The sequence below is a fragment of the Arthrobacter citreus genome, assembly GCF_038405225.1.
Classification (GTDB): domain Bacteria; phylum Actinomycetota; class Actinomycetes; order Actinomycetales; family Micrococcaceae; genus Arthrobacter_B; species Arthrobacter_B citreus_A.
Map to the genome: position 1 here is coordinate 3,251,001 of NZ_CP151657.1, position 55,565 is coordinate 3,306,565.

Annotated in this window: 55 protein-coding genes and 1 tRNA gene (2 of these 56 cut by a window edge); 22 read left to right on the forward strand and 34 right to left on the reverse strand. The window is 66.0% G+C overall.

The genetic code is table 11. From position 1 onward, the window contains the following. Both AAE021_RS15025 and AAE021_RS15030 read left to right on the forward strand, forming a co-directional pair. Positions 1 to 255 carry the 3' portion of a metallopeptidase family protein gene (locus tag AAE021_RS15025; RefSeq protein ID WP_341394749.1) on the forward strand. 105 nt of this gene lie to the left of the window's left edge, so only the last 255 of its 360 coding nucleotides appear in the window; its start codon lies beyond the left edge, outside the window; its stop codon occupies positions 253 to 255. A gap of 13 nt (positions 256 to 268) precedes the next feature. Next, complete coding sequence (locus AAE021_RS15030; protein ID WP_342023112.1) at positions 269 to 1,198, forward strand: cation diffusion facilitator family transporter; 930 nt, start codon at positions 269 to 271, stop codon at positions 1,196 to 1,198. A 3-nt stretch (positions 1,199 to 1,201) separates the two neighbouring features. Here AAE021_RS15030 and AAE021_RS15035 read toward each other — a convergent pair whose 3' ends face one another. Then, a complete protein-coding gene (locus tag AAE021_RS15035) occupies positions 1,202 to 2,194 on the reverse strand; it encodes a universal stress protein (protein ID WP_342025433.1) in 993 nt (330 codons plus the stop codon). A gap of 294 nt (positions 2,195 to 2,488) precedes the next feature. Between AAE021_RS15035 and AAE021_RS15040 the strand changes: the two genes are divergently transcribed. Together AAE021_RS15040 and AAE021_RS15045 are read left to right on the forward strand one after the other, a co-directional pair. Next, a complete protein-coding gene (locus AAE021_RS15040; RefSeq protein ID WP_342023113.1) occupies positions 2,489 to 3,130 on the forward strand; it encodes an FAD-binding protein in 642 nt (213 codons plus the stop codon). A gap of 193 nt (positions 3,131 to 3,323) precedes the next feature. Then, the gene (locus tag AAE021_RS15045) at positions 3,324 to 4,754 is read left to right on the forward strand and encodes an NCS2 family permease (protein ID WP_342023114.1); all 1,431 of its coding nucleotides are present in this window, start codon (positions 3,324 to 3,326) and stop codon (positions 4,752 to 4,754) included. A 113-nt stretch (positions 4,755 to 4,867) separates the two neighbouring features. Here AAE021_RS15045 and AAE021_RS15050 read toward each other — a convergent pair whose 3' ends face one another. The 3 genes from AAE021_RS15050 to AAE021_RS15060 all read right to left on the reverse strand — a co-directional run bounded on the left by AAE021_RS15050 (position 4,868) and on the right by AAE021_RS15060 (position 7,814). Further along, complete coding sequence (locus tag AAE021_RS15050; RefSeq protein WP_342023115.1) at positions 4,868 to 5,734, reverse strand: fused MFS/spermidine synthase; 867 nt, start codon at positions 5,732 to 5,734, stop codon at positions 4,868 to 4,870. Between the two features lie 131 nt (positions 5,735 to 5,865). Further along, positions 5,866 to 6,210, reverse strand: coding sequence for a thiamine-binding protein (locus tag AAE021_RS15055; RefSeq protein ID WP_342023116.1), 345 nt, complete (start codon positions 6,208 to 6,210; stop codon positions 5,866 to 5,868). Positions 6,211 to 6,263: 53 nt separating this feature from the next. Then, positions 6,264 to 7,814 (reverse strand): APC family permease, encoded by a 1,551-nt coding sequence (locus tag AAE021_RS15060; protein ID WP_342023117.1) that lies wholly within the window; start codon positions 7,812 to 7,814, stop codon positions 6,264 to 6,266. Between the two features lie 246 nt (positions 7,815 to 8,060). Between AAE021_RS15060 and pta the strand changes: the two genes are divergently transcribed. From pta to AAE021_RS15080, 4 genes are all read left to right on the forward strand, one after another. Beyond that, positions 8,061 to 10,133, forward strand: coding sequence for a phosphate acetyltransferase (gene pta, locus AAE021_RS15065; protein WP_342023118.1), 2,073 nt, complete (start codon positions 8,061 to 8,063; stop codon positions 10,131 to 10,133). Further along, complete coding sequence (locus AAE021_RS15070) at positions 10,133 to 11,290, forward strand: acetate kinase (RefSeq protein WP_342023119.1); 1,158 nt, start codon at positions 10,133 to 10,135, stop codon at positions 11,288 to 11,290. The genes pta and AAE021_RS15070 overlap by 1 nt, the downstream gene beginning before the upstream one ends. Positions 11,291 to 11,432: 142 nt before the next feature. Continuing rightward, positions 11,433 to 11,897, forward strand: a complete 465-nt coding sequence (locus AAE021_RS15075; RefSeq protein WP_342023120.1) for a hypothetical protein — start codon at positions 11,433 to 11,435, stop codon at positions 11,895 to 11,897. Positions 11,898 to 12,002: 105 nt separating this feature from the next. Then, positions 12,003 to 13,187 carry a zinc-dependent alcohol dehydrogenase gene (locus AAE021_RS15080; RefSeq protein ID WP_342023121.1) on the forward strand — a complete coding sequence of 395 codons (1,185 nt, stop codon included), beginning with the start codon at positions 12,003 to 12,005 and terminating at the stop codon, positions 13,185 to 13,187. 52 nt (positions 13,188 to 13,239) lie between these two features. Here the strand turns inward: AAE021_RS15080 and AAE021_RS15085 are convergent, their stop codons facing one another. From AAE021_RS15085 to AAE021_RS15095, 3 genes are read right to left on the reverse strand one after another with little or no spacing between them, the layout of a single operon-like run. Continuing rightward, entirely contained in the window at positions 13,240 to 13,755 is a 516-nt protein-coding gene (locus AAE021_RS15085; protein WP_342023122.1) for a metallophosphoesterase, read from the reverse strand. Between the two features lie 11 nt (positions 13,756 to 13,766). Further along, a complete protein-coding gene (locus AAE021_RS15090) occupies positions 13,767 to 14,162 on the reverse strand; it encodes a hypothetical protein (RefSeq protein ID WP_342023123.1) in 396 nt (131 codons plus the stop codon). Beyond that, the gene (locus AAE021_RS15095) at positions 14,159 to 16,009 is read right to left on the reverse strand and encodes a glycoside hydrolase family 15 protein (RefSeq protein WP_342023124.1); all 1,851 of its coding nucleotides are present in this window, start codon (positions 16,007 to 16,009) and stop codon (positions 14,159 to 14,161) included. Before AAE021_RS15095 ends, AAE021_RS15090 begins: the two co-directional genes overlap by 4 nt. A gap of 251 nt (positions 16,010 to 16,260) precedes the next feature. Between AAE021_RS15095 and AAE021_RS15100 the strand changes: the two genes are divergently transcribed. Beyond that, a complete protein-coding gene (locus AAE021_RS15100; protein ID WP_342023125.1) occupies positions 16,261 to 17,517 on the forward strand; it encodes a DUF445 domain-containing protein in 1,257 nt (418 codons plus the stop codon). Between the two features lie 72 nt (positions 17,518 to 17,589). On the opposite strand, the gene AAE021_RS15105 is transcribed toward AAE021_RS15100, so the two are convergent. The 3 genes from AAE021_RS15105 to AAE021_RS15115 all read right to left on the reverse strand — a co-directional run bounded on the left by AAE021_RS15105 (position 17,590) and on the right by AAE021_RS15115 (position 19,559). Continuing rightward, complete coding sequence (locus AAE021_RS15105) at positions 17,590 to 18,333, reverse strand: hypothetical protein (RefSeq protein WP_342023126.1); 744 nt, start codon at positions 18,331 to 18,333, stop codon at positions 17,590 to 17,592. A 160-nt stretch (positions 18,334 to 18,493) separates the two neighbouring features. Next, a complete protein-coding gene (locus AAE021_RS15110) occupies positions 18,494 to 18,763 on the reverse strand; it encodes a GlsB/YeaQ/YmgE family stress response membrane protein (protein ID WP_152220606.1) in 270 nt (89 codons plus the stop codon). A 166-nt stretch (positions 18,764 to 18,929) separates the two neighbouring features. Further along, positions 18,930 to 19,559 (reverse strand): phospholipase, encoded by a 630-nt coding sequence (locus AAE021_RS15115; RefSeq protein ID WP_342023127.1) that lies wholly within the window; start codon positions 19,557 to 19,559, stop codon positions 18,930 to 18,932. Between the two features lie 404 nt (positions 19,560 to 19,963). Here AAE021_RS15115 and AAE021_RS15120 point away from each other — a divergent pair, with 404 nt between their 5' ends. Genes AAE021_RS15120 through AAE021_RS15135 form a run of 4 tightly spaced genes read left to right on the forward strand, consistent with a single transcriptional unit; the run spans position 19,964 to position 25,280 of the window. Beyond that, positions 19,964 to 20,995 (forward strand): 1-phosphofructokinase family hexose kinase, encoded by a 1,032-nt coding sequence (locus tag AAE021_RS15120; protein ID WP_342023128.1) that lies wholly within the window; start codon positions 19,964 to 19,966, stop codon positions 20,993 to 20,995. Beyond that, positions 20,995 to 23,223 (forward strand): fructose-specific PTS transporter subunit EIIC, encoded by a 2,229-nt coding sequence (locus tag AAE021_RS15125; RefSeq protein WP_342023129.1) that lies wholly within the window; start codon positions 20,995 to 20,997, stop codon positions 23,221 to 23,223. Before AAE021_RS15120 ends, AAE021_RS15125 begins: the two co-directional genes overlap by 1 nt. A 30-nt stretch (positions 23,224 to 23,253) precedes the next feature. Then, positions 23,254 to 24,963 carry a phosphoenolpyruvate--protein phosphotransferase gene (gene ptsP / locus AAE021_RS15130; protein WP_342023130.1) on the forward strand — a complete coding sequence of 570 codons (1,710 nt, stop codon included), beginning with the start codon at positions 23,254 to 23,256 and terminating at the stop codon, positions 24,961 to 24,963. Positions 24,964 to 25,001: 38 nt separating this feature from the next. Beyond that, a complete protein-coding gene (locus AAE021_RS15135) occupies positions 25,002 to 25,280 on the forward strand; it encodes an HPr family phosphocarrier protein (protein WP_342023131.1) in 279 nt (92 codons plus the stop codon). A 222-nt stretch (positions 25,281 to 25,502) separates the two neighbouring features. Here AAE021_RS15135 and AAE021_RS15140 read toward each other — a convergent pair whose 3' ends face one another. From AAE021_RS15140 to AAE021_RS15155, 4 genes are all read right to left on the reverse strand, one after another. Further along, complete coding sequence (locus AAE021_RS15140; RefSeq protein ID WP_342023132.1) at positions 25,503 to 26,237, reverse strand: hypothetical protein; 735 nt, start codon at positions 26,235 to 26,237, stop codon at positions 25,503 to 25,505. Further along, positions 26,234 to 26,965 carry a hypothetical protein gene (locus tag AAE021_RS15145; protein ID WP_342023133.1) on the reverse strand — a complete coding sequence of 244 codons (732 nt, stop codon included), beginning with the start codon at positions 26,963 to 26,965 and terminating at the stop codon, positions 26,234 to 26,236. The genes AAE021_RS15140 and AAE021_RS15145 overlap by 4 nt, the downstream gene beginning before the upstream one ends. 148 nt (positions 26,966 to 27,113) lie before the next feature. Continuing rightward, the gene (locus AAE021_RS15150; protein ID WP_342023134.1) at positions 27,114 to 27,437 is read right to left on the reverse strand and encodes a GNAT family N-acetyltransferase; all 324 of its coding nucleotides are present in this window, start codon (positions 27,435 to 27,437) and stop codon (positions 27,114 to 27,116) included. A gap of 49 nt (positions 27,438 to 27,486) precedes the next feature. After that, complete coding sequence (locus AAE021_RS15155) at positions 27,487 to 28,080, reverse strand: hypothetical protein (protein ID WP_342023135.1); 594 nt, start codon at positions 28,078 to 28,080, stop codon at positions 27,487 to 27,489. A 212-nt stretch (positions 28,081 to 28,292) separates the two neighbouring features. Between AAE021_RS15155 and AAE021_RS15160 the strand changes: the two genes are divergently transcribed. Both AAE021_RS15160 and AAE021_RS15165 read left to right on the forward strand, forming a co-directional pair. Further along, positions 28,293 to 29,384 (forward strand): iron-containing redox enzyme family protein, encoded by a 1,092-nt coding sequence (locus tag AAE021_RS15160; RefSeq protein ID WP_342023136.1) that lies wholly within the window; start codon positions 28,293 to 28,295, stop codon positions 29,382 to 29,384. Beyond that, the gene (locus AAE021_RS15165) at positions 29,381 to 29,761 is read left to right on the forward strand and encodes a CDGSH iron-sulfur domain-containing protein (protein ID WP_425362410.1); all 381 of its coding nucleotides are present in this window, start codon (positions 29,381 to 29,383) and stop codon (positions 29,759 to 29,761) included. The genes AAE021_RS15160 and AAE021_RS15165 overlap by 4 nt, the downstream gene beginning before the upstream one ends. 106 nt (positions 29,762 to 29,867) lie before the next feature. Here AAE021_RS15165 and AAE021_RS15170 read toward each other — a convergent pair. Next, positions 29,868 to 29,940 (reverse strand) — tRNA-Lys (locus AAE021_RS15170). A gap of 246 nt (positions 29,941 to 30,186) precedes the next feature. On the opposite strand from AAE021_RS15170, the gene AAE021_RS15175 reads away from it, so the two are divergent. The 3 genes from AAE021_RS15175 to AAE021_RS15185 all read left to right on the forward strand — a co-directional run bounded on the left by AAE021_RS15175 (position 30,187) and on the right by AAE021_RS15185 (position 32,688). Beyond that, positions 30,187 to 30,831 (forward strand): hypothetical protein, encoded by a 645-nt coding sequence (locus AAE021_RS15175; RefSeq protein ID WP_342023137.1) that lies wholly within the window; start codon positions 30,187 to 30,189, stop codon positions 30,829 to 30,831. 228 nt (positions 30,832 to 31,059) lie between these two features. Continuing rightward, a complete protein-coding gene (locus AAE021_RS15180; RefSeq protein WP_342023138.1) occupies positions 31,060 to 31,677 on the forward strand; it encodes a nuclease PIN in 618 nt (205 codons plus the stop codon). Then, positions 31,678 to 32,688, forward strand: coding sequence for an inorganic phosphate transporter (locus tag AAE021_RS15185; RefSeq protein ID WP_342023139.1), 1,011 nt, complete (start codon positions 31,678 to 31,680; stop codon positions 32,686 to 32,688). Positions 32,689 to 32,752: 64 nt separating this feature from the next. Here AAE021_RS15185 and pstB read toward each other — a convergent pair whose 3' ends face one another. The 4 genes from pstB to pstS form a co-directional block, all read right to left on the reverse strand. Next, the gene (gene pstB / locus AAE021_RS15190; protein ID WP_342023140.1) at positions 32,753 to 33,532 is read right to left on the reverse strand and encodes a phosphate ABC transporter ATP-binding protein PstB; all 780 of its coding nucleotides are present in this window, start codon (positions 33,530 to 33,532) and stop codon (positions 32,753 to 32,755) included. A 75-nt stretch (positions 33,533 to 33,607) separates the two neighbouring features. Next, on the reverse strand, positions 33,608 to 34,711 hold the full coding sequence (gene pstA, locus AAE021_RS15195) for a phosphate ABC transporter permease PstA (protein WP_342023141.1): 1,104 nt from the start codon (positions 34,709 to 34,711) through the stop codon (positions 33,608 to 33,610). Beyond that, positions 34,711 to 35,643 carry a phosphate ABC transporter permease subunit PstC gene (gene pstC, locus AAE021_RS15200; protein ID WP_342023142.1) on the reverse strand — a complete coding sequence of 311 codons (933 nt, stop codon included), beginning with the start codon at positions 35,641 to 35,643 and terminating at the stop codon, positions 34,711 to 34,713. Before pstC ends, pstA begins: the two co-directional genes overlap by 1 nt. A gap of 221 nt (positions 35,644 to 35,864) precedes the next feature. Continuing rightward, positions 35,865 to 36,992: a phosphate ABC transporter substrate-binding protein PstS gene (gene pstS, locus AAE021_RS15205; RefSeq protein ID WP_342025435.1), complete on the reverse strand. Its 1,128-nt coding sequence runs from the start codon at positions 36,990 to 36,992 to the stop codon at positions 35,865 to 35,867. Between the two features lie 248 nt (positions 36,993 to 37,240). Between pstS and AAE021_RS15210 the strand changes: the two genes are divergently transcribed. The 3 genes from AAE021_RS15210 (at position 37,241) to disA (ending at position 41,111) form a co-directional block, all read left to right on the forward strand. Continuing rightward, complete coding sequence (locus AAE021_RS15210) at positions 37,241 to 38,371, forward strand: FUSC family protein (RefSeq protein WP_342023143.1); 1,131 nt, start codon at positions 37,241 to 37,243, stop codon at positions 38,369 to 38,371. 103 nt (positions 38,372 to 38,474) lie between these two features. After that, positions 38,475 to 39,842, forward strand: a complete 1,368-nt coding sequence (gene radA / locus AAE021_RS15215; RefSeq protein WP_342023144.1) for a DNA repair protein RadA — start codon at positions 38,475 to 38,477, stop codon at positions 39,840 to 39,842. A gap of 192 nt (positions 39,843 to 40,034) precedes the next feature. Beyond that, positions 40,035 to 41,111 carry a DNA integrity scanning diadenylate cyclase DisA gene (gene disA, locus AAE021_RS15220; RefSeq protein ID WP_342023145.1) on the forward strand — a complete coding sequence of 359 codons (1,077 nt, stop codon included), beginning with the start codon at positions 40,035 to 40,037 and terminating at the stop codon, positions 41,109 to 41,111. A 47-nt stretch (positions 41,112 to 41,158) separates the two neighbouring features. Here disA and AAE021_RS15225 read toward each other — a convergent pair whose 3' ends face one another. Then, the gene (locus tag AAE021_RS15225) at positions 41,159 to 41,776 is read right to left on the reverse strand and encodes a hypothetical protein (RefSeq protein ID WP_342023146.1); all 618 of its coding nucleotides are present in this window, start codon (positions 41,774 to 41,776) and stop codon (positions 41,159 to 41,161) included. A gap of 183 nt (positions 41,777 to 41,959) precedes the next feature. Here AAE021_RS15225 and AAE021_RS15230 point away from each other — a divergent pair, with 183 nt between their 5' ends. After that, positions 41,960 to 42,922: an A/G-specific adenine glycosylase gene (locus tag AAE021_RS15230; RefSeq protein ID WP_342023147.1), complete on the forward strand. Its 963-nt coding sequence runs from the start codon at positions 41,960 to 41,962 to the stop codon at positions 42,920 to 42,922. A 16-nt stretch (positions 42,923 to 42,938) separates the two neighbouring features. On the opposite strand, the gene dhaM is transcribed toward AAE021_RS15230, so the two are convergent. From dhaM to AAE021_RS15300, 14 genes are all read right to left on the reverse strand, one after another. Continuing rightward, positions 42,939 to 43,718, reverse strand: a complete 780-nt coding sequence (gene dhaM, locus AAE021_RS15235) for a dihydroxyacetone kinase phosphoryl donor subunit DhaM (protein WP_342023148.1) — start codon at positions 43,716 to 43,718, stop codon at positions 42,939 to 42,941. After that, positions 43,715 to 44,356 (reverse strand): dihydroxyacetone kinase subunit DhaL, encoded by a 642-nt coding sequence (gene dhaL, locus AAE021_RS15240; RefSeq protein ID WP_342023149.1) that lies wholly within the window; start codon positions 44,354 to 44,356, stop codon positions 43,715 to 43,717. Before dhaL ends, dhaM begins: the two co-directional genes overlap by 4 nt. Positions 44,357 to 44,358: 2 nt before the next feature. Then, positions 44,359 to 45,357: a dihydroxyacetone kinase subunit DhaK gene (gene dhaK, locus AAE021_RS15245; RefSeq protein ID WP_342023150.1), complete on the reverse strand. Its 999-nt coding sequence runs from the start codon at positions 45,355 to 45,357 to the stop codon at positions 44,359 to 44,361. A gap of 228 nt (positions 45,358 to 45,585) precedes the next feature. Continuing rightward, positions 45,586 to 45,762 (reverse strand): CsbD family protein, encoded by a 177-nt coding sequence (locus AAE021_RS15250; RefSeq protein ID WP_152220657.1) that lies wholly within the window; start codon positions 45,760 to 45,762, stop codon positions 45,586 to 45,588. A 169-nt stretch (positions 45,763 to 45,931) separates the two neighbouring features. Next, a complete protein-coding gene (locus tag AAE021_RS15255; protein WP_342023151.1) occupies positions 45,932 to 46,447 on the reverse strand; it encodes an amino-acid N-acetyltransferase in 516 nt (171 codons plus the stop codon). Between the two features lie 151 nt (positions 46,448 to 46,598). Then, positions 46,599 to 49,106 (reverse strand): ATP-dependent Clp protease ATP-binding subunit, encoded by a 2,508-nt coding sequence (locus AAE021_RS15260; RefSeq protein ID WP_342023152.1) that lies wholly within the window; start codon positions 49,104 to 49,106, stop codon positions 46,599 to 46,601. Positions 49,107 to 49,225: 119 nt separating this feature from the next. After that, entirely contained in the window at positions 49,226 to 49,555 is a 330-nt protein-coding gene (locus tag AAE021_RS15265) for an Lsr2 family protein (protein WP_342023153.1), read from the reverse strand. A gap of 95 nt (positions 49,556 to 49,650) precedes the next feature. Continuing rightward, the gene (locus tag AAE021_RS15270) at positions 49,651 to 49,833 is read right to left on the reverse strand and encodes a hypothetical protein (RefSeq protein WP_342023154.1); all 183 of its coding nucleotides are present in this window, start codon (positions 49,831 to 49,833) and stop codon (positions 49,651 to 49,653) included. A gap of 2 nt (positions 49,834 to 49,835) precedes the next feature. Next, positions 49,836 to 51,290 carry a lysine--tRNA ligase gene (lysS, locus tag AAE021_RS15275; RefSeq protein ID WP_342025436.1) on the reverse strand — a complete coding sequence of 485 codons (1,455 nt, stop codon included), beginning with the start codon at positions 51,288 to 51,290 and terminating at the stop codon, positions 49,836 to 49,838. A 130-nt stretch (positions 51,291 to 51,420) separates the two neighbouring features. Continuing rightward, the gene (panC, locus tag AAE021_RS15280; RefSeq protein WP_342023155.1) at positions 51,421 to 52,341 is read right to left on the reverse strand and encodes a pantoate--beta-alanine ligase; all 921 of its coding nucleotides are present in this window, start codon (positions 52,339 to 52,341) and stop codon (positions 51,421 to 51,423) included. Next, positions 52,338 to 53,261 (reverse strand): Rossmann-like and DUF2520 domain-containing protein, encoded by a 924-nt coding sequence (locus AAE021_RS15285; RefSeq protein WP_342023156.1) that lies wholly within the window; start codon positions 53,259 to 53,261, stop codon positions 52,338 to 52,340. Before AAE021_RS15285 ends, panC begins: the two co-directional genes overlap by 4 nt. After that, on the reverse strand, positions 53,248 to 54,948 hold the full coding sequence (locus AAE021_RS15290) for a PH domain-containing protein (protein WP_342023157.1): 1,701 nt from the start codon (positions 54,946 to 54,948) through the stop codon (positions 53,248 to 53,250). Before AAE021_RS15290 ends, AAE021_RS15285 begins: the two co-directional genes overlap by 14 nt. Further along, positions 54,945 to 55,457, reverse strand: coding sequence for a PH domain-containing protein (locus AAE021_RS15295; protein WP_342023158.1), 513 nt, complete (start codon positions 55,455 to 55,457; stop codon positions 54,945 to 54,947). The genes AAE021_RS15290 and AAE021_RS15295 overlap by 4 nt, the downstream gene beginning before the upstream one ends. After that, positions 55,450 to 55,565 carry the 3' portion of a DUF3180 domain-containing protein gene (locus AAE021_RS15300; protein WP_342023159.1) on the reverse strand. The gene runs 397 nt beyond the window's last position, so only the last 116 of its 513 coding nucleotides appear in the window; its start codon lies beyond the right edge, outside the window; it ends in the stop codon at positions 55,450 to 55,452. The genes AAE021_RS15295 and AAE021_RS15300 overlap by 8 nt, the downstream gene beginning before the upstream one ends.

The window sequence follows — 55,565 nt, forward strand, 5'->3', positions numbered from 1 at the left end:
TATGTTCCCGGGCCCGGCGAGGATCCGGAAACCGAACTCCTGGGCATCTACGACGGCACGCCGCTGACGGAACGGGATTCCTGGTGGGACGCCGGGTCACTCCCGGACCGGATCGTTATTTTCCGCGGACCACTGATGCGGATGTGTTCCTCCAGGGAGGAGCTGGTGCGTGAAATCCGCATCACCGTTATCCATGAGGTTGCCCATCATTTCGGCATCGACGATGCCCGGCTGCATGAACTCGGCTGGGGGTAGCTAGCCTTAAGGCATGGGAGATCATCACAGCCACAGCCACGGACTGCCGGCGGGCACCGCAACGGGACGTCACCGGCGCAAGCTGCTGATCGTTTTCCTCATCACCATCAGCGTGGTGTTCATCCAGGTTGCCGGCGCGCTGCTCTCCGGTTCGCTGGCCCTGCTGGCCGACGCCGGACACATGCTGTCCGACGCCGCCGGCGTTTCCATCGCCCTTCTTGCGGCGTGGATTGCCACCCGCCCGCCGACAAAGCGGCGGACGTACGGCTACCAGCGCGCCGAAGTCCTGGCCGCGCTGGCCAACGCCGTGCTGCTGATTGTCATTGCCACGGTCATTTTTGTCGAAGCCATCCGCCGCTTCGGCTCCGAACCCGAGGTGCACACCGGCCTGATGCTCGGCGCAGCGATCATCGGCGGGCTGGCCAACCTCGCCTCGCTGCTGGTGCTGCAGAGCGGCCGCAAGGAAAGCCTGAACGTGCGCGGCGCCTACCTCGAGGTCCTCGGCGACCTGCTGGGCTCGGCCGCCGTCGTCGTCTCCGCCGTGGTCATCATGCTCACCGGCTACCAGCAGGCTGACACCTGGGCATCGATCCTTATTGCCCTCATGATCCTGCCCCGCGCCTGGTCGCTGCTGAAGGAAGTCATCGATGTGCTGCTCGAAGCCACCCCGCAGGGCGTGGACACTGAGATGATCCGCGAACACATCGTGAAGGTGGAGGGGATTTCCGACGCGCATGACATCCACATCTGGACCATCACCTCGGGCGTTCCCGTCTTCTCGGCCCATGTGGTGGTCGACGACGACCACCTCACCTCGGAGCGGATGGACCAGCTGCTGGACCGGCTCACGGGCTGCCTGAGCCAGCATTTTGACACCGAACACTGCACCTTCCAGCTCGAGCCCGCCAGCCACGCGGTCCATGAGGGACACCAGCACGCCTGAGGCTTAGTCCTCCGGGACGGAACCGAACGCCGCGCGGTCAGCCAGCCGGGGATCATCATGGTCGGGAACCACCATGACCGGCCCCTTGGCGTGATGCAGGACGCTTTGGCTGGTGGATCCCATCAGCATTCCCGCAAAACCGCCGCGGCCGCGCGTGCCCAGGACCAGCAGCTCCACCGAAGCCGTGCGGTTTATGAGGATCTCCGCCGGCGGGCCGTCGATCAGCTGAACGGTCATGGAAAGGTCCGGGAAATGGCTTTGCAGCCAGGCCCGGCCGGCCCGCAGCTGTTCGGAAATCTCTTCGTGCAGCGCCTCCAGATCCATGGGAGCCGGAACCCAGGCCAGCGAGCCGCTGAACGGCGGAAGGGCGCACAGAATATGAAGCGGCAGGCCCCGGTTCACCGCCTGCTCCGCAGCGACGAGGGAAGCGGCGCGCCCCTGCTCCGACCCGTCGACGCCAACCACCACAACGTCCTCGACCGTTTGTTCGGTCGGCGCCCCCGCGGGAGGCCGAACCCCGGCTTCGGGCAGCCTTCCCGCGGTCCGCAGCGGCACCACGACGGTGGGGCATTTTGCGTGCGCGGGCAGTGCGCTGGACACCGAACCCAGCAGGCGGCCCACAAAACCGCCGCGGCCGCGCGAGCCCACAACCATCAGGTCAGCTTCTTCGGACAGTTCCAGCAGGACCGCTGCCGCGTCCCCGGTCTCGACCCGCGAAAACACTTCAATGTTGTATGCGCTGATGCGCTCCAGCGCCTTGTTGAGCACTGAGCGCGCGCCGTCGCGGATGATCGCGTCATCCATGGTGGTGTATCCGGCGTCCATGGAAGAGGCGGCAAAAATGGGAACGGTATAGGCCGTGACCACGTGCAGCGGAGTCCTGCGGCGCTCGGCCTCCTTGGCGGCCCACACCAGGGCGCAGAGGCTTTGGTCGGATCCGTCCACTCCCACGACGATGCCCGCCGATCCCTCCAGCTTGCCGTACTCGCTCCACATTGAAGTCAAAATGCCCCACCCCTTATGGTTCATTACCCGCTGCCGTGTTCTTCATCGAACACCCGGAACAGTGCTTGTTTCGGTAGCGTACCGTGCGGACCCCCGCCGCCGTGAGGTCCACCGAAACACGCCGCCCGCAGCACTACACAGAGGTGTCCGCGACAGATAGGCTTCGGGGCATCACAACCGAAGACCGTCCCCGGGCAACCAGGCGACGTAAATCTGCGGGAACGGAAGAGGCGCCGTCCCTGCAGCCTTGATCTATGTCAGGGGGTTGCCTCGGTGGGTAAAACAATGGACAGCGGTGATGACGACGCAGTGGCCCCGGCACTTGAGCCGGGTACCGAAGCGACGGCCGCCGTCGTGATCGGATGCGGGCTGACCGGCTTGGCAGTGGCAAGCGAGCTCAGCCGCCACGGCCTCGATCCCATCGTCCTGAACGGACTCCGGAAGGACACCGAGCCGGTGCACGGCCAGGTGCCGGATGCACTGACCCTCCCCGAACGCACGGAGCTGCTCCGCCTTCTGCACGGTTATGCCGCCGGGCACTCGCTGGACATCCGCCGCGGCACCCCCGCCGAGGAGCTGGGACTGCTGCGCGGTTCCGGCGGCATGAGCGTCTCCACCGCCCCCGAACCGGGCGCGGCGAAATGGATCGTGCGCACACGCAACGGAGTCCTGCTGGCCGACGCCGTGGTGCTCGCGGGCTGTGGGCAGCCGGCGCTGGTGAAGCTCATCCGCACCCTCGGTTTCGCGGCGGGCGCGGAACTGCGCAATGCCCTGCGTCACGCCGGGCTCTATATCGTTGGCGCCGGCGAGGCGCTGACCGCGCCAACCCGGGAACTCGTGCGCCAGGCAAAGCGGGCCGGCCAGGAAGTTGCTGCCCGCAACGCAATGCTCGACGGCGCTTCCGTCCTGCGTTACGGCACCGGATAGGGGCCACCGGGCAGCGCCCCGGTGCAGCAGCATCGGCAGCAGTGCAGCGTGACTCGCACACCGCTGAAAGAGATAAACCTCACTCTGAGCTCCCGCCCAAACGGCATCCGGCCCCGTGGGCCCGCTAAAGGGGCGCGATAAGATCGAGGGGCGGGATTCCCCTACCTAGCCATCACCCACTCAGAGGAAAGTCATGCTCAAACAAGGTTCAAAGCTGGACCGGTATTTTGAAATCTCGAAGAGGGGTTCGTCCGTCTCCCGCGAAGTAAGGGGTGGCCTGGCCACGTTCTTCGCCATGAGCTACATCGTTGTGCTGAACCCGCTGATTCTCGGCGGAGAGGACGGGGTAGGCAACACGCTGTCAGCGCCTGCCGTCGCTGCCGCCACCGCACTCGTTGCCGGAGTGCTGACCGTCATCATGGGCGCCTGGGCCAAGCATCCTTTTGCCATGGCCACCGGCCTGGGCGTTAACGCCTTTGTTGCCGCGACCGTTGCCACCAATCCGGGCCTGACCTGGCCTGACGTCATGGGCCTGATCCTCCTTTCCGGCGTCACCATGTTCATCCTGGTGCTCACCGGATTCCGGACCGCGGTCTTCAAGGCGGTTCCCGCCAGCCTGAAGACAGCCATCGTGGCGGGCATTGGCCTCTTTATTGCCATGCTCGGGTTCGTCAACGCCGGCTTCATCCGCCGGATACCCGATGAGGCGGGCACCACCGTTCCGCTGGAACTGGGCGTCGGAGGCCAGCTGCTGGGCTGGCCCAGCCTGGTCTTCGTCTTCGGACTGGTCCTCACGATCGGACTGCTGGCCCGCAACGTTCGTGGTGCGATCCTCATTGGCATCGTCGCTTCCACCATCCTCTCCGTGATCATCGAAACGGTGGCATCCCCGGGATCCCAGGGTGCCGGCGTGGCCACCGGTTGGTCGCTGGTTACCCCGAGCATGCCCGAATGGGCGGCACCCGATCTCTCCCTGCTGGGGCAGGTCAGTGTCTTTGGATCCTTCCAAACCCTCGGCGTCGTCGCCGCATCCCTGCTGGCCTTCGTGATCCTGCTGAGCATCTTCTTCGACGCCATGGGCACCATGGTGGGGCTGGCCACTTCGGCCGGATCCATCGACAAGGACGGCAACATTCCGAACGTGGACCGCGTGCTCCTGGTCGATGCCGCCGGTGCCGTTGTCGGCGGTGCAGCCGGCGTCTCGTCCAACCAGATCTATGTGGAGTCCGGATCCGGCATTGCCGAGGGCGCCCGGACCGGCCTGGCGTCGGTGGTTACCGGCCTGCTGTTCATCGTGGCCATGTTCCTGACCCCGCTGATCTATCTGGTGCCGTTTGAGGCCGTGGCCCCGGCGCTGGTGGTTGTGGGTTACCTCATGGTGTCCCAGGTCGGCAAGATCGACTGGAACGACATCGGTATCGCCATTCCTGCCTTCCTGACGATCGCCCTGATGCCGTTCACGTACTCGATCGCCAACGGCCTCGGTGCCGGCTTCATCACCTTCGCCCTGATCCGTCTCTTCCAGGGCCGCGGCAAGGAAGTACACCCGCTGATGTGGGTTGTCGCCGCAGCCTTCGTGCTGTTCTTCTCCGTGGGGGCAATTTCCTCAGCCCTCGGCGTCTAGGCACGGTTCAGGTTATGGCCTGAGCATGACCGGCACAGCAAAAAAGCCGTCCGAAGCACTGCGCTTCGGACGGCTTTTGGTGCCTGCGGAACCGGGGTCTGGTCCGGATCGGCTCATGCCGCCTGGGCGTCGGTGAGCGGATGCGTCCCTGCGGCAAAGGCCCGGACCTTGGCGTCATCCCACAAATGGGCGGGAACTCCGCCGCCCAGCAGGGTCCGCGGCAGCGAAGGATGCCCGGCAAAGGGCAGGTCACTGCCGGCAATGATCATGTTGCCGTACCGCCGGCCCTTGAGCATGGCGGGATCGGCAACAATGGCGGTGTGCGCAAACACCGAGCACACTGCCGCGGCTTCGCGCCGTGCACCCTTCAGATCCGGAGTGTCTCCACAGTTCATGATGTACAGCCCGCCGGGTGCCAGGACGCGGGCCGCCTCGGCCGTGAACTCCAGGGTGGTCAGGGCCTGCGGCGTTTTGGCCCCCGCAAAGACATCACGGATGATCAGGTCCCGGCTGTCCTCATGCAGGGTTTGGGTGACTTCCCGGGCCTCCCCCACCCGCAGCCGCATCTGGGGTGCGCGGGGCAGGTCAAACCATGCGCGCACCAGCTCGGCCAGCCGCCCGTCCAGTTCCACAACCACCTGCCGGGCGTTGGGGTAGCCGGCGGCAAAGTACCGGGCCATGGAACAGGCGGCGCCACCCAGATGCAGCGCGCGCAGCTTCGAAGCTGGTTCCCAATGGGTGTCCACCAGGGCAGCGATCCAGCGCATGTACTCAAAGTCGAGCTGGCGGGGATCGGCCAGGTCGATGTGCGAGCTGTGCACGCCGTTGACCTTGAGGATCCAGCCGTGGGGATTGAACTGGTCCGGCAAAAGCTCACAGGTACCGGTGTCAATGGGGAAGGTTCCGGCCACCGGTCCGGCTTCAGGTGTGCCGGCGGGATCCACGGCCGCGGGTCCCTTGCCCGGCCGCTGCCTGCCCATCAGGCCACCGTCCGGAGCGTCCGGACATTCCTGGCGGTGCGGGCGGCCGGGGTGCGGCTGAGCGTGGGGGTCATACCTTCAGTTTAAGCGCCGTCCGCCCGGCTTCCGGCCAGAGAGCCAGGACCGGGGAGTCACTCCTCCGGCGTGCCCGACCGCTCCAGGGCAGCTTCCAGGCGTTCCACCTTGCCGGTCAGCTCGCCCGAGTGGCCCGGCCGGATGTCCGCCTTCAGCACCAGGGACACCCGGCTGCCGTAGCGGCCCACCGCCTCAGTGGCGCGCCGGATGACATCCATGACCTCATCCCACTCACCCTCCAGCGTGGTGAACATGGCATCGGTGTGGTTGGGCAGACCGGATTCGCGGACTATCCGGACGGCGGCCGCGACGGCGTCGTGCACCGAGGCGTCAGCCGTTCCGGGACCGGCGGGGGAATCCGGACCAATGCCGGACGGAGCTACGGAGAAGGCAACAAGCATGCTGCCAGTCTGCCACCGCCTCCGGAAAACTCAAGGCAGCGGTGGCAGGACGGCTAGGCTTCCGGCGTCGGCAGCTGCTGTTCGCGTTCGAGCCTGGCGGCGCGCTCGGCCCGCTCAGCCGTGCGCAGGTCCGCGAATTTGTCATTCAGGCGGGAGTGGCGCTGGCCGTACGCGAAGTACAGCAGGAATCCGATCAGCAGCCATCCCGCGAAGTAGATCCAGGTTTCCACGGCCAGGTTGGTCATCAGGTAGACGCACAGCAGGGCCGAGAGAACCGGGAGGACCGGACCGAAAGGCACACGGAAGGCGGGCTTGAGGTCCGGCCGCTTGCGGCGCAGGACCAGGACGCCGGCGCTGACGACCACAAACGCGGACAGGGTGCCAATGTTGATCATTTCCTCAAGGACGTCCACCTGGGTGAACCCGGCCACCAGCGCCACGAGCGTTCCGCACAGGATCTGCAGGCGGGCCGGAGTGGCGTGCTTGTCGCTGGTGCGGGAGAGCGAGCGCGGCAGCAGCCCGTCGCGGCTCATCGCCAGGACCACGCGGGCCAGGCCCATCAGCAGGACCATGATCACCGTGGTGAGGCCAATCAGGGAGCCGACTGCGATCACCTGCGCCGCCCAGGGGTTTCCCACAAGGGAGAAGGCGGTGGCGAGGTTCGGAGATTCGACGGCGGCCAGTTCGGTGTAGGGAACCATTCCGGTCAGGGCCAGGGAGACACCGATGTACAGCAGGGTGACCACGGCCAGTCCGGCAAAGATGCCGCGGGGCAGGGTCTTGCCCGGGTTTTTTACTTCCTCGGCGGAGGTGGCCACGACGTCGAAGCCGATGAAGGCAAAGAAGACGATCGCCGCGCCGGCGAAGACCCCCAGCATGCCGTACTGGGCCGGGGCGGCGCCGGTCATGAAGGAGAACAGCGACTGCTGCAGGACGCCCTCAGTGCCCAGCGACTCGGTGGGAACGGAATCCGGAATGAACGGCGTATAGTTCTCGGCCTTCACGTAGAAGAAGCCGGCAACGATCACGAACAGCACAACGCCGATCTTGATCAGGGTGAACACGTTGCCCACCTGGGCGGAGAGCTTGGTTCCCATGACGAGCAGAACCGTGAAGAGCGACACAATCAGCAGCGGTCCCCAGGTCAGGTCCACCGGGCCCAGGTCAAGGGTGGCCGGAACGTCCAGCCCCAGCAGGCTGAACACCTCACTGAGGTAAATGCCCCAGTACTTGGCAATCACTGCCGCAGCCGTGAACAGTTCCAGGATCAGGTTCCAGCCAATGATCCATGCCACCAGCTCACCCATGGTCGCGTAGGTGAACACGTAGGCGGAGCCAGCCACCGGAATGGCAGTGGCGAATTCGGCGTAACACATGATCGCCAATGCGCACGTGACGGCTGCTAGGACAAACGAGAGCGTGACGGCGGGGCCGGAGAAGTTGGCCGCGGCCTTCGCTCCCACGGAGAAAATTCCCGCACCCACAGCAACGGCGACACCCATGATCATGAGGTCCCACGTCGTCAGGGTGCGCTTAAGCCTGCGGCCGGGCTCATCTGCGTCCGCAAGGGAATCCTCAATGGGCTTTGTTCTGAAGAGACTCACGGTGGTCCTTGCCTCTGGTATTCGTCAAAACTAACCGACCAATCCTAGGCCTCTGCCTGGATCGCGGCCGGGCTCCCTCCAGTTTAATCCCACATAGTGAGACGCTGCAGTCCGGCCGCAGCGGCGGGAGGCCGGTTCAGCGGCTGCTGCCGCCTGTCAGCTAGCCACCGATCAATGCCTTTGGGAAGATGAGGATGTGTCTTAGGACACGGCATTGGCCCCAACCCCAGAGATCGGACAACAACCATGGCACGCGGAATCTATGTCAGCGCCATGACCCCGGGGTCCGGCAAATCCCTTGTCACCCTCGGTCTTGCCGACATGCTGCTCCGTCACGCCGACCGCGTGGGGTTCTTCCGACCCATCGTGGAAGGCTCCGAACCGGCGCAGGACCCCATGGTGCGGCTCATGCAGCGCAAGTTCAACCTCACCGCCGAAACCAGCCGGGGCGGACTCACCCGCCGCGAAGTCCGCTCCCTGCTCGTGGCCGGTGAGCGCGGCGAGGTCGATTCCCGGTGCCTGACGATCTACAACGAAGTGGCCGCCCACTGTGATGTGGTGATTATCGAGGGCTCGGACCTTTCCGGGCACGACGTCGCCCTGGAATTTATCCTGAACGCCCGCCTCGCCAATAACCTGGGCGCCGTGGTGCTGGCGGTCGTCAACGCACGGGAGATGACAGTGCCGGAAACGGCTGATGCAGTGGACGTGGCCCGGCGGGAGCTGCACGACGCACACTGCGACCTTCTCGCCATGATGGTCAACCGGGCGGAACCGGAGGCCGTGGATGAGATCAGGGCCGCCGTGCGCCCGGGGGCATCCGGCCGGCCGGTGTACGTGATGCCCGAGCTGAACGAGATTTCCCAACCCTCCATGTCCGAAGTGGCCAGGGCCCTTAACGCGCGGCAGCTGGCCGGCAGCGCATCACTGGAACGAGACGTCGTCGGCATCAAGGTCGCCGCCATGACGGTGGGCAACTTCATCTCCCAGCTGGACCACGGCAACCTGGTGATTGCCCCCAGCGACCGGGCCGACGTCATGGTGGCCGCGCTGGCCTCCGCTGTTTCGCCGGAATTCCCGGTACCCAGCGGCATGCTCCTTACCGGCGGCCTGCCCATCGATCCCGGAATCTTGGCGCTGCTGTCCCAGGCGCCGTTTCCGGTGTTCGCCGTCGACGTCGACACCTACTCGGCTGCCCGGCAGGTCAGCCGCGTGCGCGGGGAGATCTCCTCCGGCCAGCGGCGCAAGGTCGCGGCCGCCCTGGGCGTCTGGACCCGGCACGTGGACGAAAATGAGCTCCTGGAACGGCTGGAGCTTCCCCGGCCGGAGAAAATCACCCCGCTCCGTTTCCTGAACCAGCTGATCGTGCGTGCCCGGGCACAGCGGAAGCACATCGTCCTTCCCGAGGGACTGGACACGCGGGTCCTGAGGGCGGCGGAAATCCTGCACCGCAGGGACGTCTGCTCGCTCACCCTGCTCGGGCCCGAAGGAGAAGTGCGGGAGTTGGCGGCCAGTGAGGGCATCGACCTCAGCGGCACCACCATCATCAATCCGGCCACCAGCGCGCTGCGGGACGATTTCGCCCGTGAGTACGCGGTACTGCGGGCCAAGAAGGGCGTCACGTTCGACGACGCCCAGGAACGTATGCTTCACGGCGCATACTTCGGAACCATGATGGTGCACCTGGGGCGCGTGGACGGAATGGTCTCCGGCGCCGCGCACACCACAGCCAACACCATCCGCCCGGCGCTGGAATTCATCCGCACGAAAGAGGGGGTGGACATCGTCTCCTCGGTCTTCCTCATGCTGCTTGAGGACCGGGTGCTGGTTTACGGCGACTGCGCGGTGAATCCCGAACCGGACGCCAAGCAGCTGGCGGACATTGCCCTGGCCTCGGCGGACACCGCGTCCCGGTTTGGCGTGACGCCGCGGGTGGCGATGCTCTCCTATTCGACGGGCGCCTCGGGGCACGGCGAGTCCGTGGAAACGGTCCGTGAGGCCACGGAACTGGTCCGCAGCCGGCGGCCCGATCTGCCGGTGGAAGGCCCCATTCAGTATGACGCCGCGGTGGACGCGACCACCGCGGCTTCGAAGCTGCCCGGCTCGGACGTGGCCGGACATGCAACCGTCTTCATCTTTCCGGACCTCAACACCGGGAACAACACGTACAAGGCGGTCCAGCAATCCGCCGGCGCCGTGGCGGTGGGGCCCATCCTGCAGGGGCTGCGGAAACCGGTCAATGACCTCTCCCGCGGCTGTACCGTCGAAGACATTGTCAACACCGTGGCCATCACCGCGGTCCAGGCCCAGGAGGGCTGATGCTGGTACTCGTCATTAATTCCGGTTCCTCGTCCCTGAAGTACCAGGTCCGGGACACCGCAAACGGCGAGCTCCTCGCCAAGGGCATCATCGACCGCATTGGCGAGGATGCCGTGCCGGACCACGGAGCCGCCCTCGAGGAACTGAGCCGCCGCCTGCCCGACGTCCTCGGCGGCCGCAGCATCGACGCCGTCGGGCACCGGGTGGTTCACGGCGGGGAACGCTTCAGCGAACCCGTCCTGGTCAACAATGAAATTGTCCGGTCGATCGAACGGCTGAGCCCCCTTGCCCCGCTGCATAATCCCGCGAGCGCCCGCGGCATCCGCGCCGTCCACGATAAATGGCCCAAGATTCCTCAGGTGGCGGTTTTCGACACCGCCTTCCACCGGACGCTGCCCGAGCAGGCATGGCGCTACGCCCTGCCGAACAGCCTGTACCGCAGGTACGGCATCCGCCGCTACGGGTTCCACGGGACCAGCTACGGCTACGTGGCGCCGGCCGCGGCCCGTTTTCTGGGCATTGAGCCCGGGGAGTTCGACGCCGTCATCGCCCATCTGGGCAACGGCGCGTCGGTGGCGGCCATCCAGGGCGGCAGGAGCATCGACACCTCGATGGGCTTCACGCCGCTGGAGGGACTGGTCATGGGCACCCGCAGCGGCGACGTGGACCCGTCCATCCTGGTGTTCCTGCTCCGCGAAGGATACGACGCGGACACCTTGGACGATCTGCTGAACCGGGAGTCCGGGCTCCTCGCCCTGGGCGCCGCCTCGGACATGCGGACGCTGGTGGAGGCAGCCGCCGGCGGGGATGAAGCAGCCACACTGGCGCTGAACGTCGCGTCCTACCGGCTGGCCAAGTACATCGGCGCGTACCACGTGGCCGTCGGAGGGGCCCAGGCGCTGGTCTTCACGGCCGGCATTGGCGAAAACGCCTGGGAGTTCCGGGAACTGACCGTGAACCGGCTGGGCGCCCTGGGAATCACCCTGGACCCCGAGGCGAACCGGAAACGCGGATCCGAAGCACGCCTGATCAGCACGGCGGATTCAGCCATTCCCGTACTGGTGGTGCCCACCGATGAAGAGGAAGCGATTGCCGAAGCGACCGCCGAAACGGTGGCGCGGGACTTCGCTGCTCCAGCCGGGGCGGCCGGCAGTTGATCCCCATTCCGGGGAAACGCCGGGATGACACCGGGTACCTGACACGTATCCGCTGGAGGGGCTGACATTGCTCCCACTTTTCCGTTACGGTCAGATACCCGGTTAAGCAAATGCCGCCTGCTAATTGCGTGCGGAGAATCCCATGGAAAGCATCGCCTCACGGGAACACCCGTCCTCTGACCACACGCTCCGGGTTCTGGTCCGGATTGACACCCAACTGCGGCTTGCCTGCCTCGAGGTGCGGGGTTGCCTCACGTCGGCCACCTGCTCCACACTGATGAACATTCTGACCCACACCGGAACCCTGGGTGCCGCAGTGAGCGTGAACCTGCTCCGGGCCGTTCATGTGGAACGCGAGGCCCTGGCGCTGCTTCATGAGGGCGCGGACCCCGCGGTGCAGTCCGGCAGCGGGCCGATACCGGTCGAAATCCTCGTCCCCCCGGAACTTCCCGTGTGCCGCCTCGGTCCGGAGCCGGCAGTTCCCGCCCCAGCAGGTATGCGTTCCACGGGCCAGGCACTGACCAACGAGGAAGCCGCCGAACTGATCACCCGGCGGGATCCGCGGATATTGACGGGCCGGAACGGCTTCCTGCCGCGGAAACCCTAACCGGACGCGCGGAACTCCCGGGCATTTTGTCAGTACCCTTACTATTTGCGACAATGGGTGAACGCACTTTCAAGCACCCAAAAGCAATTAGCAGGAGGACCGCACGTGAAAGCAGTTACTTGGCAGGGAAAAAACTCCGTCAGCGTCGAGCAAGTCCCGGATCCGGTCATCCAGGAACCCACTGACGCCATCATCCGCGTCACCTCCACTGCCGTCTGCGGGTCGGACCTCCACCTCTACGGGGTGCTGATGCCGTACATGAAGCCGGGCGACATCCTTGGGCACGAAACCATGGGCATCGTCGAAGAGGTCGGCTCGGCCGTGACCACCCTCAAGAAGGGTGACCGCGTGGTCATTCCCTTCCAGATCGCCTGCGGCAGCTGCTACATGTGCCGTCAGGGCCTGCAGACCCAGTGCGAGGTCACGCAGGTCCGGGAGAAGGGCTCCGGCGCCGCGCTCTTCGGCTTCTCCGAGCTGTACGGCTCCGTTCCCGGCGGCCAGGCCGAGTACCTGCGGGTTCCGCTGGCCGACTACAACCCCATCAAGGTTGGCACCGAACTCCCGGATCACCGCTACCTGTTCCTCTCCGACATCCTTCCCACCGCCTGGCAGGGCGTGCAGTACGCCAATGTGCCCGACGGCGGCACCCTCGCCGTCTACGGCCTGGGACCGGTGGGCCAGTTCGCTGCCCGCATCGGCACCCACCTCGGTTACCGCGTGATCGGCGTGGAGCCGGTTCCGGAGCGCCGAGCCCTCGCTGCGCAGTACGGCGTCGAGGTGCTGGACCTGCATCAGGACGTCGCGGATGAGCTGCGTGAGATGACCGACGGCCGCGGCCCGGACTCGGTCGTGGACGCCGTCGGCATGGAAGCCCATGGCTCCCCCTCCGGCAAGGCCGCCCAGACCGTCGTCGGCCTGCTCCCGGACAAGCTGGCCCAAAAGGCCATGGAAACCGCCGGCACGGACCGCCTTTCGGCCCTGCACGGAGCACTCGACGCCGTCCGCCGCGGCGGCACCGTGTCCCTTAGCGGGGTTTACGGCGGCACGGCCGACCCGATGAACCTGATGGCCATGTTCGACAAGCAGCTGAACCTGCGGATGGGCCAGTGCAACGTCAAGCGCTGGACCGACGACCTGATGCCGCTGGTGGAGGACCCCTCCGACCCGCTGGGTGTCACCAACCTGGTGACCCACCAGGCCAACCTGGATGAGGCTCCGGAGCTGTACGAGAAGTTCCAGAAGAAGGAAGACGGCTGCATCAAGGTCGTTTTCCAGCCCGGCAGCAACTAAGCATCCCTCAGCTGCCCCGCCGTCCCTCTCCGGATGGCGGGGCAGTGGCCGTTTAAGCGGTGGAATTCCGCGGCGGGAGCCGCACCAGTTCGGAGTCGACGGTTGCGCCGTCCACCGTGACGCGCAGGTAGGTGCAGAACGGCTGCCGGCGGCGGTCAGTCGGCGAGCCGGGGTTCAGCAGCCGCAGGCCGCGCGGCGTCACCGTGTCCCACGGGATGTGGCTGTGTCCAAACACCAGCAGGTCGGTGTCCGGAAACCGCTCGTCCATGCGGCGCTCCCGGCCGGTTGCCGGGCCTGTTTCATGAATGACGGCCAGGCGGACCTGCTCGATGGTTGCCGTCGCCACCAGGGGCAGCCGGTCCGGCAGGGCGCCGCCGTCGTTGTTGCCGTAGCAGGCGATCAGCCGGCGGGAGCGGCGCAGCATCTCATCGAGTGAATCCTCACTGACCCAGTCGCCGGCGTGCACGACGGCGTCGGCCGCTTCAATGTCCTGCCACAGCGGCTCGGGCAGCTCCCGCGCACGCTTGGGAAGATGGGTATCGGAGAGGACCAGCAGTTGGGTGGACATGTATCCAGCCCCTACCGGCGCAGGCTCCAGGCCCACCGGATCAGGGGAAGCTGCAGCGGCAGCCGGGCCAGGTGAATCATCTTCTGCTGATCGGATCCCCGCGGCCCGAAGGCGCGCTGCAGGGCGCTGACGTGTCCGGCGATGAACGCCACGTACATCAGTGCGGTTGCCGTGGCCGCAGCGCGGCGGGTGGCCGGCAGCAGCAGACCCGCCGCAGCGGCGAGTTCCAGGCCCCCGCTCAGGTGCGTCCATTGCCGACGCGTCATCACGCCCAGAGCGCCCCCGGTGTCCGTGCTGATACTCCGGGGCACCACGGCGTTGTAGAACTTCGGGTTGCGGAAGTGATTGACGGCGCTGACGGTCAGCAGGGAGGCCATTGCGGCCGCGGAGAGGAACTGGCGGTTCATGTGCTTCTTTCACTGGTGGAGTATGCGCCGGGGCGCTCGGAGGACGTTTGCTCCGCCGGCCGGTCCCCGCCATCGAAGTTGTTGAGGGCATCGGCGGCGCGGACCAGGGCGAGGTGGGAAAAAGCCTGGGGAAAGTTACCGGCCATGGTGTTGTTTACCGGATCGTACTCCTCGCTCAGCAGGCCCAGTTCATTGGAGTAGCCCACCAGCTGGTCCATGAGTGCGCTGGCCTCCTCGGTCCGGCCGGTGGCGGCGTACTGCTCCACCAGCCAGAAGCTGCAGGCAAGGAAGGGGTTTTCTCCGGTGGGGAGGCCGTCCACGCCGGTGTGGGTGGCGTAGCGCAGCAGCAGGCCGGATTCGGTCAGCAGGTCCTTTTCCAGCCGCGCCACCGTGCCGAGCATGCGCTCGTCGTCATACGGCAGGAAACCGACCTGCGGCAGCTGCAGGAGGGCCGCGTCCACCTCGGGGCCGCCGTAATACTGCGTGAAGGACCCGAGCTCGGGGTTGTAGCCCCGGTTCAGGATCTCCTCGCGCAGTCCGTCCCGCAGCGCGTCCCATAATTCCACCGGCCCGTCCAGGCCGTACGTCCGGGCTGCGGTGGCCGCGCGGTCAAAGGCAGCCCACATCATGACCCGGGAATGCGTAAAGTGCTGCGGTTCCCCGCGCATTTCCCAAATGCCGTGGTCCTTATCCTCCAGATGCCGCTCCAGGAAGGACATCAGGGCACGCTGCAGCGGCCAGGAGAAGTGGTCCTCGGCCACCCCGTTCTCACGCAGCTTGGCGAGCGCCACCATCACTTCCCCCACGACGTCGGCCTGGTATTGGCTGACCGCCCGGTTTCCCACCCGGACGGGAACGGCTCCCCCATACCCGGAGAACTGCGTCAGGATGCGCTCTGGCAGGTCACGCGCGCCGTCCACGGCGTACATGATCTGCAGGTCCTCCGGGTCTCCGGCAACCGCACGGAGCAGCCAGTTACGCCATTGGAGGGCTTCATCCGCGTACCCGTGCCCCAGCATGGCTTCCAGCGTCAGCGCCGCATCCCGCAGCCAGCAGTAGCGGTAGTCCCAGTTGCGTTCCCCGCCGGCCACTTCCGGAAGGGATGTGGTGGGCGCCGCAACAATGCCGCCCGTAGACTCATGCGTCAGCGCGCGCAGCACCAGCAGGGAACGCTGGACCGCAGATTCGTACCGGGGAGCGGGCTGGCAGTGCGAGGCCCACCCCTCCCAGTACGCGGCAGTGGACTCCAGCGCAGCATCAATGTCGGTCAGCGCGGGGGCGTCCGAGTGGGAGCGGTACCACGTCAGCTCCAGATCCACCTGCTCCCCGGCCGCCACACTAAACCTGCCCACGTGCCGGTGGTCCTCGGCCACGGGAAGGTTGCCGCCGCGCAGCACCAGTGCGCTGGGTCCGGCGATGGCGAGCAGCCGTTCGCCGTGGGGATACGGATCCCGGCGCATCCACGGGAGGACCGTGCCGTAGTTGAACCGGATCTCCAGCTCCTGCCGCATGTTTACGGTGCCGCTGAGTCCCTGCACCCGGCGCACGATCGAGGCGCGCCCGTCACCCACCGGCATGAACTCGGTGACCAGCACGGTTCCGGTTGCGGTGGCCCAGCGGGTCTGCAGGATAAAGGTGGAGTCCCGGTAGCTGCGGTGAACGACCTCGGCCTCCCCATCCGGCGCCAGCAGCCAGCGTCCCTGATCCTCGGTCCCCAGCAGTGCCCCGAAGACCGACGGCGCATCAAACCGCGGCAGGCACAACCAGTCGATGCTCCCCCGCCGGGAAATCAGCGCACCCGTGTGCAGGTCCGACACGAGCGCATAGTCCTCAATCGGGGCAGCCATCGTCCCACTCAATCACACTGCCGCGGCTTGTCCTAGGACGCCGCAGGGTGCCCTGCGTTTGCTGAGATGGCACCCTGCCAAGCAGACTGACAATATTGGCTGGAGATGATATTCGGCTGGATGGTTCCTGCCCCGCCGAACCGGCCGGGGCACACCGGCCGGGGCACACGGGCCGGCATAAGCACGAGGAGCGGCATGACCTTACTTTCGACACATCCAGTCCGGCGCGTCCGGACCGGCGGAGCCGGCGCATGAGCGTCCCGCTGCTGAACGACGTCGAGCGCGCCGCCGGACTGCGCCGCATGAAGATGCTGGCCACCGGCCTGCTGGTGCTGCTGGCGGTCATCTTCGTCTTTTCCTTTGCCCTGCAGGACCGCTATCCCTGGCTGCAGTACGTCCGCGCGGCGGCTGAGGGCGGCATGGTGGGCGCACTGGCGGACTGGTTCGCCGTCACGGCGCTCTTCAAGCACCCCATGGGAGTGAAGATCCCGCACACGGCTATCATTCCCCGGAAGAAAGACCAGATCGGCGCCTCACTGGGCCAGTTCGTGGAAAGCAACTTCCTCTCCGAGGAGGTCATCCGGCAAAAGCTCGGGTCCATGGCGCTGGCGCAGAAGGCCGGAGCATGGCTGGAACGCCCGGAAAGCGCGGCCAGGGTGGCCATCGAGGGATCGGCGGCAATCCGCGGCATCCTGCGGGTCCTGGACGACGACGCCGTCAAGAGCGTCCTGGAATCCATGTTCCGCCGCCATGTGGTGGATCCGCCCTGGGGCCCGCCCATGGGACGCGTTGCGGAGCGTGTCTTCGAGGAGGGGCACCATCATCAGCTAGTGAACCTGGTGGTGGACAGCATCAATGATTGGGTGGCTGCCAACCCGGATGTCATATCCGAACTGGTGACCCAGCGCTCGCCGTCGTGGGTGCCGTCCTTCGTGGATGATCTGGTGGGAGACCGCGTCCAGGTGGAGGTGCGGCGCTTCCTGAACGCCGTGCAGGATGACCCGGACCACGAGCTGCGCCGCGCCCTGGATGACTACCTTAAGGGCCTGGCCAAGGACCTGCAGGAGGACCCTGAGGTCATGGCCAAGGCCGACGCCATCAAGGAACAGGTTCTTGACGATCCCCGGGTCCAGCAGCTCATCACTTCGACCTGGGCCACCATCAAAAATGCCCTGACCACCGCGGTGGACGATCCGGACAGTGAACTGACGCGCAACTTCAAGGCAGCGGTGCAGGACTTCGGCCGCAGGCTCAGCACCGACGCGGAACTCGCCGCGAAGGTGAACACCTGGATTGCGGACGGCGCCGGCTACCTCGTCAAGACGTACAGCAGCGACATCGCCGCAGTGATTACGGAGACCGTGGAGCACTGGGACGCCCAGGAAACGTCCGAGAAGATCGAGCTCCAGGTCGGCAAGGACCTGCAGTTCATCCGCATCAACGGCACGGTGGTCGGATCGCTGGCGGGCCTGGTGATCTTTACCGTCGCGCACGCCGTCTTCGGCTAGGAGGTGCCCGGGGCAGCCGCCGTCAAAAGCAGTCCCCCGGGCCATCCCCGACCGGAGCCCAGCCGTCCGTGCTTAGCTGTCCGGCAGTTTCCGCAGGTCTTCCGCGAGTTCGCCGGGAATGCTGTCCGGCGCCGGCCCGAAAGCCTTCCGTGCCGTCTTGATCACGCCCTTGCCCATGGCGTGGTTGCCGGCGCCGCCCACCACTGCGCCAACGCCCAGAGGAAGAGCGCGCCCCAGCATGGCGGTGCCTTGGCGGGCCACAATGCGCTTGGTGAACTGCCTGCGGATGGACGAACCCACGCTGCCCATCAAACCCGAGGGCATTCCGCCCAGCGAACTGGCCCAGGGCTTCGCCCCGCGCCCGGCGACGGACTGCATCATGGCGGTTCCCTCTTCGCCCAGCATGATGGCCATGACCATGGTCCGGGAGCGTTCCGGTTCCTCCAGCTGGACACCGTGCAGCTCAGCCACCGACTGGGCGAACAGGGCTGTCGCCTCGAGGAAGCCCACCGTCGCGGCCGCGGACAGGCCCAGGGCCGCCATGGTGCCGATGGCGGGTACGACGGCGGTGGCTCCCACAGCGGCTCCCCCGCCGGTGACCGTGGCGAGGTAGTGCTTCTCGATGATTGACACCAGTTCCGCCGGTGTGGCGTGGGGATGCTTGCGCTGCAGCCTGCGGATATTGGCCAGGACGAGGGGGCGCTGAACCTCAACGGCCCGTTCCATCGCCCTCAGGAGTCCGGCCTTTGGCGTTCCGTCCTTTTCAAAGACGGCACCTCCGGCAACCCTGACGGCACGGTTGGATGCAAAACCCACGGCAACGCTCCTTTTCGGATTTTCTGGCAGACCGGCGCAAGTGAGGCCGGGTTAAGCGTACGGGTTACTGAGACGAAAAAAGCGGGGCCGGCGGAAATCCGCCGGCCCCGCTGCCTGCAGCTAGTGCAGGGATCCGCGCCAAGGCACGGAACTCATGAAACTACGCGCGGTTGCCACTCTTGCGAGTAACGAAGCCGTAGATCACGAGAACAACCAGGGAGCCGATGATGGCCACGAGCCAGGTCTCGATGGAGAAGAACTCGTTGATGTCAGCGCCGAACAGAGCGCCGCCGATCCAGCCACCGAGCAGGGCGCCGATAACGCCGAGGACCAGAGTGGCGATCCAGCCGCCGCCCTGACGGCCCGGAAGGATGGCCTTTGCGATTGCACCGGCAATAAGACCCAGAATAAGGAAAGCAATGAAACCCATGATGTACTCCTTGCTGTGTGAACGAGTGATGATTTCGTTGTTTTACTGAGCGACCTGTGGGCCGCGCTTTCCTCCACTGTACTTCATAAGCATGCTTAGGTAGTAGTCGGGGCCGATTTTTCTTCGCCGGTAATCAATGTTAGCGACTATTGTTTGCCGCGCCAGATCAGGGCTGTGGTGCTACATATCTGCGCAGAAAGATTCCCACGTCGCGGACCTCTTCAGTGCCGATAGAGTGCCCCATCCCGGGATACGTCCGCGCGGTGAGCGCGGTATTTTCCCGCAGCCAATTCTCCGTGTGGAGAATTGCATCCTCATTGATGACCCAGTCGTTTCGGTCCCGCCCCCAAAAGTATGGAACCGGCTGAGCCAGCGGTTCGGCCATCGCCAGCAGTTCATTTTCGGCCACAAATCCGGACAACCCCACGACGGCGTCGAATCCGGTAGGCCGCAGCCGCAGCAGCGTGGTTGCCATGGCCATTCCCTGGGAAAACCCGAGCAGTGATACTCCGGTGAAGGAACCTGCGGCGCGGATCCGGTCCACCCGGGCCAGCAGTGCCGAGGCAGCCTCCAGGACTTCGGAGGTGTCCGAGCTGAGGTAGGGATCCAGCAGGAACCATCCGAAGGAATCCCCCACGGGGAAACTGCCGCGGACGGCAACTCCGGTAACCCCGGCCGGAAGCGATGGAAAGAGCCGCACCATCCCGGCTTCATCTGCGCCATACCCGTGCAGCATCACCAGGAGATGGGTCCCGGCGCGGGCGTCTTCTGGTGCTGACCATGATTCGATGTGCATCCACTCACCCTAAACCGCCGCCCGCTCCGGGCCCGGGCGAGGGGTGACCAGACTTCCCGTGCCGGGCCAGCGGCAGCCCCGCCAGCCAATGTGGCCCCGCGGATGGCCGCCCCGGCGCCTGTTATTGCAAGCTCCAAGACCCCAAAAGTACGCTGGACGAAACGCACCACATGTGGTGCGTGCCACAGAATCCGGGTGTTTATGCCTCAACTTCCCTTAGCTTTCGCCAGAGCTCCCACCCAGCTCCCTACGCCTTGGACGGTCCTCACCGCGGCGACCCGGCCGCCCGGGGCACCACCGGCCAATGATTCCATCACTGCAGCAGCACATCAGCTGACACCGGCAGCCGACCGGGGCACCGGGTACCGCTGCAGCACCCCCCAGGAGTCCAACATGGTGTTTTTATGATTGTCACCCTCACCGTCAATCCCAGCTTGGACCGGACAGTTGAGCTGCCCGGAACCCTGGTCCGCGGTGCCGTCCAGCGCGCTGCGGCAATCAGCGAGGATCCCGGCGGCAAAGGCGTCAACGTGTGCCGTGCACTCACGGCCTCCGGCGTCCAGGCGATTGCCGTCCTCCCCGGCCGCGACAACGATCCGGTCATGGCCGGCCTGCGCACCGCCGGGGTCAGTTATGCCAATATGCCCATCGCCGCAACGCTCCGGAGCAACATCACGCTCACCGAACCGGACGGAACCACCACCAAGATCAACGTCCCGGGCCCTCCCCTCGATGCAGGGGAACAGGAACGCCTCATCAATCTGCTGGTTGCAACGTGCGCTGCCGGGGAGGACGGCTCCCCGGCGGCCTGGCTCGTCCTCGCCGGATCCCTCCCGCCCGGCGCATCACCGGATTTTTATGCCCTGGTGGCGCACGCCGTCCGCCAGCATTTTGGCGACCGGGCGCCGCGGATTGCCATTGATTCCTCCGGACCTCCGCTTCTGGGTGCACTCCTGCACAACGCAGCCCCGGACCTGCTCAAGCCCAATGCCGAGGAGCTCTCGGAAGTCACCGGAATCGGCACTGAGGGTGAGCTCGAAGGGGATCCCGATCTTGCGGTGACCGCGGCCAGGACCCTGATTGCCCGGGGTGTGGGGGCGGTCCTGGCAACCCTTGGCCCCAAAGGCGCACTGCTGGTCACTGCCGACGGCGCCTGGCAGGCCACCCGCCCGCCCGTTGAGGCGCGGTCGACAGTGGGCGCCGGGGATTCCTCCCTCGCGGGCTTCCTTTTGGCCGACGTAGCGGGCGCGCCGCCCAGGGACTGCCTCCGCCAGGCCGTGGCCCACGGAGCAGCAGCGGCTTCCCTGCCGGGCACCACCGTTCCAACCCTCGCCCAAACCGATACCGGAGCCGTAACCGTCAAGGAAATAGCAGGTCCCGTTGCGTTGCCGGGCGCCAGCTCCACCAGGGCAGCATCCACCAAGGAGGAAGACTAATGTCTGAACTCATCACCCCGGAGCTGGTCACACTGGACCAGAACCTGGGATCTGAACGGTCCGAGGTAATCCGCCATCTGGTCCAGAAAGTCGTCTCGGCCGGCCGCGCCACCGGATTCGAGGATCTCTATTCGGATGCGATGGCCCGTGAAGCGAAGACCGCAACGGGAGTTCCCGGCGGTATCGCCATCCCACACTGCCGCTCGGCTGCCGTCACCAAACCCACCCTGGCCATGGCGCGCATCAGCCCGCCGGTGGAGTGGGGCGCCAAGGACGGACCGGCGGACATCGTCTTCTTTATTGCCGCCCCTGAAGGCGCGGACCAGGAGCATCTGCAGCTGCTTGCCAAGCTGGCCCGCTCCCTCATAAAGAAGAACTTCACCGGGGCGCTGCGGACAGCACAGTCCCCCGAAGAAATCGTCGAATTGGTGGACGGCGCACTGGGCCTGGGGCCGGTGCCGCAGTCACAGACGGCAACTGCAGCGGGAACGGGCCAGGGTACAGGTACCGGCTCCGGCAGCACGGGTGCGGGAGCCGCAGGGGCGGCCGGGACGGCTGGCGCCGGCGCGGCGCCTTCCACCACCGGCCCGGGCGGCGCGCACTCTGCAGGCGCCCGGGCATCGGGAGTCACCGCCGATTCCGCCGCAGCAGGAGGCCGGGACGGGCAAGGCGGCGCAGGGACCGCGGAACAAACAGACGGCGGACCCGGCACTGGGGAGACCAGGAGACTGGTTGCCGTCACCGCCTGTCCCACCGGCATTGCCCACACCTACATGGCGGCGGACTCCCTGGCCGCCGCGGCGGCGGAGCGCGGTATCGATCTGCAGGTGGAGACACAGGGATCGGCGGGTTCCACGCCGCTGGATCCCTCGGTGATCCGCAACGCGGATGCCGTCATCTTCGCGACCGACGTCGACGTCCGGGACAAGGGCCGCTTTGCCGGACTGCCCGTTATCAGCGGACCCGTGAAGCGGGGCATCGACGAACCCGGCGTCATGATCGATGAAGCGCTGGCTGCGGCGAAGGATCCCAACGCCCGCCGGGTCGCAGGCGGCGGAGGCTCGGGCGGGGAGGAGCGGGATCCCCAGAGCAGCGGCGGCGGGGAGGGTTTCGGCGGCCAGGTGAAGCGGGCGCTGCTCACCGGCGTCAGCTACATGATTCCGTTTGTTGCCGGCGGCGGACTGCTGATTGCCCTGGGCTTCCTGCTGGGCGGCTATGAACTCTCGCTGTCCGACGACGACGGGAACCTCACCGGCGACCTGATCCTTGACGGAAGCACGCTGTTCAACCCCGGCGAAGAGGGGTTGCTGACCTACCTCGGGGCAGTTTTCTGGAAGATCGGCAACCTGTCCCTGGGCTTCCTGGTGCCCGCCCTGGCCGGCTACATCGCTTATGCGCTGGCGGACCGGCCGGGTATCGCCCCCGGTTTCACCGCCGGCGCCGTCGCCCTCTTTATGGACGCCGGGTTTATCGGCGGGCTGATCGGCGGCCTGCTGGCCGGTTTTGTCGCCAAGTGGGTAGGCAGCTGGAGCGTGCCGTCCTGGCTTCGCGGCCTCATGCCGGTGGTGATCATCCCACTGGTCACCTCGCTGGTGGCTTCCGGGCTGATGATCCTGGTGCTGGGCGGACCCATCGCCGGCCTCACCCTGGCCCTCAACGACTGGCTGTCGGGCCTGAGCGGTGCCGCCGCCATCGTACTGGGCATTGTCCTGGGCCTGATGATGGGATCCGATCTTGGCGGGCCCATCAACAAGGTGGCGTACGCTTTCGCTGTCGCCGGACTCGGCGAAGGCAGTTTCGAGAATCAGGCACCCTGGCAGATCATGGCGGCGGTTATGGCCGCGGGCATGGTCCCGCCGCTGGGCATGGCCCTGGCCACCGTTGTGGACAAGCAGCAGTTTTCCATGGCATTGCGGGAAAACGGCAAGGCCGCCTGGCTGCTGGGAGCCGCGTTCATTTCGGAAGGAGCCATTCCGTTTGCCGCGGCGGACCCCTTCCGGGTTATCCCGTCCTGCATGGTGGGTGGTGCTGTTGCCGGTGCCATCTGTATGGGCACCGGCGTCACGTCGCAGGCACCGCATGGAGGTATTTTTGTCTTCTTCGCCATTGGTAACGTGCTGATGTTCATTGTGGCTATCCTCGCGGGAATGGTGGCCTCAGGATTGATCTATGTTGCCCTTAAGCGTCTGACGGCACCCAAGCGAGTAGAGGAGCCTGTCGTTGCATAACCCACTGCTCATCCACGGAGAGGCACATTGATGCGGACCATCACGGGAATCGGAGTCAGCGCCGGGCGGGTGCTGGGGCCCTCACTGCGGATGCCGCCCCCGGTGCCCGAGCCCGCAGCGGATGCCCGGTTCGGTGCGGACCAAACGGTCGACGGAGAAAAAGCGCGGCTCAAGGATGCCGCCGAGGACGTTCGGGACGATCTGCGCCACCGCGCGGAGACAGCATCCGGTGACGCCAAGGCGGTTCTGAACGCCACGGCCATGATGGCCACCGACCCGATGCTGCTCAAGGCTGCCGGGAAGCACATCAATGCCGGCATGACCCCGGAACGGGCTGTCTGGGAGGCCGGAATGGAAGTGGCCGCCATGCTGCAGAGCCTGGGCGGCTATATGGCCGAACGCACGCAGGACGTGCTCGACGTCAGGGCCCGGATTGTCGCCCAGCTGGACGGACTGCCCCCACCCGGGATCCCGGGGTCGGATGTTCCGTTCATCCTCACGGCCGAGGAGCTGGCCCCCGCTGACACTGCCACCCTGGATCCCGCCAAAGTGATCGGACTGGTCACGTCCGGCGGCGGACCCCAGTCCCACACGGCCATCCTGGCCCGTTCCCTGGGGCTTCCCGCCGTGGTCGGGGCGGTGGAATCGGACTCCATCCCCGACGGCGCCGAGCTGTTTATCGACGGGGCTGCCGGAACCGTTGTGGTGGAGCCCGGGACAGCCGAGCGGGAAGCGGCGCAAAAGTACGCCGCCCGGGTCTCCCTGCCGCCGTTCAGCGGCAAGGGCACGACGTCGGACGGTTACGCTGTTCCGCTGCTCGCCAATGTTGGGTCCGGCAAGGACGCCCGGGCTGCCGCCGTTGCCGGCGCCGAAGGCATCGGCCTGCTGCGCACCGAATTCTGCTTCCTGGGCCGGGATTCCGAACCCGGCGTGGAGGAGCAGGTGCAGGCCTATGGAAGTGTTTTTGAGGCCTTTCCGGGCCGGAAGGTCGTCATCCGCACCCTGGACGCCGGGGCTGACAAACCGCTTCCGTTCCTGACCGACACCACCGAGCCGAATCCCGCGCTGGGCGTGAGGGGCTACCGGACCGACCGCACATCGCCGGGTGTGCTGGCACGGCAGCTGGAGGCGATTGCCATTGCAGCAGGGGCCCACGAGGCCGACGTCTGGGTGATGGCTCCCATGATCGCAACCGCAGACGAAGCCGCCGACTTCGCTGTGATGTGCACCGGGGCCGGGCTTGCCATCCCCGGCGTGATGATCGAGGTCCCCGCGGCGGCTGTGATGGCGCAGGCGATTCTGTCCAGGGTCCGTTTCGCTTCCCTCGGCACCAACGACCTGACGCAGTACACCATGGCGGCGGACCGGCAGCTTGGCTCCCTGGCCAGCCTGAATGACCCATGGCAGCCGGCAGTCCTTCGGCTGATCAAGAACACTGTCGACGGCGCCCGCGCCGCCGAGGCTGCGGCTGGATCAGATTCGGTGGAGTCACCCAAGAATGTGGGTGTCTGCGGGGAGTCCGCCGCGGACCCGGCACTCGCCGTCGTGCTGGCGGGGCTGGGCGTTAACACGCTGTCCATGACCCCGCGGGCGCTGGCCTCGGTGGGAGCGGTGCTCGCCTCGGTGAGCATAGCCGAAGCCAAGGACCTGGCATCGCTTGCCCTGGCCGCTGCCTCCGCGGCGGAGGCGCGGACAGCAGTGCGCAGCCGGCTTCCCCTCCTGGAGGAGCTTGGCTTGTAACGCCCTCCCCTCACCCCACAACCGGAAGGAAACATCCCATGCCAGAACGTAAAGCCACAATTGCCAGCCGGGTCGGTTTGCACGCACGCCCGGCCTCAATTTTTGCCGAGGCCGCAGCGGCACAGCCGGTGGACGTGACCATTGCGATGGAGGGGGAGCCTGCGGACGAGGCGATGGATGCCGCGAGCATGCTGTCGCTGATGAGCCTGGGTGCCTCGAACGGAGATGTGGTGGTGCTGCGTGCCGAAGGTGACGGCGCCGACGACGCCCTCGATGCCCTGGTCAAAGTCCTGGAAACCGATTTGGACGCGCAATAAGCCGCGTTGTTCGATAAAAGTAAAAGCGGGAGCTTCGGATTTCCCGGAACTCCCGCTTTCTGTGTTTGCCGCGCATTCGCGGCAAACGGATACAGCGAAGCCAGCGGAGCAATCCGCTGGCTTCGGTTGTAACCTCACGCTGACCCCCCACAGGCAGCGGATGTTACATAATCATAATTCTGGCACAGGATGATGAAAATGTGAATGTTCGTTGCAGATTCTTTACCTGGAGGCGTACGCTCTGGCCAGCAATCCGGGCTTGGGGCGCCGCTTGGCGATCCTGCGTGCATTCCACATAATGCCCAGTCCAAGAGACACCACGATGACGGCGGAATAGGGAAGCACGGTGTCCCATACGCCGATGTTCGGATTTATCGCGGCAAGGGACAGTGCGGAGTGAATGACCGAGGCGGCCAACCCCAGTGCCAGCAGGGCGGCGCTCACCCGGATATCGGCCGGAAGCCGGGATGCAGCGGCGGAACCGACCAGTGAAGGGACAAGGCAGGCACCCACGTAGATCTGGTACAGCCGGGCACTGTCTCCGTAGGCGTGAACCGTGTCCTGGTCCCAGTATGCGGCGAGCGCGGTGGAGGATTCAGGCAGGTCGCTGAGTACGTAAAGCACCGCCACCGATACGGCGCAAGCCGCCAGGACGATCATCCCCACCGGCCCGCCGATCAAACGAGCCGCAAGCTGAGCCTGGAAAGCCACAGCGGCCTTCAATCCCACAATCAGGAGGACAGCAAACAGCAAATACCTCAAGAGGAGGTTCGCAGCATTGACCCCTCCCAGCAGGGAGTCCACCGGCAGGTAAAAGTACGGAATGCTCAACGCCATGGCTGCGGACAGGAAAATCAGGGCGTAGAACATTCCCCGGTTATCACCGCGAATGGCAGCCGGCACCCGCAGCAGTGCGAAGAAAAGGGCCGCACCAAGGGCCGCCCACTGTAATGTCATCCCAATTGCTCCATAAGTGCGAAGTTGTTTTTTTCCTCGTTCTCGACCTTCTTCAGGACCTTGCCCAGCGCGTCCAGCCGGTCCCGGGCAAGGATCACCAGGTCAGCATCGGAGAGCTGGGCAAGCGCCTGCTCCCGTCCGCCGCGCGGCCAGCCGCATTCATCGGGGGTGAGCATGCCCGTTGCCACGAGCCCGCTCGTCAGTGAAACACCTGCCAGCCGGGCGGCCTCCACGGCCAGTCCGCTGGCCAGGCGCCCGGCCGTGAGCTGTGCGGAGAGGTTCTGCGGCGCCACTCCAGTGCTGGCACTGAGCCGCTGCCTCAGATCGCCCGGATCGACTGCCGCGAACCAGCCGCGCACCGAGTACCGGTGCGGAAACGCGCACAGGGCGGGCATTTCCTCAGGCGAAAGGCCGGGCTGCCGGCTCCTGGCCACCACCTGCTCCAGAATGCAGACGTAGGTTACCTGGCTAATCAGTTCCGCTGACGACGGAGGACGCATCCCCGCCCGCAGATCGCGGTACTCCTCGAAGTAGGACAGAGCCTCAACAGGGTCCTGGTCGCAGGCCCGCGCCACCTGAACCACGGTGCTCACCGAAACCTTGCCACGGACCAGCTGCTGGGCAAGCGTGGAGCGTTTGATGCCGGCCAGCCGGCACAGATCCGCAGTGGTTTCGAGAGGGGCAGCTGTGGCGCGCCAGTCCTGGAACGCCTTTGCAGACACGGACACGGACAACACCCCCCCAATTGGTTTCTCCGGACGGATGCAACTATACTATTTCAACTGGCTCCCCCTTCTGCGTTCCCCCCATATGCAGAGCGGGGAGCCAGCTTCAATTAACGCAGGGGGCGTTTCATCCCCGCCGGGCTTACCGGGCTTACCGGGCTTCCTGTGGCCAGGACACGTGGTGGCTGAACTCAGGATGTTTGGCCAGGTAGGACGCCGCGTAGGAACAATAGGGCTTGATGCGCCGGCCCGACGCGATGATGTCTTCCGCAGCGAATTTGACCAGTATCGAAGAATAGCCCTGGTGCCGAAAAGCCTCCCGCACCACCGTATGGGTCAGGGCCACCGATTCCGGCGCTTCGATATATTCCGCGTATTCGGCCGTACCCACTAATTCACCGCCCACGCGGAGCTCGTAGCGGCTGCGGTCAAGGTTGTGGGAGAGGTTGACGTCATCCCTGCTGCGCCCGGTCATGCCCATGAGCCTGACACCTAACCGGCATTTCGTCCATAGCTTTTTCCAGTTACGCGGCCCGGCCGTCCCCGGCCGATGTTTCGGCGTTTTCCCATGCCTGTTCCAACCCCGCCACCGCAGCCTCATAGCTGTCCAATTCCGCCTCAGCCAGGTCCGACACGGCGGGCTGCGGGCGGAGCGCTGCCGCGGCCTTCATCGCCTGCATCAAGGACTTGGTTTCAGGCCGGGACGCGTCCTTGAGTCCGGGCCGCTCCAGTGCCTTCCAGTCATCGAGCTCGTACGAGCTCCAGCTGAGCAGCACCGCGTCATGCCGGCGTTCAAGCGCAGCGATGCGCCGGCCGCGTTCGTCCCGCAACCGCTCCTCACGGCGCCGCCGGCTGCGGACCCGCACCCAGCCCGCGGCCCCGGCAGCCCCCGCAACGGCCACCAGTCCAACCCAAGGCCGCGCCCCCGGATTGCCGGCAACGGCCCACGCCACGGCCAGCAGGGCAGTCAGCAGGCCGGTGAAGCTGATCCAGAACAGTCTCTCGCCGTCCCCGCGCTCCAGGGCCGCATCCACCCTCATGGCGGTCAGGGCCAGGGCCGCCGCCATCAGGATCAGTGCGGGAATGAGAAATCCGGCGCTTGCGTCAACTTGCGGCATTGGTCCCTCTTCTCCGCAGCTAGCGTGATCGGTTACTCCCATCACACGCCGAATGCCCGCAAAGGTCAATAATCCCGCACCGGCCACCAGCCGGAGTTTGGGTCCGGCGCGCTAATGCCAAGTATGCTGATGTTCTGAATTTACCGTCCGGGACCGGCCCCGCCGTTCCCGGCAACGGTGTACTTTCATTTCACGGAGCCCAAAGGATAAGAATGAAGATTCCCGCACCGCGCGGACCTGTCAGCACCACACTCCTTGACCTGCTGCGCACGCAGGACGGGCCGACCCCCGGGGATCTGGCCGCCCTGACGGAAGCATCCCGCCGGGCTGCCGCCGAAACCGGAGACATCCTCCGTGACGATGATCTGCAGCTAACCCTTTTCTGCCTCTATGAACTGCACTACAGCGGACTCGACGGAGTCCCTGACAGCCTCGAATGGCATCCGGCACTGGTCGGTCTGCGGCTGGAGCTGGAGGCGGTCTTCGAGGCAGCCCTCCGCCGCGCAGTTCCCGTTCCCGCCCTTCCGGAAGCCACCAGCGAGGCGGTGGCCGAGGAACTGTTCCGCATGGCGGCCGACGACGACGGTCCATCCGTGTCCCGTTTTGTCGCATCCAAGGCAACCAGGGAACAGCTCCAGGAGTTCCTGATCCTTCGTTCCGTGTACCAGTTGAAGGAAGCCGATCCCCACAGCTGGGCGATTCCCCGCCTGCCGGTGGGCCGGGCAAAGGCGGCGCTGATCGAGATTCAGGCCGACGAGTACGGCGGCGGGCGGCCCGAACGCATGCACTCCCACCTTTTCGGCGTCACCATGAAGGGGCTGGACTTGGAAACGGAGTACGGATGGTATCTGGATTTTGTCCCGGCACTGACGCTGGCTTCCTCAAACGCCATGTCCCTGTTCGGCCTGAACCGCAGGCTGCGCGGCGCGATCGCCGGGCACCTTGCCGCCTTTGAAATGACGTCATCCATCCCCAATTCCTTCTACGCCCGGGGATTCCGCCGGCTGGGATTTGATGACAGCGTCACCTATTACTTCGATGAACATGTTGAAGCCGACGCCGTGCATGAGCAGATTGCCGCCCGGGACCTGGCGGGCGGCCTGGTTGAGTCAGACCCCGCACTTCTTTCCGATGTCCTCTTTGGCGCAGCAACCGTATTGACCCTGGACGCCATGATGGGCGGAGACCAGCTCACTGCCTGGCAGGATGGCCGGTCGGCCCTGCGGGAGGCCGGGTCCGCCGTTCCGGCGCCGGGAGCCAGCGCCCTCGTTGGCGCCGCCCTGGCTGCCGGAGTCACACCGTGACCCCCGCCGCCCCGTCAGGGGTGCCGAAACCGGCCGAACAGCCGCAGCCTGAAGGCAGCCCGGCGTCAGCCGCGGGCGACTGCGGAGGCTGTCCTGCCGGCTCCCCGCCCGATCCGGTGCCCGGTGAGGCCCGGCCCGCGGCTTCGGTGGTGGCCTGCCCCAATGGGCCGCTCCTGATTCGGGGCGATTTCGAGATTGTCACCCCTGACGGAATTCCCCTTCCGAGGGACCGGGAAACTGTTGCCCTGTGCCGGTGCGGCGGATCCGCGATTAAGCCGTACTGCGACGGAACGCACAAGCTGATGAAATTCGACACCTCGCGGCGCCGCCCGGTGCCGCCCGCCGTCGTCGAACGCAGCAGCGACGCCGCATCCTGACAAAACCGGGCAAAACCGGGCAAAAGAAAAGCACCCCGGTCCTCAGACCGGGGTGCTTCCAATGTGCCGGGTTATCCACTTCCGGATAACCGGCCCCATTCCAGGGTGGGCCCTGTGGGGCTCGAACCCACGACCCACGGATTAAAAGTCCGATGCTCTACCAACTGAGCTAAAGGCCCCCCGCCGTATCGGGACGGCTGTCCAGCCCGGTATTCCAGGGGTTTTCCGGCAGGAAAAGCCCCGGGAAACTGATGCCGGTCAAGCCGCCGACGAATCGACTTCTCCACTTTATCGCACGAGGGACGCATCTCACGAAACCGTGCCGCACTCTTTGTGATTCGCGCGTCCGTGCACTGTTGGAAGGCATGGCCTTCGGTGCCGGGCCCGCCTCGACGCCTGTTCCCGCTGCGGAGTATTCTCAAATTATGAGTGAGTCGAATTCCATGCCGCCACGGCATCACAAGCCCAAGCTGTACGCTCCGCTGGATTTCGCCAACTTCCCCGGAGGCGCGGATCCTGCCCGGGTCTCCGAAGCTGCCCATCTGGCCGCGCAGGCCCTGGTTCATCACGGGCGGGAGAGCGATGATCCGGAGATCACCCGCCGTCTGGTCAAGCTCGCCGACAAACAGGGGCTTGAATCCATTGCTGAGCTGTGGGCGGAAAGCCCTCCCCGCTCGCTGCCCGGAGCCCTGTGGCGCCTCTACGCCCTCCGCGCAGCGACACAGCAGAATCCGGAGCGTGTCGCCGCGTACTACGCGGCGGGCAAGGATGTTGCACAGGTATCCAAGGTTGTGGCCGGGGTCGCAGAGCCCCTGGGTGCCGACGAGGTCAAAGCCATGGCCGACACCATCCTCTCGGGAGCCTTTGAGGGCGACTTTGATGTGGCTCTGGAACGGTTTGCCGCGTTCTGCCGCGTGGTGGCCCTCGGGCAGACCCATCATGCGGATTCCGCGGAGACCGGGAGCACCGGAACTGCCACCCAGCTGACCCGTAATGCGCGCCAGCTCGTGAAAACGGCGGAGGACCTTGAACACTCCGCTGCCGCCTGGCGGCGGGGAGAGCTGGACTAGGCCCGCCGGAGCTCATGTTGACATCGCCGGCCAAGAGTAGAAAACTGAAATTGGTGTCGGACTGCGGAACCCCCGGGCTTCAACTTAGAGCCGCTTCGAGCGGCCTTCCGCCGAGAGGCGCTCCCGGTCCGGCACCGCTTTTGTGTCTTCCCGCCCAGCCGATAATCTTAGGCGCGTGACCTACTTCATGCAGGGCCGGTACAGCATTCAATCTTCCCGGATTACCCAGTGAGGCTGCGGCTTTTCCCTCAGGAAAACGCCGGGCTTGAGCTGCTTTCCAAGATGGGAAGCGTGCTGGCACGCGGCGTGGGAACCCTTTCCGAGGTTCTCGGAGCAGACCCGGAGGACTACGGACGCCTCGCTGAGCAGATGCATCAGCTGGAGGCCGAATCCACTGATCTGCATTTTGCCCTGATGACCCAGATGCGCTCCAGCTTCATCAATCCCCTGCCGCGTGAGGATCTTTATGGTCTATCACTCATTCTGATGTCGGCCATGGAGAATCTGGACGCCGCCGCTGAAGTGGCGACCCTGTACCGGCTCACCGGCATCTCGGGCCGCGCCTCCGAACAGCTCGAAGTCATTGGACGGCAGTCGGAGCTGACGGTCGCCGCGATGCGCCGGCTGGCATCCCTTGAAGACCTCGATGATTACTGGATTGAAATGCTGAGGTTGTCCAAGCGGGCCGAACGCATCCACCGCATTTGGGTCTCCGAACTCCTTCGCGACCACAAACCGCTGAGTTATGCCCGCCACCGCGACCTTGCCGAGCAGCTGGCCGGCGCCGCTACGCAGCTTCGCCGGTGCGCAACGGCAGTGGGCGGCATCCTGGTCCGGGAATCCTAGGTGGAGCCGTTCCTGCTGGCCGCCGTCGTGCTTTTTGCCGGAGCCTACGCGTTCATCAACGGCTTCCACGACGTTTCCAACTCCGTCACCACCTCCGTCCGCACGCGCGCCCTGACGCCAACGGTCGCCGTCATCCTGGCCGCCGTCTTCAACCTGACCGGCGCACTGCTCAGCACAGCCCTTGCCCTGGTGCTGGCTGACCGCTTCATCCAGCTGCCCGAAGGAACCTCGGGGCTCGGCATCCTGATCGCCGGGCTGCTGGCCGCGTCCGGCTGGGGCGTGTGGACTTGGTGGCGGCGCATGCCATCCTCCTCCACACACGCCCTGGTGGGCGGCATCGTGGGCTCGGGCGCGGCTTCCACGCTGGTGGGAGGGCCCAACATCGCCGAGTCCTATCAGGTGCTGCTGCAGCAGATTGTCCTGCCGCTGCTGCTCTCCCCCGTGGTGGCCTTTGTCCTGGCCTACCTGCTGGTTTTTCCCACCACCTGGCTCATGCGTTACAGCTCGCCGCGCCGCGGCGATGCCGGAAACCGGATTGCCCAGTCAGTGTTCACATCGGCGTTTTCACTTGGCCACGGCATGCAGGACGGGCAGCGGACCATGGCCGTGATTGTCCTGGCCCTGGTGGCTGCCGGCTACTCCTCAGACGCCGGGATACCGCTCTGGGTGCAGGTCTTCGCCGGCACCGCGCTGGCCGCCGGCAGCCTCTTCGGCGGCTGGCGGATCAGCCACACGCTGGGTAACCGCCTGGTGCGCATGGACCCGCTGCGCGGCATGAGCGCGACGGCGGTCAGCTCCTCCATGCTGTTCATGGGTGCCCTGTGGCTGCAGATTCCGCTCTCCAGCACCCAGACCATGACATCGGCCATCGTGGGCGCCGGCGCCAACCAGAGGTTTTCCACGGTCCGTTTCATTCCGCTGCGGGAGATCCTGGTGACGTGGCTGACAACGGCACCGGCCACTGCAGTGCTCGGCGGGATCCTCTTCCTGGCGCTCAGCCCGATGCTGTAAAAACACAAAACGCCCCCGGATCCCGGCATGCACCAGGATCCGGGGGCGTTTTAGCGCACCGGGTTTATCCGAAGCGGCCGGAGACGTAGTCCTCGGTGGCTTTCTGGGCCGGGTTGCTGAAGATCACCGGGGTGTCGGCGTATTCGATCAGCTTGCCCGGCTTGCCGGTGCCGGCAATGTTGAAGAACGCCGTCTTGTCCGAAACCCGGGCGGCCTGCTGCATGTTGTGCGTCACGATGACCACCGTGTACTCGCTCTTGAGCTCCTCGATCAGGTCCTCAATGGCGAGGGTGGAAATCGGGTCCAGGGCCGAGCACGGCTCGTCCATCAGAATGACTTCCGGGGACACGGCAATGGCGCGGGCGATGCACAGGCGCTGCTGCTGACCGCCGGAAAGGCCGGAACCCGGCTTGTCCAGGCGGTCCCGGACTTCCTTCCACAGGTTTGCTCCGGTGAGGGACTTCTCCACCAGGTCATCGGCGTCGGACTTGGAAATGCGCCTGTTGTTCAGCTTCACGCCGGCCAGCACGTTGTCCCGGATGGACATGGTGGGGAACGGGTTGGGCCGCTGGAACACCATGCCAATGTGGCTGCGGACGGTCACGGGGTCCACTCCCGGGCCGTAGAGGTTTTCGCCGTCCAGCAGGACCTCGCCCTCCACCCGTGCACCGGGCAGAACTTCGTGCATCCGGTTCAGTGTGCGCAGGAACGTTGACTTGCCGCAGCCGGAGGGGCCGATGAAGGCGGTGACGGACTTCGCCTCAATGTTGATGTTGACGTTTTCTACGGCCAGGAAGTCGCCGTAGTAGACGTTGAGGTCCTTGACGTCGATTCGCTTGGACATGTGTTTCCTTCTGTTCGAAAATTCTCGGAAGCAGGGCCGGCGCTTGCGCCCGCGCCTGCCGCGGTACGGCTTTTGTCAGCGGCCGGTCTTGGGCGCGAAGAGGCGGGCGATCAGGCGGGCACCCAGGTTCAGGAGCATCACCATGATGATCAGCAGAAGCGCGGCCGCCCAGGCACGCTGGGTGCTGGGGTCCGTGTTGGTGGGCGATGTGGGGCTCATCAGCTGCCGGTAAATGTATGTGGGCAGCGTGGTCATCCAGCCGGCGAACACGTTCATGTTGATGGTGTTCACGAAACCGGCGGTCACCAGCAGTGGAGCCGTCTCGCCGATGACCCGGGCGATGGCCAGGGTTACACCCGAGGCAATGCCGGAGATCGCCGTCGGCACCACGACTTTGAGGATGGTCCGCCATTTGCGCACGCCCAGGGCATAGGCGGCTTCACGGAGCTCGTTGGGAACGATCTTGAGCATTTCCTCGGTGGAACGCACCACCACCGGAATCATCAGGACCGACAGCGCGACGGCGGCCACGAATCCGGTCCGCACGCCGGGGCCGAAGACCAGTCCGAAGAAGGCGGCGGCGAAGAGCCCGGCCACAATGGAGGGGATACCGGTCATGACGTCCACAAAGAAGGTGATGGCGCGGGACAGCGGGCCTCCGTGGCTGTACTCCACCAGGTAGACGGCGGTCAGCAGGCCGATCGGCACGGAGATGATGGTGGCCCAGAGTGTGATCAGCAGGGTGCCCACGATGCCGTGGTACGCCCCGCCGAGCACGGGGCTGTCGTTCTGGACGCTGTTGTTGTCCACGGCTCCGGTCATGCCGCCCATGGAGGTGAACAGGAAGTCCGGGCTCAGTCCGGCAAGCCCCTTGGACAGAACGGTGAAGATCACCGAGATCAGCGGCACCAGGGCCAGCAGGAAGGATCCGCAGACCAGATAGGTGGCAAACCGGTCCACGGCGCGGCGGCGGCCCTCCACGGCTGCGGTGACGCCGGTGGCTCCCGCCACGAAGATCAGGGCGGTGAAGATGGTGAAGCTGGCAATGCCGAAGCCGATCAGGGCCGACAGTGCCGCGCCGAGGATGAGCGCTGCGCCGAAGGCAACCCCCACTGCGTAGCGGGGCAGCCGGTTTTTGGTCAGCGTGGCCGGACGGCGGCTGAGTGTTTGTGTCTGCATCAGTTGGCTCCGGAGAATTCTTTATGGCGGCTGATGATCCAGCGCGCAATCACGTTCACGGCCAGGGTGATCAGGAACAGCACCAGGCCGGCGGCAATCAGCTCGGACAGGCGCAGGCCGTAGGCCTCGGGGAAGTTCAGGGCAATTTCGGCCGCGATGGTCTGGTTTCCCGGACGGATCAGGCTGGCGATCAGGCCACCGGAGGACAGCACCAGGGCCACCGCCATGGTTTCGCCCAGGGCCCGGCCCAGTCCCAGCATGACGGCGCTGATGACGCCCGGCCGGGCGAAGGGGAACACCGCCATCCGGATCATTTCCCAGCGGGTGGCACCCATGGCGAGGGCGGCTTCCTCATGCAGCTTCGGGGTTTGCAGGAAGATCTCACGGGTCAGTGATGTGATGATCGGAAGCACCATGACGGACAGCACAATTCCGGCGGTCAGAATGGTCTTTCCGGTCTGGCTGGCCGGACCGGCGAAAATCGGGATCCAGCCGACGTTCTCCGCAAGCCACGTGTACGGTCCCACCAGGGCCGGCGCAAGGACCATCATGCCCCAGGCGCCGTAGACCACTGACGGAATGGCAGCCAGCAGGTCAATCAGGTAACCAAAGCCCTGCGCCATGCGGCGCGGTGCGTAGTGCGAGATGTAGAGTGCGACGCCGATGCCCACCGGGGTTGCGATGGCCAGGGCGATCGCTGCGGCTATCACGGTACCGATGACCAGGGGCCAAATGTAGGTGAAGAAACCCTCTCCGCCGCTGATGTCCGCGGAGTCTGCGGTGAATGTGGGCAGGGCCTGCCAGAGCAGGAAAACTGCCACGGAAAACAGGACGAGCAGGATCAGGCAGCCGGCCAGGAGCGTGATGCCGGAGAAGACCTTGTCTCCGGCACGGCCGGCTCCGCCGGTACCTTCTATGGACTTGCTGGACACTGCACTACCCTTCGGTTCTTCACTGGCATCTACTTAAACACTCTACTGACCCTGCGCCGGTTCCCAGTCCGGGCCGTGAAGCACTCCTCACCACCGGACCGGCTGCGGACGCCGCGCACAGCATGTCTTCCGGTGCCGCCGGTTCCTGCACGGGACCGGCGGCACCGCAGGATCTGCGGTACCGCCTTTACTGTCATGCCGGTTTTATTGTCCTGCCCGAATCACTTCTGCAGGACGGTGATGCCCTCGAGCGCCGTTACTGCCTTCTCCCGCAGCGCCTCCGAGAGAGGTGCGTTTCCTGCTGCGTCCTGGGCGGCGGCCTGTCCTTCTTCGCTCACGACGTACTCGCCGAAGGCCTTCACCAGGTCAACCGTTTCAGCGTTCTCGTAGCCGGTGCAGTAGACGTGGTAGGACACCAGGACCAGCGGGTAGGCGCCGGATTCCGTTGTGTCGCGGTCCAGCTCCATGGCCATGTCGCCGTCCGGGCGGCCCTCGCCCGTCACGGGGGTGGAGGCCTCGACGGCCTTGGAAGCGGCTTCCGAGCTAAGTGCCACGTAGTCGCTGCCCACCAGGACGCTGACCGTGCCCAGGTCGCCTGCTGCAGAAGCGTCGGCGTAGGTGACCGCACCCTCGGTGGAGGTCACCAGGGACACGACGCCGCCGGTGCCGGAGGCGTTCTCGCCATTGCCGATTTCCGCAGGCCATTCACCGGAGGCCTTGTCCGTCCAGGCGTCCGGTGCGGCGGCAGCAAGGTATTCGGTGAAGTTCTTCGTGGTACCGGACTCGTCGCCGCGGTGCACGGGGGTGACCGGGGTGGAGGGCAGCTCCACGCCGGGATTGGCTTCGCTGATGGCCGGGTCATTCCATGCCGTGATCTCGCCGCGGAAAATCTTCGCAATGGTGGTGGCATCCAGGTTCAGCTCGTCGACGCCGGGCAGGTTGAAGGCCACGGCGATCGGTGAAATGTACGCGGGAATGTGCAGGGCGCCCTCGGGGCCGCAGACCGCAGCGGCCGCGGCAACCTCTTCCTCGTCCAGGTAGGCGTCGGAGCCGGCGAACTGCACGCCGCCGGCCAGCAGCGCTTCCCGGCCGGCGCCTGAGCCGTCCGCTGAGTACTGCACTGATGCTCCCGGGTTCGCTTCGCCGAACCCGGCAATCCAGGCCTGCATGGCGGAATCCTGGGAGGATGCTCCGGCGCCGGACAGGGTTCCGGTGACGGTGCTTTCCGATGAGGAGGAGGACTGGGTGCCGCCGGCGGGAGCCGTTGCACTGTCGCTGCCGCAGGCAGTGAGAGTGAGGGCTGCTGCCGACAGGAGGACGGCTGCAGTACTGAATTTTCCAGAAACCAACACGTAAATCCCTTTCAAGGGCCGAATCCCCGGTGCAGGCAGTGGCACGCGGGGGCCGTTCGCTGGGGCGGACTGTTTCCGTCCCTGTATCGATCGTGGCCGGGGAAGGTTAACGAAAGGTGAACAGCACTGGGAGAACCGGGAAACGTTTTGCCCCGCCGGGCACCTGGCGCTCAGAAGGGCTGTCCGCGGCGTCACGGAACGGTTCCGGATGGAGGCTGGAGGTGGACGGGACCTAGACTGTTGGCATGCCCCCACGCGACCGACTTGCCCAGAGCCGGGGCTTCCTGCAAAACCGGGTACGGGTAGGGCTGCACCGCAGCCGAAACTCGGTGGTGCCCGCCCTGCAGATGACTATCTGCGCCGTGGGCGCGTACGCGTTTGCGCAGTACATCCTGGGCCATGAAGGGCCGCTCTTTGCGGCCACTGCCGCCCTGATATCCCTCGGCTTCTCCCGCGAGCCCCGCACCCGCCGGGTGCTGGAGGTGGGCATTGGCTGCACCCTCGGCATCACCATCGGGGAACTGCTCCTGCATCTTTTGGGCACCGGTCTGTGGCAGGCCGCCGTCGTCCTCTTTCTGTCCGTCATGCTGGCGCGCTTCCTGGACCGCGGCGTCATCTTCACGACCCAGCTTGGCCTTCAGTCGCTGCTGGTGGTGCTGCTTCCGGCACCTGACGGCGGCGTTTTCACCCGCAGCCTCGATGCCATTGTGGGCGGGCTGTTTGCGCTGCTCGTGACCATGCTGGCACCCCGGGACCCGCGGCGCGAACCGCAAGCCAATGTCCGGGACCTGCTGCATGAGCTGTCCGCGGTGCTGCGCCAGTGTGCCGAAGCTGTGGCGAAAAGCGATTCCACCATTGCCTGGCACGCCCTGGTCCGCGCCCGCAACACCCAGCCGCAGCTCGATGCCCTGGCCCGCAGCGTCCGGGACGCCCGGGAGGTGGCCCGCATCTCCCCGGCATACCGGCGCCATTTGGCCGAACTCGGGGACCTGCGCGGCTCCATCGGGTATTTGGATCTGGCGGTGCGCAACAGCAGGGTGTTTGCCCGCCGCACCACCTCGGTGATCAACCATGCAGCCCTGCATGATGACGCCATCGACCGGGTGGCCGACGTCGTGAACGATACGGCGGAAGCCGTGGACATCCTCGCCCGGGCACTGGCCGGAGGGGAATCAGCGGGAACGCGTGAAAAACACCTGCGCCAGGCCCGTAACGAACTGGCCCTGGTGGGAGAGCGGCTGAATCCCGCCACCCTGGGCGTGACCGATATCCAGGGGGACGCCCTGGTCATGCTCTTCCGGCCACTGGTGGTGGACCTGCTCGAATCCACCGGGCTCACCCATGAAGAGGCCGTGAGCTACCTCGCCGAGGTTTAGCGGCCAACCGGCCGGCGGTGCTCCCGCCGAACCGGGATCCGCTCCTGCCGGACCGGGATCCGCTCCTGCGGGAAGTGTCACCGGCGCGGGATAGCCTGTTTTCATGGCCACCAAGACTTCCCGCGCGAAAACCGCCAACTACCGCTGTGCAGAGTGCGGCTGGACCACGGCAAAGTGGGTGGGACGCTGCGGGGAATGCCAGGCCTGGGGAACCGTCGAGGAAGCCGCGGAAGTTGTCGCCCGCACCACTGCGGCAACCACAGTGGCCCGGCCGGCGCTGCGGATTGCCGACGTCGATGCCACCTCGGCTGCGTTCCAGGCCACCGGAGTTGATGAACTGGACCGGGTGCTGGGCGGAGGGCTGGTCCCCGGCGCGGTGATCCTGCTGGCCGGTGAACCAGGCGTGGGCAAGTCCACCCTGCTGCTGGATGTTGCCGCGAAGGTGGGGAACGGGGGCAGGGATGTCCTGTACGTCACCGGGGAAGAATCCACGGCGCAGGTGAAGCTGCGTGCGGAGCGCATCGGGGCGGTCTCCGATTCCCTGTATTTGAGCGCGGAAACGGATCTGGGCCAGGCACTGGGCCAGGTGGAACAGGTAAAGCCGGCGCTGTTGATCGTTGATTCCGTGCAGACGCTCAGCAGCGCTGCCGTGGACGGCAGTGCCGGGGGCGTCAGCCAGGTCCGCGAAGTTGCCGCTTCCCTGATTGCCGCAGCGAAGGAACGGAACATGACCACGCTGCTGGTGGGACATGTCACCAAGGACGGTTCCATCGCCGGCCCCCGGCTGCTGGAGCATCTCGTGGACGTGGTGTGCCAGTTCGACGGGGACCGCCACTCCCGGCTGCGGTTGCTGCGCGCGGTAAAAAACCGGTATGGACCCACCGACGAAGTGGGCTGTTTCGACCTGACGGAGGAAGGAATCGAGGGGCTGGCCGATCCGTCCGGGCTTTTTGTTTCCCGCACCAAGGAACCGGTGTCCGGCACCTGCATCACCGTCACGTTGGAGGGAAAACGCCCCCTGCTGGCCGAAGTCCAGGCGCTGCTTGCCGAAACCAGCAACGCCCAGGCCCGCCGTGCCACGAGCGGGCTGGATTCCTCCCGGGTGGCCATGCTCCTGGCCGTGCTGCAGGCGCGGGCTTCCATGAACCTGGCCAAGGATGACAGCTACGTGGCAACCGTGGGAGGTGTGAAGCTGAGCGAGCCCGCCACGGACCTGGCCGTTGCCCTGGCCGTCGCGTCCGCCAAGATGAACAAACCCCTGCCCGCGCAGCTGATTGCCTTCGGTGAGGTGGGGCTCGCCGGTGAGGTCCGGCCCGTCCCGGGCATTGCCCGCCGGATCTCCGAGGCCGAGCGCCTGGGCTTCACCCACGCCGTCGTCCCGGCTTCGCCCAATGGACCCGTTGCGGTTCCGGCCGGCTTCCGGGTCCGCGAAGTGAGCACCCTCGCCGAAGCGCTGGAACTGCTCTTCTAGGGACTCACCCTTCGCTGCTCCCTACCGACGTTGTGAAATGGGCGGCAGGCAGCGGAGAGCGGCGGCGAACTTCCAGCACTCGCACGGCACAAAAGTGGCCATTGTCCCCTGCCGGACCACTACTATAGGGAAAGTGTCTGTGCAGCGCCCGCCCAGAACGCCCGTGGGCCCGATGGCCGGAAGGAAGTGACCATGGCACGCAGTCCCGAAGATTCATTGAAGGCCACGCTGGCCCGCGTCGCGCCGGGAACCGATCTCCGCGACGGACTGGAGCGTATCCTGCGCGGACGCACGGGTGCCTTGATCGTCCTCGGGTTTGACCGCACCGTGGATTCCATTTGTTCCGGTGGATTCGACATCGGCATCGATTTCTCCCCCACCCGCCTGCGGGAACTGGCGAAGATGGACGGCGCCATTGTCTGCGACAAGGATGCCAAGACCATTCTGCGTGCGGCCGTGCAGCTGGTTCCGGATCACACCATCGAGACGCACGAGTCGGGCACCCGGCACCGCACGGCGGAGCGGGTGGCTATTGAAACCGGGTTCCCGGTGATCTCGGTCAGCCAGTCCATGCAGATCATCCAGCTCTACGTTGGGGGCCTCCGGCACGTGCTGGAGGGTTCCGAACCGGTGCTGGCCCGGGCAAACCAGGCCCTTGCCACTCTGGAGCGCTACCGCGCACGCCTTGACCAGGTGACCAACTCCCTCTCGGCCCTGGAAATCGAAGCCATGGTCACCGTCCGGGACGTTGCCGTTACCCTGCAGCGCCAGGAGATGGTCCGCAGGATCTCCGAGGAAATATCCCAGTACGTTCTGGAGCTGGGAGTGGACGGCCGGCTGCTGTCCCTGCAGCTCGAGGAACTGACGGCCGGGCTGGGACCGGGCAGCGAAATGATTGTCCGCGACTACGCCGACCTGCATGACGGTGACCGCCGGGCCGAGGACCAAGTGGCCACTCTGCAGAATCTCAGCGCCTCGGACATGGTGGATCTGGGCAAGATTGCCGCCGTTGTTGGATTCCAGCCGGGCCAGGATTCGCTGGAAGCCGTGGTTCAGCCGCGCGGCTACCGCCTCCTGAGCAACATCAAGTCAGTTCCGCCGGCTGTCTCGAACCGGCTGGTGGACCATTTCGGCGGCCTGCAGAATCTCATGGCGGCCAACATCGATGACCTGATGACGGTGGACGGCATCGGCGAGCAGCGGGCACGCACCGTACGGGAAGGGCTGTCCCGGATCGCCGAAACCAGCCTGCTTGACCGCTTTATGTAGCCTTTCCGCCGGGGACACCCTGGTGGGGTTCGCAGCGGGTCCCGGGACTATTCCAGGTCGAAGCGAGTGGACTCACTGGTGGTTCCGCCCAGCCGGGCCGTGAACATGTAGGTGCCCGGATTGGGGTTGCTGGAAACCTCGGCACAGCCGGGGGCGGACCGCTTGCGGTCCCAGCTGAACTTGGCGGTTTCCACCGTTTTCGGTTCGATGACCATCATCAGGTCCTGGCTGTCCTGCATGCAGTCGACCGAGGAGAAAATGCGGTCCGAGCCACTGGTCACCATGAACTCCATTTGGCTCGTCCCCACGTTCACCTCACAGGGCTCCGCCCCGTTGTTGGTGACAGTCATGGTCAGCATGGGATTCGTTCCGGACGAGTAGCTCAGCGCGTCGGTGGTGGCGGAAACCTGGACCGCGTCCGTCGGGCAGGCCTTGGCTGCCCCGGCCGGCGCCGTCGCGTCAGGGGCCGGGGCCTCTGAAGCGTCTGGTGTGGCTGGCTGTTCCGCGGCGGAGTCCGCCGCTGGGTCCGCGGCACCCGGTGTGTCGCCCGGGCCGGGGATAGTGGCTTCGCTGGTGTCCGAGGCCGCGGCGTCGTCCCCCCGCAGCTGGTTCACCACCGCTGTGATGCCCACAACCAAACCAACCACGACCAGCAGCGCGAGCACACCGGCCACAATCCTGCGCCGCCGGTAGACAGCCGCGCTCGGCCGACCGGGAGCAGTGCTCCCGGACGAAGTGTTTGATGACCCGTTCCCAACCATGTCTTAAGGCTAGGTACACCGCTGCGGATTACCCGCCGCACCACGCCGGTCAGTAAAGTATTGCTGGTCATAAGCAAGGGAGATTGCATGGAACCGGGCCCCCGGCAGCTGCACACGGAAATCATCAGCTGGTTTACCGCGAACGGCCGCGACCTCCCCTGGCGGAAGGCTGAATGCACGCCGTGGGGGATCTTCGTCAGCGAAATCATGCTCCAGCAGACGCCAGTGGTCCGCGTGCTGCCCGTGTGGGAACAGTGGATGGAGCGCTGGCCGGACCCTGCCGCCCTTGCCGCCGAGCCCAGCGGCGAAGCAGTGCGTGCGTGGGGACGGCTCGGTTATCCCCGCCGGGCGCTTCGCCTGCACGCAGCGGCCACCGCCATGACCGCGGATTTCAACGGAAGGGTCCCGGATACCCATGCCGAGCTCCTGACCCTGCCGGGAGTGGGCAGCTACACGGCCGCCGCCGTGGCTTCCTTTGCCTTTGGCCGCCGGGAAACGGTGGTGGACACCAACATCCGCCGGGTCCATGCCCGGGCGCTGACCGGCAGTGCCCTTCCGGCCCCGGCGCTGAATGCGGCAGAAATGCGTTTGGCCGTGTCCCTGCTGCCCGAGGATGCCGCAGCATCAGTGGCGTGGAACGCCTCGGTGATGGAACTGGGCGCCCTGGTCTGCACGGCACGCAGCCCCAAATGCGGCACTTGCCCGGTCGTCAACCACTGCGCCTGGGTGGCGGCCGGAAAGCCGCCTCCGGACTATGTGCCCAGGGGACAGGCCTGGGCCGGCACCGACCGGCAGGTCCGCGGTGCCGTGATGGCCGTGCTGCGGCATGCATCGGCCCCGGTCCCGCGGGCAGCCCTGCTCGGCCCGGTGGACCTCCTCCCGGCGGCCGCGCCGGAAGCCGGATCGGAGCCAGCTCCGCCGGAGGCGGCCGCACTAGCCCAGCTGCACGCCATCAACGCGCCGGTGGAGCAGCTGGAGCGGGCGCTGGCCGGGCTCCTGGCGGACAGGCTCGCCGAGGAGACCGGCTCCGGGGTGCAGCTGCCGGGGTGAACCCGATCCCCGAACCCTAGATTTCCCCGAAGCCGTTCCGCACCTCAAGGGCCATGATCTCCACGGCGCGGGCCGCATCCGGACCGCGGGCCGCCAGGGTCAGGGTTTGCCCCTGCCCGAGCCCGAGCGACATCAGCAGCATCACTGACTTGGCGTCCACGCCATTGATGCGCACCTCGGCGTCCAGGTCCGACATGGCCTGGGCAACGGCGGCTGCGGGCCGGGCATGCAGCCCCGCAGGGTTGATCAGCTCCCAGGAACCGGTGTGGACCCCCTCGCCGTCGGCGTCCATTCCGTCAAAGTCATCGTCCTCATCAGCTTCTGCAGCCAGCCCGCCGGTGCCTGCCGGGGTGGACGCTGGGGAGGGACCGCCCGTCGCTGCCTGACCGCCGGAGGATGTTCCGGCCGGAGCCGGGACACTTCCGGCAGACTCGGCTTCCTGAAGCACCGCGGCCAGCTCCCTGCCGGTCTGCGCGGCGACGGCGGCAGCCACGGCTCCTTCCACCAGCGGCGCGTTTGCCAGCCGCACCCGGCCGCGCTGCTCATCGTCCAGGAATTCCACCGCCGTCTCGGCTGTCATGACGGCAGAACCCAGATCGGCCAGCAATACCGCCCCGTCCCCCGTGTCGGCAGCGGAGATGGCAGCGGAGATCTTTTCGAGGCTGGTGCCGATGCCGCCGTCGTCGGTTCCGCCCGCCGGCACGATCCTCACGTCGGCGGCCATTTGCGCGGCCAGTTCACGGACCCCTTCGGCGAGTTTTGCGCTGTGGGAAACAATAACGAGTCCAACGCTCATGCTGCCTCTTCCGCGGTCTGGGCGGCGGCCTGCAGGATCAGGACGGTGGATGCCGCCCCGGGGTCCAGGTGTCCCGCGCTCCGCTCCCCCAGATAGCTGGCCCGTCCCTTGCGCGCGATCAGCGGTTCCGTGCCCGCGAGTCCCGCCGCGGCCGCATTGGCGGCTGCTGCCAGGACCTCGGCGCCGGTTGCCTGCGCCCCCGCAGCCGTCTGCGCCGCTTCGACTGCCGGCGTCCAGGCGTCCACCATGGTCTTGTCGTCGGGCTCGGCCTTCCCCCGTGCCACAATGCCGTCCCGCGCCGCGGTGAGGAGCGCGACGACGCCGTCCGGGTCCAGATCGCCGCTTTCACCCACCGCCGTGGAGGCGCGCAGGAAGGCCGTCCCGTACAAGGGTCCCGCGGCCCCGCCGACTTTCGACATCAGGGTCATCGCCGCCAGCTTCAGCACCGCTCCCGGAGTTGCCGGCGTCCCGTCAGCATCCAGCTTCTGCACCACCGCCGAAAAGCCGCGGTCCATGTTTTCACCGTGGTCGGCATCGCCGATGTCCCGGTCCAGGTCGATGAGCCGCTGGCGGTTCTCCGCCATGGCCGCCGCCGAGGCCCGCATCCAGCTGGCTGCCCAATCCGCGTTCAGTGCCATGCTCATGCTCCCCACCGCAGTGCCGGCGTGTGCACCGGCGAATCCCAAAGCCCGGTCATTTCCTCATCCAGGCGCAGCACCGTGATCGAGGCGCCCTGCATGTCCAGCGCCGTGATGTAGTTGCCCACCAGCGACCGCTCAACCCGGATGCCGCGCTCTGCCAGGACTTCGGCCGCGCGGCGGTAAACGATGTACAGCTCGCTCAGCGGCGTGCCGCCCATGCCGTTAACAAACAGCAGGACCGGGTCCCCTGATGCTGCCCCCAGGTCCTGGAGGATGGGTTCCAGCAGCTGGTCGGTGATGCTGTCTGCGTCCGCCATTGGCATCCGGTGCCGGCCGGGTTCGCCGTGGATACCGACGCCGAGCTCAATTTCGTTGTCCGCCAAAGTGAAGCTCGGTTCCCCGGCGTGGGGAACGGTGCACGGCGCGAGGGCCACTCCCATGGACCGAACGTTGGCATTGACCCGTTCGGCAACCGCGCTCACCTGCTCCAGTGAGTCTCCGCGTTCCGCGGCGCCTCCCGCTATGCGCTCCAGCAGCACCGTTCCCGCCACCCCGCGCCTGCCCGCGGTATACAGCGAGTCCTCGACGGCGACGTCGTCGTTCACCACCACGGTGGCAACGCTGATGCCCTCTGCCTGCGCCAGCTCCGCAGCGGTCTCAAAGTTCAGGATGTCCCCGGTGTAGTTCTTCACGATCAGCAGGACCCCGGCACCTGTGTCCGTGCCGGTGATGGCCGGAAGGATCTGATCCGGGGTGGGCGAGGTGAAGACGGCGCCGGGGACCGCGGCGTCGAGCATGCCACGGCCCACATATCCGCTGTGCAGCGGCTCGTGTCCGCTTCCTCCGCCGGAAACCAGGGCCACCTTGTTCCGGGCCGGCTCCCGCCGCACCACATAGTCCGGATCGGCGTGCACACGGACCAGATCTTGGTGGGCCAGGCCGAAACCGGCCAGCGATTCGGCGACCACCCGCCGCGGATCGTTGATGAGTTTTTTCATTGCTCCAGCAGCTCCTTCAGCGAAGAGGCCGCGGGCCGGAACGGCACCGCTGCCCCGGTCACGGGATTATCCTGAGTTGTTCACGACCATACCCCGGGCCGGAGTCAGTGGACAGGCTGGAGGGATCCGGGTGTTCCCGGGGCGGCGGCATGCCCGGCGCGGCTAAACCGCCGGATTAAACAGCTGTGGGAGGGGCCGAAGCCCCTCCCACAGCAGTTCTTCAGGGAATTACTTGCCCTTGAATGCGTCCTTGATGTTCTCGCCGGCCTGCTTGGCACTGCCCTTGGCCTGATCGCCATGGCCTTCGGCTTCCATCTGCTCGTTGCCGGTGGCCTTTCCCAAGCCTTCCTTTACCTTGCCGCCAAGCTTCTCGGCTGAATTCTGCACCTTGTCATCTGCGCCCATAAGTGGATCCCGCTTTCTGATCGTGGCCCCGGGCGGTTATCAAACCGCCGCCCTGTTTCGAGCCGTTGGTGATGCTAAGTAACCTGACCTTATCCACCTCCGGCGGCGAAAGACCAGCGGCGCACCCCCGGTTACTCTCTTCGCGAACACGCGAAAGCCGCAGAAACCGCTACAGCGTTCGGATCATGCGCGTGTTTCCCAGGGTGTTGGGCTTCACGCGGGCCAGGTCCAGGAACTCCGCCACGCCTTCGTCATGGGAGCGCAGCAGCTCGGAATAGACCTCCGGGTCCACGGCGGCTTGGTTTGCCATCACCTCGAATCCGTGGCGGCGGAAGAAGTCCACTTCAAAGGTCAGGCAAAAAACCCGCTGCACGCCGATTTCCCCAGCCTCCGCCAGGAGGGCCTCCAGCAGGACATGCCCGACGCCGCGGCCGCGCCAGCTGCGTTCCGCAGCCAGGGTCCGCACTTCGGCGAGGTCCTCCCACATCACGTGCAGGGCACCGCAGCCGACCACTTCGCCGTCGGGCCCTTCGGCAATCCGGAATTCCTGCAGCCCCTCGTAGTAGGCCACCGCTTCCTTGGCGACCAGGATCCGTTCGTCGGCCAGCGGCGCCACCATGGCACGGATGCGGGGAACGTCGGAAGTGCGGGCGCGGCGGACGGTGATGGTTGAGGCAGAAGTCACCGGTTCAGTCTAAGACCTGCGCAAATGTCAGGGCGTAACACGGCGTTCGGTTGCCGGCGGCGCCCCGAGCCGGGGAACGGCGGCTTAACGACAGAACCCGGAGGGCAGTATGCCCTCCGGGTTCCCTCAGTGCCGCTGTGCGGCTGTTTGGCTAGTCGCCCACGCCGGCTTCAATTGCTGACGGCGCTTCCTCCAGTGCCTTCGGCGCACCGTGGCCGACGAACGTGAACTTGGCGTCGTCTCCTTCGCCCTCCACGTCCACGGACACCAGTTCGCCCGGCTTCAGATCCCCGAAGAGGATCTTCTCGGACAGCTGGTCCTCGATTTCGCGCTGGATGGTCCGGCGCAGCGGCCGGGCACCCATGGCGGGATCGTAGCCCCGGGTGGCAAGGAGAACCTTGGCCGCCGGAGTCAGCTCGATGGTCATGCCCTTGTCCGCCAGGCGCTTGCCCAGGCGTTCCAGGAACAGGTCCACGATCTGGACGATCTCGTCCTGCGTGAGCTGCGGGAAGACCACGGTGTCATCAACACGGTTGAGGAACTCGGGGCGGAAGTGCTGGCGCAGCTCCTCCGTGACCCGTGCACGCATCCGGTCGTAGCCGGTCTTGGTGTCGGTGCCGGACTGGAAACCGGTGGAGACGCTCTTGGAGATGTCCCGGGTTCCCAGGTTGGTGGTCATGATGATGATGGTGTTCTTGAAGTCCACCACCCGCCCCTGGCTGTCAGTCAGGCGGCCGTCTTCGAGGATCTGCAGCAGCGAGTTGAAAAGGTCGGCGTGCGCCTTCTCCACCTCGTCGAACAGCACCACGGAGAACGGACGGCGGCGGACCTTTTCGGTCAGCTGCCCGCCTTCTTCGTAGCCCACGTATCCCGGAGGGGCACCGAAGAGCCGGGAAACGGTGTGCTTCTCGGAGTATTCGGACATATCCAGGGTGATCAGGGCTTCTTCGTCACCGAAGAGGAACTCGGCGAGTGCCTTGGCCAGCTCAGTCTTACCAACACCGGTGGGACCGGCGAAGATGAACGAGCCGCCCGGACGCTTCGGGTCCTTGAGTCCGGCCCGCGTACGGCGCATGGCCTGCGAGATGGACTTGATGGCCTGGTCCTGACCGATGACGCGCTTGTGCAGCTCGTCTTCCATCTTGAGCAGGCGCGTGGACTCTTCCTCGTTGAGCTTGACCACGGGAATGCCGGTGGAGTTGGCAAGCACCTCGGCAATGAGTTCCTCATCCACCTCGGCAATGTCGTCCAGTCCCCCGGACTTCCACTGGCGTTCCTTTTCGGCCCGCTGGTCATGGAGCTTCTGCTCCTTGTCCCGCAGGTTGGCGGCGCCTTCGAAGTCCTGGGAATCAATGGCTGATTCCTTTTCCAGCTTCAGGGCGGAGATCCGCTCGTCGATTTCCTTGAGCTCGGGCGGAGCCGTCATCCGGCGGATGCGCAGCCGGGCACCGGCTTCGTCGATCAGGTCAATCGCCTTGTCCGGCAGGAACCGGTCGCTGATGTAACGCTCAGCCAGGGTTGCCGCCGAAGCCAGCGCGGCATCCGTAATGGACACACGGTGGTGCGCTTCGTAGCGGTCCCGCAGGCCCTTCAGGATTTCGATGGAATGCGCAACGGAAGGTTCCTTGACCTGGATCGGCTGGAAACGTCGCTCGAGGGCGGCATCCTTCTCGATGTGCTTGCGGTACTCATCGAGCGTGGTGGCACCGATGGTCTGCAGTTCGCCACGGGCCAGCATCGGCTTCAGGATGGAGGCTGCGTCGATGGCGCCTTCAGCGGCACCGGCGCCCACAAGGGTGTGGATCTCGTCAATGAAGAGGATGATGTCGCCGCGGGTGCGGATTTCCTTGAGGACCTTCTTCAGGCGTTCCTCGAAGTCACCGCGGTACCGGGAACCGGCAACGAGGGAACCGAGGTCAAGGGTGTACAGCTGCTTGTCACGGATGGTCTCCGGAACGTCGCCGCGGACAATGGCCTGGGCCAGTCCTTCGACTACAGCGGTCTTGCCGACGCCGGGCTCACCGATAAGAACAGGGTTGTTCTTGGTGCGGCGGGACAGGACCTGCATGACCCGTTCCATTTCATGCTCGCGCCCAATGACGGGATCGAGCTTGGATTCCCGTGCAGCCTGCGTCAGGTTGCGGCCAAACTGATCCAGGACGACCGAACCCGCGGGCTGGCCTTCCTGCTGCTGGCCGCCCGAGCTGACGGGCTCCTTGCCCTGGTAGCCGGACAGCAGCTGGATGACCTGCTGGCGCACCCGGTTAAGGTCGGCGCCCAGCTTGACCAGCACCTGTGCGGCCACGCCTTCGCCTTCACGGATCAGGCCGAGCAGGATGTGCTCGGTTCCGATGTAGTTGTGGCCAAGCTGCAGGGCCTCCCGAAGGGAGAGCTCCAGGACCTTCTTGGCGCGGGGGGTGAAGGGGATGTGGCCGGAGGGGGCTTGCTGGCCCTGGCCAATAATCTCCTGCACCTGCTCGCGCACGGCACCGAGCGAGATACTCAGGGATTCCAGGGCCTTAGCTGCTACGCCTTCACCCTCATGAATGAGCCCGAGCAGGATGTGCTCGGTGCCGATGTAGTTGTGGTTGAGCATGCGAGCCTCTTCTTGGGCAAGCACGACAACGCGACGGGCACGGTCGGTAAATCTTTCAAACATGAGGCACACTCCTAGCTAACGCGTAATTCGATGCTACGTGTCCTGTGCGTGCTTAAGGAGCGTGTTCGCCCTAGGCGTGAGAACCGGCCCCGGAATAATCCGGGGCCATGTCCACGGTCCTAGCTCTGGGCTGCCCGGTAGGCTTCGATGATTTCACTGTTCACGCGTCCACGCTCGGAAACGGTGTACCCGTTGTTCCGGGCCCACTCGCGGATCTGCGCTGCTTCATTGTTGCGTGCTGAGCCGGCGGTGCGGGGGCGTCCCGTGCGTCCGCCTCCCACCTTGCGCCCGGCATCCAGGTACGGCTTCATGGCCGCCCGGAGATTCTTGGCATTGTCGGTCGACAGGTCAATTTCGTACTGCGCCCCGTCAAGGCCGAACCGTACGGTCTCATCCGCACTTCCAGCATCGAGGTCATCGACCAGAATGATTTTTACCTTTTGCGCCACGACAGGCTCCTAAGCAGTTAAACCGGGAAAACGATAATGAGACCACTTATAGTATGGCGCAATTTTGAATCCCCAGTCAAAGCGTAGTCGCGTATTTAATTACTTTCTTTTTCAGATCCCGGACTACTTGCTTCCCGATCAGCGGCAAGATCTGCTTCCCGTTCCGCCTCAGCCAGCGCTTTTCGCTCCGACCGGTCGACATTCAGCAGTGCCTTCATCGCAAAATAAAAGAGAGCAGCGACACATACCGAGGGCAGTAGAACTTCAACGTATTCCATGGCTATCCCATTTCCGGCTTTAGCAGTGGGAACAAAATTGTTTCCCGGATACCCGTGTTCGTGAAAAGCATCACGAGACGGTCAATTCCCAGGCCGATGCCGCCCATGGGCGGTGCACCGTATTCAAGGGCACGCAGGAAGTCCTCGTCAAGTGCCATGGCCTCATCATCGCCGCCGGCCGCACGGATGGACTGCTCCGTCAGCCGTTCGCGCTGGATAACGGGGTCAATGAGCTCCGAGAATGCCGTGCCCCGTTCCATACCGCCAATGATGAGGTCCCAGGCCTCGATCAGGCGCGGGTCATTACGGTTCTGGCGGGCCAGCGGCTGGGCCGACGGCGGGTAGTCATAAACGAAGGTCGGCTGGATCAGGGTCGGTTCCACAATTTCGCCGAACAGTTCCACAACCAGTTTCTCGGCGTCCCATTTCGGGTCCACCTTCACTCCATGCTTTTCGGCTATGCCGCGCAGTGTTTCCGCGTCAGTGTCCGGAGTGATTTCCTCACCCACGGCCTCGGACAGTCCCGGATATACCGACAGCCACTTCCATTCCCCGTCCAGGTTGATGGTGCCGGCTTCGGTTTCGATCTGCCGGCTCCCCACCAAATCCGCGCAGTGCAGGATTATTTCCTTGATGCGGTCCGCCATCACAAACTGGTCCGCATACGCCTCATAGCATTCGAGCGTGGTGAATTCGGGGCTGTGCGTGGAGTCCACACCTTCATTGCGGAAGATGCGGCCCAGTTCAAAGACCCGTTCAATGCCGCCAACCACTGCCCGCTTCAGGTACAGCTCGGTGGCGATCCGCAATGTCATCTTCTGGTCGAAGGCATTCAGGTGCGTTTCAAATGGACGCGCGGCAGCGCCGCCGTGAACCAGCTGCAGCATGGGTGTTTCCACTTCCACATACCCGTGGCCGTGGAGGGTGTCGCGGACACCGCGGATGATGGCGGCGCGCTTGTAGACCATGTCGCGGGCTTCCTCGCGGACCATCAGGTCCACGTAGCGCTGCCGGACCCGGGTCTCTTCGTTGAGGCCTGCATGCAGCACCGGCAGGGGCCGCAGCGCCTTGGATGCCATGGACCAGGACTCCGCCATGACGGACAGCTCGCCGCGGCGCGAGGAGATGACCTCGCCGCGGATGAAAACGTGGTCGCCAAGGTCCACCAGGGCCTTCCAGTCGGCCAGTGATTCCTCGCCGACGACGGCGAGGCTCAGCATGGCCTGCACCCGGGTGCCGTTGCCCTCCTGGAGGGTGGCGAAGCACAGCTTGCCGGTGTTGCGGATGAACACCACCCGGCCGGTGATGCCCACGGTTTCACCGCTGGTTTCGTCGGCCTGCAGGTGTCCGAACTTCTCCCGGACCTCTTTGATGGAGTGCGTGCGCTCCACTCCCACCGGGTAGGCTTCCCCGCCCCGGGCGATGAGTCGGGCCCGCTTCTCGGCGCGGATGCGCATCTGCTCGGAGGTGTCTGCTGCTTCGGGAACGGGATTAGATGTGGTCACAGTCCTTAAGTTTACAGAGCCGCGCGGCACGGGCTTACGGCGGAGCACCAGCCGGTTTGCAGCGGGCACGCAGGTCCGTGGGTTAGCGCACCGCTGCGGCAGGGGGCACCAGGGTCAGGTTGTCGATCAGCCGCACCTGCCCGACTCGTGCGGCGATGAGGGCCAGCCCCGGCTTTTCCAGCGGCCCGTCTCCCGCGGGCAGCGGCTGCAGCGTGAGCGGATCGACAACGTCGAAGTAGTCCAGCTGCACCAGGGGTTCGGCCTCCACCAGCGCGGCGGCGGCGGCCAGGTCCGGCGGCAGGCCGGCTGAGACCCGGTCCCGCAGGGCAAAGAGTGCCCGCGGAAGCACGGTGGCTGCCTGCCGGTGGGCCGGATCCAGGAAGACGTTGCGGCTGGACTCCGCCAGGCCGTCCTGGGCGCGGACCACCGGCACTCCCACGATTTCCGCCGCGAAGTTCAGGTCCGCGGCCATCCGGCGGATCAGCGCCAGCTGCTGGGCATCCTTTTGTCCGAAGTAGGCGCGGAAGCGGGCCGGCACGGGAGGCTGGGCCCAGTGCAGGAGCTTGGCCACCACGGTCAGCACGCCGTCGAAGTGGCCCGGCCGGGACGCGCCCTCGTAGCGTGTCCCCAGCTCGCCGGAATGAACCCGGACCAGCGGCGCTCCGCCCGGATAGACCTCGGCCTCCGACGGCGCAAAAACCAGGTCCACGCCTGCTGCTCCCAGCAGGTCCAGGTCCGCCTCAAGGGTCCGGGGATACCGCCGCAGGTCCTCCGGATCGTTGAACTGCAGCGGGTTGATAAAAATCGATGCGACCACGACGTCGTTCCCCGCCCGGGCCGCATCCGCCAGCGCGCGGTGTCCTTCATGCAGCGCTCCCATGGTGGGCACCAGTCCGAGGGAGGGAGTCCGGGCACCGGCCGGGGCAGTTCCGGCGGCCGCCAGGGCACCGGCGGCGGCTGACCTCAGCTCCGCGGCCGTGTGCACAACCCGCGGTGTACTCACTGCAGGCCTTCCGCGTCCAGGGTCAGCGCGTCGATGACGGCCTGTCCGCGTTCCTTGCTGAGCAGTCCGCGGTCGATGGCGCGCCGGGCGGTGGCCAGGGACAGTGCCCGGTAGGTGTCCCTGAGGTCGGCGCTGTCCTGGTCCGCCATTTCGCTCAGGTGCGCCGCCACGGTTCCGGCGTCGCCGCGGGCCACGGGACCGGTCAGCGCATGCTCGCCCGAGGCCAGGGCGTTTTCCAGCGATGCGCGCATCAGCGGACCCAGCAGCCGGTCGGGGTTTTCGACGCCGATATCCTTGAGCAGCTGCACTGACTGGGCGGTGATGGTCACCAGATGGTTGGACGCGTGGGCCAGCGCGAGGTGGTAGTTGACCCGGTCGGCCTCGTCAATGACCACGGGCTCGGCTCCCATTTCCACCACAAGCGCCTGGGCGATGGGCAGCACGGCCGTGGGGGCGGTGACGCCGAAGGAACAGTCGGCCAGCCGGGTCAGGTCAAGGCTCATTCCGGTGAAGGTCATGGCCGGATGCAGTGCCAGCGGAATGGCTCCCGCGCGGCGGGCGGGTTCGAGGATGTCGGTGCCGAACCGGCCCGAGGTGTGGGCGACAAGCTGTCCGGCCTGCCATGCGTTGGTGGCGGCCAGGCCGGAGACCAGCGGCCCCAGGGCATCATCCGGCACCGCCAGCAGCACGAGCTCGGAGCGTTCGACGATTTCCGGGATGTCCAGGACAGGGACGCCCGGCAGCAGGTTGGCGGCGCGTTCGCGGCTTTCCTCGCTCACGGCGGAAACGCCGACGACGGCGTGCTCGGCCGCACGCAGCGCGGCACCAAGGACGGCGCCAACCCGGCCGGCCCCAATGACCCCGATGCCAAGCCTGCCCCGCCGACGTTTCTCGGCGGTGCTTGCGTCAGCGCTGTTCATGGGGAAACTCCTTGGAAAACGGATCGGTGGAAACGGGCGGTGCGGGGGACGGCGCAGGGGAATCGGGGGAAGAGGCGGGGAATGCCACGGGGGAAGATGCCGGGGAAGATGCGGGGGAAGAAGCGGGTGCTGCTACGGAATCAGCCGGCCGGTTCCAGTGGGCGCTGCGGTCCCGCCGCCGTGCCTCGCGGGCCCTGGCGGCCTGTTCCTGGAACAGGTGCTGCACCGTTTCGGTGTCGATTTTCCGGACCCGGGGATGCACCGGGCCGGCGGTGGAGTGCAGCACCAGGTCAGCGGTGCGGAAGCGGCGGCGAAGCGGTCCCTGCTCCAGGGACATGGACTGCGTGCGTTCGTGCGGCACCACGGACAGCACCCGCCACAGGGCGCCACTGCGGGCCAGCAGGGCTGTGTCAGTGAGGGTGAACCCGTTGCGCCGCCAGGTCAACGGGGCTATCCAACGGGCACGCCGGGGTGTGGTGGTGAAGCCGTGGTCCCCGTCCCGGCCGGTGATGCCGGCGGTGAAGACGTCCAGTGGGCGGTCGGTGCCGGCATCGGGCAGCACGAGGGCGAGGATCGCGAAGACCTCCGGCAGGGTTCCGGCCGGAAGCAGTTTTGTCCGGGCCTGCCCCTCGGAACCGGTTCCGTCCCCGTATCCGGCCACATTGACGGAAACGCGGTACCAGCCCGTGATACGCCACAAAGGTGACTGCTGCACCGCCACGGCTTGGATTCTGCCGGGCGGAACGGTCTGTGTGCGGGTGTCCAGCAGTCCGTAACGCACCCTGATTCCGTCCCGGGACACCGAGGCGCGGAAGTTGAAGGACGTGGAGAACTCCGACCAGTAGCCGCCGACGGTTCCGAAGAGGAGTGGGACCATGACCGCCAGCGTGACGGGCTCACCGGTCAGGGCCGTGATGATGATGGCTGCGGCAATGCCGGCCAGCAGGAACAGCGTGGTCCCGGAGAGCAGCGTGGCGGCAATGACCCGTCCGGGCCCCAGCTCGAGGATGGGCTGCTCCGGTGCTTCCACCGCTCCCCGAATGCCGCCGCCGGACGCCGCTGCGCCGGCCGTTCCCGCGCCCTGCGGACCGTCGCCGTCGTCGCTGGCGCCACGGCCGCTGCCGTCGTGGCCGCTGCCGTCGCTCCCGCCCGCCGGGACGGGTGATGCCCCGGAGGCCCGGTCCAGGATCAGGGCCCGCAGCTGCTGGGCGTCATCGAGTTTGAGGAAGGCCAGCCGCACCGCTGATTCGCCCGCGTCGGCCACTTCGAAGCGCAGTTCGGCCAGTCCAAAGAGCCGGGCGAGCAGGGGCTGGATGATGTCGATGGCCTGCACGCGGTCCAGCCGGGCCTGGCGCTGCTGGCGAAAGAGGATGCCGGAGTGCACCCGTACGTGATTCTCCGTCACCTGGTAACGGGTGAACCGCCAGGACAGGAAGAACCCCACGGCGATGATCAGCAGGACTCCCGCGAGGATGGCTACTCCGATCAGCAGCACCGTGCCGTCGGGTATGGATGCACCACCGCCACGGCTGTCACCGCCGCCGTCGTCTCCTCCGCGGAGCCCAATCAGATCCTCGACGATGTTCCGGCCGAAAACGAAGGCAATGGCGGCGAGGGCTATCCAGCCGCGCACCAGCGGGGACACCGGGTGGACGCGGGCCCATTCCCCGGTCTGTGGGACGCTCACAGTCCGGCCAGCTGCGTTTCGCCGCGTTCGGACAGCTGCTCCCGCAGCCGGGCGCCCTCCGCGGCGGGCAGGCCGGGCAGCACCGCATTGGTTCCCGGGGCTGCCGTGTGCAGTTTCAGGGAGCACAGGCCGAAGGCGCGCTCCAGCGGCCCCACCGTAACGTCCACATACTGCATCCGGCCGTACGGAACAACGAGGGTGCGCTGGAAGAAGATACCCCGCCGCAGCAGGAAATCCTCATTGCGTTCCGCGTAGCAAACGGCGCGCACCTGCCGGGGCAGCAGCACTGCGCGCCACACGTAGGCGGCCGCGATCAGGGCCGGCAGCCCCCAGGCCAGCCAGTCCGGAGCCGACGGCCAAACCCCGGCGGAGCGGAGGATCAGCGGCAGGCAGGCAACAGCCACGGTCAGCACGGCTTCGATGGCCCAGCCAATGAGGCGGACGGTGAGGTATCGGGGGGAAATGTGCTCCCAGCGCAAACCGCTCGGATCGATCGCTTCGCTAGGCATATTCGCCGTCTCCCGGTTGCTGTCGGTTCTCCGGGCCGGCGGGGGTCCCGCCGTTCCCGTTCGGGTCATTGGGTGGCAGGCGGCAGAAGCGCTCCACAAGCAGGCCCA

What these genes read in the sequence shown, in the direction of transcription:
- AAE021_RS15030 (WP_342023112.1), top strand. Translation starts at nt 269, where the DNA reads ATGGGAGATCATCACAGCCACAGCCACGGACTGCCGGCGGGCACCGCA.
- AAE021_RS15035 (WP_342025433.1), bottom strand. Translation starts at nt 2,194, where the DNA reads ATGTGGAGCGAGTACGGCAAGCTGGAGGGATCGGCGGGCATCGTCGTG.
- AAE021_RS15040 (WP_342023113.1), top strand. Translation starts at nt 2,489, where the DNA reads ATGGACAGCGGTGATGACGACGCAGTGGCCCCGGCACTTGAGCCGGGT.
- AAE021_RS15045 (WP_342023114.1), top strand. Translation starts at nt 3,324, where the DNA reads ATGCTCAAACAAGGTTCAAAGCTGGACCGGTATTTTGAAATCTCGAAG.
- AAE021_RS15050 (WP_342023115.1), bottom strand. Translation starts at nt 5,734, where the DNA reads ATGGGCAGGCAGCGGCCGGGCAAGGGACCCGCGGCCGTGGATCCCGCC.
- AAE021_RS15055 (WP_342023116.1), bottom strand. Translation starts at nt 6,210, where the DNA reads ATGCTTGTTGCCTTCTCCGTAGCTCCGTCCGGCATTGGTCCGGATTCC.
- pta (WP_342023118.1), top strand. Translation starts at nt 8,061, where the DNA reads ATGGCACGCGGAATCTATGTCAGCGCCATGACCCCGGGGTCCGGCAAA.
- AAE021_RS15070 (WP_342023119.1), top strand. Translation starts at nt 10,133, where the DNA reads ATGCTGGTACTCGTCATTAATTCCGGTTCCTCGTCCCTGAAGTACCAG.
- AAE021_RS15075 (WP_342023120.1), top strand. Translation starts at nt 11,433, where the DNA reads ATGGAAAGCATCGCCTCACGGGAACACCCGTCCTCTGACCACACGCTC.
- AAE021_RS15085 (WP_342023122.1), bottom strand. Translation starts at nt 13,755, where the DNA reads ATGTCCACCCAACTGCTGGTCCTCTCCGATACCCATCTTCCCAAGCGT.
- AAE021_RS15090 (WP_342023123.1), bottom strand. Translation starts at nt 14,162, where the DNA reads ATGAACCGCCAGTTCCTCTCCGCGGCCGCAATGGCCTCCCTGCTGACC.
- AAE021_RS15095 (WP_342023124.1), bottom strand. Translation starts at nt 16,009, where the DNA reads ATGGCTGCCCCGATTGAGGACTATGCGCTCGTGTCGGACCTGCACACG.
- AAE021_RS15100 (WP_342023125.1), top strand. Translation starts at nt 16,261, where the DNA reads ATGAGCGTCCCGCTGCTGAACGACGTCGAGCGCGCCGCCGGACTGCGC.
- AAE021_RS15110 (WP_152220606.1), bottom strand. Translation starts at nt 18,763, where the DNA reads ATGGGTTTCATTGCTTTCCTTATTCTGGGTCTTATTGCCGGTGCAATC.
- AAE021_RS15115 (WP_342023127.1), bottom strand. Translation starts at nt 19,559, where the DNA reads ATGCACATCGAATCATGGTCAGCACCAGAAGACGCCCGCGCCGGGACC.
- AAE021_RS15120 (WP_342023128.1), top strand. Translation starts at nt 19,964, where the DNA reads ATGATTGTCACCCTCACCGTCAATCCCAGCTTGGACCGGACAGTTGAG.
- AAE021_RS15125 (WP_342023129.1), top strand. Translation starts at nt 20,995, where the DNA reads ATGTCTGAACTCATCACCCCGGAGCTGGTCACACTGGACCAGAACCTG.
- ptsP (WP_342023130.1), top strand. Translation starts at nt 23,254, where the DNA reads ATGCGGACCATCACGGGAATCGGAGTCAGCGCCGGGCGGGTGCTGGGG.
- AAE021_RS15135 (WP_342023131.1), top strand. Translation starts at nt 25,002, where the DNA reads ATGCCAGAACGTAAAGCCACAATTGCCAGCCGGGTCGGTTTGCACGCA.
- AAE021_RS15140 (WP_342023132.1), bottom strand. Translation starts at nt 26,237, where the DNA reads ATGACATTACAGTGGGCGGCCCTTGGTGCGGCCCTTTTCTTCGCACTG.
- AAE021_RS15150 (WP_342023134.1), bottom strand. Translation starts at nt 27,437, where the DNA reads ATGACCGGGCGCAGCAGGGATGACGTCAACCTCTCCCACAACCTTGAC.
- AAE021_RS15155 (WP_342023135.1), bottom strand. Translation starts at nt 28,080, where the DNA reads ATGCCGCAAGTTGACGCAAGCGCCGGATTTCTCATTCCCGCACTGATC.
- AAE021_RS15160 (WP_342023136.1), top strand. Translation starts at nt 28,293, where the DNA reads ATGAAGATTCCCGCACCGCGCGGACCTGTCAGCACCACACTCCTTGAC.
- AAE021_RS15175 (WP_342023137.1), top strand. Translation starts at nt 30,187, where the DNA reads ATGAGTGAGTCGAATTCCATGCCGCCACGGCATCACAAGCCCAAGCTG.
- pstB (WP_342023140.1), bottom strand. Translation starts at nt 33,532, where the DNA reads ATGTCCAAGCGAATCGACGTCAAGGACCTCAACGTCTACTACGGCGAC.
- pstA (WP_342023141.1), bottom strand. Translation starts at nt 34,711, where the DNA reads ATGCAGACACAAACACTCAGCCGCCGTCCGGCCACGCTGACCAAAAAC.
- AAE021_RS15210 (WP_342023143.1), top strand. Translation starts at nt 37,241, where the DNA reads ATGCCCCCACGCGACCGACTTGCCCAGAGCCGGGGCTTCCTGCAAAAC.
- radA (WP_342023144.1), top strand. Translation starts at nt 38,475, where the DNA reads ATGGCCACCAAGACTTCCCGCGCGAAAACCGCCAACTACCGCTGTGCA.
- disA (WP_342023145.1), top strand. Translation starts at nt 40,035, where the DNA reads ATGGCACGCAGTCCCGAAGATTCATTGAAGGCCACGCTGGCCCGCGTC.
- AAE021_RS15230 (WP_342023147.1), top strand. Translation starts at nt 41,960, where the DNA reads ATGGAACCGGGCCCCCGGCAGCTGCACACGGAAATCATCAGCTGGTTT.
- dhaM (WP_342023148.1), bottom strand. Translation starts at nt 43,718, where the DNA reads ATGAGCGTTGGACTCGTTATTGTTTCCCACAGCGCAAAACTCGCCGAA.
- dhaL (WP_342023149.1), bottom strand. Translation starts at nt 44,356, where the DNA reads ATGGCACTGAACGCGGATTGGGCAGCCAGCTGGATGCGGGCCTCGGCG.
- dhaK (WP_342023150.1), bottom strand. Translation starts at nt 45,357, where the DNA reads ATGAAAAAACTCATCAACGATCCGCGGCGGGTGGTCGCCGAATCGCTG.
- AAE021_RS15250 (WP_152220657.1), bottom strand. Translation starts at nt 45,762, where the DNA reads ATGGGCGCAGATGACAAGGTGCAGAATTCAGCCGAGAAGCTTGGCGGC.
- AAE021_RS15260 (WP_342023152.1), bottom strand. Translation starts at nt 49,106, where the DNA reads ATGTTTGAAAGATTTACCGACCGTGCCCGTCGCGTTGTCGTGCTTGCC.
- AAE021_RS15270 (WP_342023154.1), bottom strand. Translation starts at nt 49,833, where the DNA reads ATGGAATACGTTGAAGTTCTACTGCCCTCGGTATGTGTCGCTGCTCTC.
- lysS (WP_342025436.1), bottom strand. Translation starts at nt 51,290, where the DNA reads ATGCGCATCCGCGCCGAGAAGCGGGCCCGACTCATCGCCCGGGGCGGG.
- AAE021_RS15285 (WP_342023156.1), bottom strand. Translation starts at nt 53,261, where the DNA reads ATGAACAGCGCTGACGCAAGCACCGCCGAGAAACGTCGGCGGGGCAGG.
- AAE021_RS15295 (WP_342023158.1), bottom strand. Translation starts at nt 55,457, where the DNA reads ATGCCTAGCGAAGCGATCGATCCGAGCGGTTTGCGCTGGGAGCACATT.